Genomic DNA, 57002 nt, shown 5'->3' with positions numbered 1-57002 from the left:
GCGCTCGGCACCGCCAAGCTCGCGCGCAACTCCGAGTTCCAGGCCCTGCTGCCCATCCGGGGCAAGATCCTCAACGTGCAGCGCTCGTCCGTGACCGACATGCTCAAGAACGTCGAGTGCGGCGCGATCATCCAGGTCATAGGGGCGGGCTCGGGCCGGACCTTCGACATCGACGCGGCCCGCTACGGCAAGATCATCATGATGACCGACGCCGATGTGGACGGCTCCCACATCCGCTGTCTGCTGCTGACGCTGTTCCAGCGCTACATGCGGCCGATGGTGGAGGCGGGACGGGTCTTCGCCGCCGTGCCCCCGCTGCACCGCATCGAGCTGATCCAGCCGAAGAAGGGGCAGGACAAGTACGTCTACACGTACTCGGACCGTGAGCTGCGCGACAAGCTCATGGAGTTCCAGCGCAAGGGCATCCGGTACAAGGACTCCATCCAGCGCTACAAGGGCCTGGGCGAGATGGACGCCGACCAGCTCGCCGAGACCACGATGGACCCGCGTCACCGCACCCTGCGCCGCATCAACCTCGCCGACCTCGAAGCCGCCGAGGAGGTCTTCGACCTGCTGATGGGCAACGACGTGGCCCCGCGCAAGGAGTTCATCTCCAGCTCGGCGGCGACGCTGGACCGGTCGCGTATCGACGCGTAGACGCTGCGCTCGGCTTCGGCCGGGGTCCAGGCCGGGACGGGATCGGGTCGGCCCGGACGAAGGCGCCGGCCGGACTGCGGTGCCGGGCGGCTCTGAGGTGCCGGGCGGCTCTGAGGTGCCGGGCAGTCGCGGCAGAGCTTGGAAGGGGGCGGGGAGGGCCGGGACGGGCCCTCCCCGCCCCCTTCGTGTGCGACCGTATGACTTCCAGGGGTCTCCCCGGCGTTTCCCCAGGGTTTCCCTCAGGGACTCTCCACCCGTGGGTGGAGAACAGGGCCGCCCGGTTTTCCACCCATGATCCACCCCCGCTCCGATCTCCCGGCCTGCGGATTTCCGTACCTTCGAAGGCATCGGCAGCACTCGCCGCCGAATCCCCTTCTCGCTCACGGAGGCAGCCATGTCCGGGCTGGTCAACGCGCTGGTGATCGTGGTCATCGCCGCCATGGTGATCGCACGGCAGTTCCGCGCCCGCGCGATCGACACCGATCGGCGCTGGTGGCTGCTGCCCGCGATCCTCGCCTTCATGGCACTGCGCGGCCCGGGGATACTCGACGACCACCACCGCATCGGCTCGGCCGTCCTGCTCGCCGCCGAGGTCCTCGTCGGCCTCGCCATCGGGGCCGGCTGGGCGTGGACCTCCCGGCTGTGGACGGCGGAGGACGGCGTCGTCTGGACCAAGAGCACCAAGGCGAGCGGGCTGGTGTGGGTCGTGGGCATAGCCCTCCGGGTCGGCCTCTTCGGGCTCGGCCGCGGCTTCGGGATCCACCAGGACAGTTCCGCCCTGATGCTGGGTCTCGCCGCGACCCTGCTGGTTCGCACCGGAGTCCTGACCTGGCGGGCCCAGTCGCTGGGTACCGCGACCGTCCCCGCGGGCGCCACGCCCGGCTCGGCGGGCTCCGCGAGCGGCGGCACGGGCGCCGCCGAGGGCTCCTTCCCGGCGTACGGTGACGGAACGCCGCCGGCCTGGAAGGAGCGCGTGTGAAAGAGAACATGTGGACCCGCTGGCCGTCCCGCGAGGCGCTGGGTCGCAGCGGCACGTCGCAGGCCAAACGGCTCTACTCCCGGGCGGTCAGGGGACTGTTGCTCGTCGTGCTCCTGTGGGGAGCCTTCAGCCGGAGACACCTCGGCATCGAGGGGGCGGCCCTCGCCGTCGCCGTCGTCCTGGTCACGGCCGTTGCCGCGTGGGGCTTCTTCCGGGCCACCTACGCACACCGGCTTCTGCCCTCGCTGGCGCTCATGTCCGCGCTGCTGGGCATCGCGGTGTTCGCGGAGGCCACCGGATTCCGCGGGCCCGCCCTCGTCATCTGGTGCGTCTGCGGGATCACGGCACTCCAGCGACTGCCGCTCGGAGCCGGCGTGCCGGTGGCGGCGGTGGCCCTCGCCTCGTACTCCGCGTTCAACGACGACGTGTGGCTGACCACCGCCGCCACCGTGACGGGGATGGTCCTCGCCGGATACGTCCTGCGGCTGGACGCGGAGTCGCGGGCCAACGCGCAGCGGCTGCTCGCCCAGGAGCGGGCCGCGCGGGAGGCCGAGGCGGAGTCGGCGGCGCTGGGGGAGCGGGCGAGGATCGCCCGGGAGATCCACGACGTGCTGGCCCACAGCCTCTCCGCGCAACTGGTCCACCTGGAGGCGGCCCGGCTGCTCATCGAACGCGGCGCCGACCGGGAGCAGATCCTGGAGCGGGTGGTGGCCGCACGCGGTATGGCCCGCGACGGGCTCGACGAGACCCGGCAGGCGCTGTCCGCGCTGCGCGGCGAGCTGAGCCCGCTGGAGGAGTTCCTGACCCGGCTCGTCAGTGCGACCGACGGCGCCGAGGTCACCGTCACGGGTGAGCGCAGACCGCTGCCGGCCGAGTGCTCCCAGGCCGTGCGCCGGGTGGCGCAGGAGGCGATGACGAACGTCCGCAAGCACGCCCGGGGCGCCACCGTGCGGGTCCGGCTGGACTACGGCGAGCGCGAGGTGACGCTGGACGTCCGCGACGCGGGAGGCCGTCCGGGAGAACTCGCCGGGTCCGGCGGCGGATACGGTCTGCTCGGTATGCGGGAGCGCGCCGAACTGCTGGGCGGCTCGCTGGACGCGGGGCCGGACGAGAAGGGGTTCGCGGTGACACTGAAGGTGCCCGTATGACAGGGGCCGACGGAGGGAGGAAGGCCGCGCGCGTGGTGGTCGCCGACGACCAGACCGTCGTGCGGGAGGGCATCGTGATGCTGCTCGGTCTGCTGCCCGGTCTCGAGGTCGTCGGCTCGGCGCGGGACGGCGAGGACGCGGTGCGGCTCGTCGGTGAACTCGACCCGGACGTGGTGCTGATGGATCTCCGGATGCCCCGTTGCGACGGGGTGGAGGCCACCCGGCTCATCCGTGGCCGCTATCCGAGGACGCAGGTCGTGGTGCTGACCACCTTCGCCGACGACGACTCGCTGTTCGCGGCGCTGCGGGCCGGAGCGCGGGGCTATCTCACCAAGGACGCGGGCGGGGACGAGATCGTGCGGGCGGTGGAGAGCGTGTTGTCGGGGGACGCGGGGCTCGCACCCAGTGTTCAACGGCGCTTGCTGGAGCGTCTGTCGGAGACCGAGGCCGCCGCGCCCCAGCCTCCGGAGGCGCCCGACGGGCTCACCGCGCGGGAGATCGAGGTGCTCGTGCTGATCGCGGAGGGGCTCACCAACCAGGAGATCGCGCACACGTTGCACGTCTCCACGGCGACGGTGAAGACGCACATCAACAACATGTTCGCGAAGACGGGGCTCAAGGACCGTGCGCAGGCGGTGCGTTACGCGTACGCGAAGCGGCTGGTGCGACCGAGATCGGAGTGACTTGCCTCACCTGATGGGGTGAAGTGATACGGCAGGAGCTGTTGGGGATCTTCCCGATCTGTCCATCCTTGGGTATGCAGTCGAGCAACGGCCGGACCCACGGGGCCGAGGACAGCCCCCGCGGTGCGGCCGACAACCAGGAAGAGCAGGGCGTGACTTCCCCCGATGTCCGGCACGAGGACCCTTGGCACGACACGCAGACCACCGGCCGCGCCGACCTGGACGGAGTGGGCCGGCCCGCACCGACCGTGCCGGCCGCGCGTGGTGAGGCCGAGGCGGTGACCGTCCGGGCCCGGGATGTGTATCTCGAGGTGCAGCGCAGCGAGGCGTTCCAGGAAGTCCGCAGCCGGTACCGGCGGTTCGTGGTCCCGGCGGTCGTGGCCTTCTTCCTCTGGTACGTGGGCTACGTGGTCACCGCGACGGCCGCGCCGGGGCTCATGGCCCGGCCCGTGGCGGGTGCGGTGAACGTGGGAATGCTCGCGGGGCTCGGCCAGTTCGTCAGCACCTTCCTGCTCACCTGGGCCTACGCCCGGCACGCGCGGCTGCACCGGGACCGGGCCGCGCTGGAACTGCGCTGGGACACCCAGGAACTGACCCGAGGCGTCCGGGGAGGTCTGCTGTGACGAGTCATCACCAGACGCTGACACTTGTTCTGTTCAGCGTCTTCGTCACCGTGACGCTGGGCATCACGACCTGGGTGAGCCGTCGGCGACACGGTTCGGCGGAGGAGTTCTACGCGGGCGGACGGCTCTTCACCCCGCTGGAGAACGGGTTCGCGATCTCCGGGGACTATCTCTCGGCCGCCTCCTTCCTGGGCGTTGCGGGTCTCATCGCGCTGTACGGATACGACGGCCTGCTGTACGCCGTGGGGTTCCTCGTGGCGTGGCTGCTCGTGCTGTTCCTCGCGGCGGAACTGGTGCGCAACTGCGGGCGGTTCACCCTGGCCGACGTGGTGGCCGCGCGGATGAGCGAGCGGCCGGTGCGGATCGCGACCGGGACGTCCTCGGTCACCGTCTCGGTGCTCTACCTGGTGGCGCAGATGGTCGGCGCGGGCAGCCTGGTGGCGCTGCTGCTCGGGCGCACCAGCGCGGCCGCACAGGCGTGGACGGTCATCGGCGTCGGCGCGCTGATGGTGGTCTATGTGTCCCTGGGCGGGATGCGGGCGACCACCTGGATCCAGATCGTCAAGGCGGTCCTGATGCTCGTCGGGACGATCGCGCTGACCGTGATGGTGCTGGTGCGCTTCCACGGCGACCTCAACCAGTTGCTGGTGACGGCGGCGGAGCGCAGCGGGAACGGACTGCGCTACCTGGCGCCGGGGCTGAAGTACGGCGGCGGCTGGACGGCGCGGCTGGACTTCATCAGCCTGGGTCTCGCGCTGGTCTTCGGCACGGCGGGGCTGCCGCACATCCTGTCGCGGTTCTACACGGTGCCGACCGCGCGGGCCGCCCGGCGGTCCACGGTGTGGTCCATCGGGCTGATCGGCGGCTTCTACCTGATGGCGATCATCCTCGGGTTCGCGGCGACCGCGGTCGTCGGCGCGGACGCCCTGCGCGCCTCCAACGCGGCCGGGAACACGGCGATTCCGCTGCTCGCGCTCGACCTGGGCGGCGGTGCCGAGTCGACCGGCGGCACCGTTCTGTTCGCGGTGGTGGCGGCCGTGGCCATCGCGACGATCCTCGCGGTGGTCGCCGGGATCACCCTGTCCTCGTCGGCGTCGGTGGCGCACGATCTGTACGCGTCGCTGCGCCGGCCGACGGCCAAGGTACGCAGTGAGGTGACCGTGGCGCGGGTCGCGGCGGCCTTCATCGGGGTCGTGGCCATCGCCCTGGGGCTGCTGGCCCGCAACCTGAACGTCGCGTTCCTGGTCGGTCTCGCCTTCGCGGTGGCGGCGTCGGCGAACCTCCCGGCGCTGCTGTACTCGCTGTTCTGGCGCGGGTTCACCACGCGGGGCGCGGTGTGGTCCGTGTACGGCGGGCTGATCCCGGCGCTGGTCCTGGTGGTGCTGTCGCCGGTGGTTTCGGGCAGCCCCGGGTCGCTGTTCCCGGGCGTGGACTTCCAGTACTTCCCGCTGCAGAACCCGGGGATCGTCTCGATCCCGCTCGGCTTCCTGGCGGGATGGCTGGGGACGGTCACCTCGGAGGAGGTGCCGGACGAGGCCAAGTTCGCGGAGACCGAGGTGCGTTCGCTGACCGGCGCGGGAGCGGTCTGAGCGAGGGCGACGAAGGGCCCCGGCGGCCGGTCGCGTTCAGGGTGTCACCCAGGCGTACCGGTGCTCGGGGCGGCCGGTGTCGCCGTACTTGAGGGAGAGGCGCAGGCGGCCCGACTGTTCCAGGCGGCGGAGGTAGCGCTGGGCGGTGGACCGGCTCAGGCCGGTCCGGGCCGCGACCTCGTGGGCGGACAGCGGGTGGTCGGCGTGGTGCAGGACCTCGCAGATGAGTTCGTTGGTGGGTTCCGAGTGGCCGCTGGGCAGGCCCGGCACGGACGGGGCCGGGGCGGTGCGCAGGGCGCCGAAGATGCGGTCGACCTGCTCCTGTCCGGTCACCTGACGGCCGCCGACGCGTTCCATGGTGCGGCGTAGCGCGGCGTAGGAGTCCAGCCGTCCGCGCAGAGCGGCGAAGGTGAAGGGCTTGACCAGATAGTGCAGGGCACCGAGGCGCATCGCCTGCTGGACGGTCGCCACGTCGCCCGCCGCCGTGATCATGATGACGTCTGCGCCGTGGCCGTGCTGCCGCATCCGGTGCACGAGTTCGAGGCCGGTGCCGTCCGGCAGATAGTGGTCGAGCAGCACCAGGTCGATGCTGCCGCGCTCGACGGCGGCCAGGGCCTGGGCGGCGCTGTGCGCGCGGGCGGTGACCCGGAAGCCGGGAACCTTTCCCACGTACTTGGCGTTGATCTCGGCAACGCGGTAGTCGTCGTCCACCACCAGGACGTCAATCATGAGGCCCACCCTTCCCAGGCCGGCGTGCAAGGGGCCCGCGCGTTAAGCCCGTGTTTCGGCTCCGCAGTTCTAGCGTGAGCAAAACGAGCACAACAGCCTCTTGCGAGCAAAAGAACGGGTTGCGCTCACAAGACTGCTGCCGTGGCAGGGGCCACACCTACCGTCCCCCGGTATGAGCGCAGACACCAGCCCCGCCATCGAGCTGAGGGGCGCGACCAAGAACTTCAGGACGCCGTCCGGCGAACTGCACACGGCTGTCCGGGAGTTGGACCTGACCGTGGGGCGCGGCGAGTTCGTCGCCGTCGTGGGCCCCACCGGCTGCGGCAAGTCCACCACGCTCACCCTCGTCAGCGGGCTGGAAGAGCCCAGCGACGGCGAGGTGCTGGTGGCCGGGGAGCCGGTCGACGGGGTCGGCGGCAAGGTCGGCTTCGTCTTCCAGCAGGACGCCACCTTCCCCTGGCGGACCGTGCTGGCCAATGTGATGGCGGGCCCGCGCTTCCGGGGCGTGCCCAAGGCGGAGGCCAAGGAGAAGGCCCGCGCGTGGCTGGCCCGGGTCGGGCTCGCCGCGTTCGAGGACCGCTACCCGCACCAGCTCTCCGGCGGCCAGCGCAAGCGCGTCGCCCTCGCCGCCACCTTCGTCAACGACCCCGAGATCCTGCTCATGGACGAGCCGTTCTCCGCGCTCGACGTGCAGACCCGGGCGCTGATGTCCGACGAGCTGCTGGAGCTGTGGGAGGGCACCGGCGCCTCCGTCGTGTTCGTCACCCACGACCTGGAGGAGTCCATCGCCCTGGCCGACAAGGTCGTGGTGATGACCGCCGGACCCGCGACCGTGAAGCAGGTCTTCGACATCGACCTGCCCCGCCCCCGCAAGGTCGAGTCGGTGCGCCTGGAGCCGCGGTTCATCGAGATCTACCGCGAGATCTGGGCCTCCCTCGGCGAAGAGGTCCGCATCACCCGTGAGCGAGGTGCCGCGCATGTCGCCTGAGACCCTGGCCACGCCCCTGGTCACCACCGCCAAGGCCCCCGACCGCGCGCAGTCGCGGGCGCGCGCCGCCCGCAGGCGCAAGGCGGTCGTCGTGGCCGCCCGGGTACTGCTCCTCGTGGCCGTGCTGGGCCTGTGGGAGGGGCTGTCCCGCGCGAAGGTCATCGACCCGTTCAACTTCTCGATGCCGTCGGCCATCTGGGACCAGATCCAGTCCTGGACGCTGCACGGGACGGCGCTCGGTTCGCTGGGCGAGCAGATCTGGTACACGCTGTACGAGGCGCTGCTCGGCTGGTTCATCGGCGTCGCGGCCGGTGTCGTCCTCGGTATCGCGCTCGGCCGGGTCGCCTTCCTCGCCGACCTGCTCGGTCCGTACATCAAGGTGCTCAACTCGATTCCCCGGATCGTCCTGGCGCCGGTCTTCCTGATCTGGTTCGGGCTCGGCCCTGCCTCCAAGGTCGCCTCCGCCGTGGTGCTGGTCTTCTTCCCGGTGTTCTTCAACGCCTTCCAGGGCGCCCGCGAGGTGGACCGCAACCTCGTCTCCAACGCACGGATGCTCGGCGCGAGCGACCGTCAGATCACCCTCCAGGTGGTCATCCCCTCGGCCACCTCGTGGATCTTCACCAGCCTCCACGTCAGCTTCGGCTTCGCGCTGATCGGCGCCATCGTGGGCGAGTACATCGGCGCCACCCGGGGCATCGGCCTGCTCGTCGCCCAGTCGCAGGGCACCCTCAACTCCGCCGGTGTGTACGCCGCGATGGTCATCCTCGCGGTCGTGGCCCTGCTCGCGGAGGGACTGCTGACCTTCGCGGAGCGCCGCATCTTCCGCTGGAAGCCGACGAACTCCGAGCAGTGACCGCTCTGTTGCCCCACCCGCCCGCATCCCGTGCCCCCGCTCACAAGGACGTGACACCCATGCGCACCCGCGCCCGCTACGCCTCCCTCGCCACCGCCTGTCTCCTCGCAGTCTCCTCCCTCACCGCCTGCGCCAACGACGTGGCCGGCACGACCTCGTCGGGCAGCGGCGGCAAGGGCGAGAAGGTCAAGATCATGGTCGGCGGCCTGGACAAGGTCATCTACCTGCCCGCGATGCTCACCCAGCGCCTCGGCTACTTCCGCGACGCCGGGCTCGACGTGGAACTGCTGACCGAGCCCGCCGGGGTCCAGGCCGAGACCGCGCTCGTCTCCGGCCAGGTCCAGGGTTGCGTCGGCTTCTACGACCACACCCTCGACCTCCAGGTGAAGGGCAAGTCGGTCGAGTCCGTCGTACAGTTCTCGCAGGCACCCGGCGAGGTGGAGGTCGTCTCGGCCAAGCGCGAGGGCGAGATCACCTCGCCCGGCGACTTCAAGGGCCGCAAGCTCGGGGTCACCGGGCTCGGGTCGTCCACCGACTTCCTCACCAAGTACCTCGCGGTCAAGCACGGGGTGAAGGTCAACGAGTTCAGCCCGGTCGCGGTCGGCGCGGGGCCGACATTCATCGCCGCGCTCCAGAAGGGCTCCATCGACGCGGGCATGACGACCGACCCGACCGTCGCCACGATCCTGGAGAAGAAGGCCGGCAGCGTCCTGGTCGACATGCGCACGCCCGAAGGCTCGCGGAAGGCGCTCGGCGGGCCCTACCCGTCCTCCAGCCTCTACATGCGCAGCGACTGGGTGAACAGCCACAAGGCGACCGTGCAGAAGCTGGCCGACGCTTTCGTCCGCACGCTGAAGTGGATGTCCTCGCACAGCGCCGACGAGATCGCCGCGAAGATGCCCGCCGACTACTCCCAGGGCGACAAGAAGCTCTACGCCGAGGCGATCAAGAGCACGCTGCCGATGTTCACCAAGGACGGCGTGATGCCCGAGAACGGGCCCGAGACCGTCGAGAAGGTCCTCAAGTCCTTCAACCCGAACATCAAGAACGCCGACGTGGACCTGAAGAAGACCTACACCACCGAGTTCGCCGAGAAGGCGGCCAAGTGACGGCCCGCCGGCACCCGGCCCGCTGACACCCCCTCAGCGCGCCTCGGCGGCCGCGCCCCACGCGCCGGACCCGGACCCGCCCCCGGACCCGGTGGCCGGGGGCGCGGCCGCCGCCCTGTCGCCGACCTCGCTCAGCGCCTCCGGCAGCACGACCGTGAACTCCGCGCCCCCGCCCTCCGCCGCCCCCACCGTCGCGCTGCCGCCCTGCCGCTGCGCGAGCCGTCGTACCAGCGCCAGCCCGATGCCCCGCTTGCCGTGCGCGGGCGGCTCCTTCGTGGACCAGCCCTCGGTGAACACCGACTCGCGCCGACCCTCGGGCACCCCGGGCCCGGTGTCGCGGACGCGGAGGACGACCGTACGGTCCTCGGCGTACAGCTCGGCCTCCACGCGCGCGTGCGGGGTGCCCGCGACCGCGTCCAGGGCGTTGTCCACGAGGTTGCCGACCACCGTGACCAGCGCGCGGGGATCGACCAACCGGTCCGGTATCCAGGTGCGCCCGGACAGCCGCAGGGCGACCCCGCGTTCGGCGGCGACGGTCGCCTTGCCCACCAGCAGGGCGGCCAGCAACGGGTCCCGGATCTTCTCGGTGACCTGTTCGGCGGTGGCCCGGTGGTCTCCGACCACCTCGCCGATGAACTCCACCGCGTCGTCGTACATCTCCAGTTCCAGCAGACCCAGCAGGGTGTGCAGCCGGTTGGCGTGTTCGTGGTCCTGGGCGCGCAGGGCGTCGATCAGGCCCCGGGTGGAGTCGAGTTCACGGCCGAGGCGCTCCAGTTCGGTGCGGTCGCGCAGGGTGGCCACGGCGCCGCCGTCGCCGGTGGGCATCCGGTTGGCGACCAGGACACGCGGTCCGCGCACGGCGAGCAGGTCGGTGCCGGTGACCCGGCCCGCCAGCACGTCCGTCACCCGGCCCTCGCCCAGCGTCTCGTCGGGAGAGCGCCCCACCGCCTCGTCGCCGAGGTCGAGCAGCCGGGCCGCCTCGTCGTTGAGCAGCCGTATCCGGCCCGCGCGGTCGAGCGCGACCACCCCCTCCCGGATGCCGTGCAGCATCGCCTCGCGCTCCGCGAGCAGCGCCGAGATGTCGGAGAAGGCCAGGTCACGGGTCTGCCGCTGGACCCGGCGGGAGATCAGCCACCCGGCGAGCGCGCCCACCGCGAGCGCGCCCCCGGCGTACGCCAGGAGTCCCGGCACCGCGCTCACCAGCCGGGCGCGCACGCTGTCGTAGGCGATGCCGACGGAGACCGCGCCGACGATGCGGTGACCGGCGTCGTACAGCGGCACCTTGCCGCGCGCCGAGCGGCCGAGCGTGCCCCGGTCGATCTCCATCACCTGGGTGCCGGCCAGGGCGCGGCGCGGGCTGGTGGAGACATGGCGGCCGATTTCGCCGGGCGTGGGGTGGGACCAGCGCACGCCCCGGGTGTCCATGACGACGATGTACTCGGCGCGGGTCGCCAGCCTGATCCGCTCCGCCTCGCGCTGCACGGGGCCGGTGCGGGTGGGCCGGGTCGTCAGGACGCCCTCGGCGATGGCCGGGTCCTGCGCCGTGGTCTGCGCGATGACCAGTGCCCGGCGCATCGCCTCCTGGTCGAGCTGCCTGCTCAGCGGGGCGAGGAACAGCCCGGTCGCCAGGATCGCGACGCCCGCGGCGGTGGTCACCTGCATCAGCAGGACCTGCGAGAACATCCGCCGGGGGAGTCCGAGGCGGACACGGCGGGCGGGGGAAGCGGCACTCATGGCCTGGACCGTACGCTCCGGACGGGCCCGGGGCCCAGGGGTGGCGCGAGAGACGTCTTGGCCGGCCGGCCCGTCGGCGCGGTCAGCCGACCGGCGTCGCCGTCCGCAGTTCGTGAACCGCCACGGCGTCCAGTCGGCCCGGTGACCCGAGCACCGTCGCGCCGCAGCTCTCCGGACGGGGTGGCAGGGACGCCGTCTGCTCGATGACGACCCGCCAGGCACGGCCATCCGTGTGGGTGACGGTGACCTCCCAGCGCGGGGCAGCGCCCTCGGTGCGTACGACGCTCAGCACGCCCGCCTCGTACACGCCCGCGGCCGACCGCACGGCCAGTTCGGCGGCCTGGCCCGGGCGTTCCCAGGCGGAGCAGCCCCGGTTGTCCTCGACCATGACGCGCCCTTCCTCGGCGCTGTGCAGGGCCTGCTTGACGGTGTGGGCCTCCGCGCGGGCGTACGCGTAGCCGTACGGCAGGACGAGCACCGTCGGGGCGAAGCGGTGTCCACCCAGATGAGTGACCTCCCAGACGCCCGGCACGCCGGAGGCGACGAGTTCGGCGGCCAGCGGACGGCCGAGCAGGGCGCAGCAGCGGTCGCGCTTGCCGTTGGTGCACACGAGCGCGAGCGGGTCGCCGGTGTGCGGGCGGGCGCCGAGCACCGAGGCGAGGGAACGCGGATCGCCCGCGCCGAGCGCGGCGAAGTCCAGGCCGAGCAGCCGGTGCGGATCACGGGTGGTGGCCTCGTACAGCCACACGTCGCCGGGGACGGTGTGGGCGACGTACACCCGGCGCTCCAAGGGCGCTCCGGGGTCCGCGTGGCGCCCCGGGCGCCGGATCAGCACGATGCGCACCCCCGTGCCCTGGGCGGCGGCCTCCAGGGCGCGGCCGAGCGCGGGGTCGAGGTGGCTCGACGTGAGCGCTTTGACGCCCCACGGCCCGGGCTGTTCCAGCAGCAGCCACGTCGTCGCCGTGGCCGCCGTACCGGAAACGGGCTCGTCGAGGCTCCGGGAGACGGTCGCACACCTACTCACACAGGTGAGCCTAACCTGACTTGACCTCCGTCTGCTCCCCGGTGGGGGTATGTCCGGGTGCCGATGCGGGGACGACCCCCGGCCCCCGGCGGTGCCGTCCGGCGCGGGACGGCACCGGTCCCGCCCCACAGCCGGATTCCGCGTCCGCACCCCTCGTATCCTGGCCGGACAGTCCGTCCGCCGGGCGCCGCGTGGGTACGCGGTCGCCGGGGAGAACCGAAGGAAGGGTGCCGCGAGGTGGGGAGCAGCAGGAGTCCGCAGCAGATCCCGGTCGTCGTCCTCGCCGGGTTCCTCGGGTCCGGCAAGACCACGCTCCTCAACCACCTGCTGCACCGCAGCGGGGGCAGCAGGATCGGCGCGATCGTCAACGACTTCGGGGACATCGAGATCGACGCCATGGCGGTCGCGGGCGCGCTCGGCGACTCCACCGTGTCGCTCGGCAACGGCTGTCTGTGCTGCGCGGTCGACGCGAGCGAACTCGACTCCTACCTGGAGCGGCTCGCCGCGCCCGCCGTCGGCATCGACGTGATCGTCATCGAGGCCAGCGGGCTCGCGGAGCCGCAGGAGCTGGTGCGGATGGTGCTGGCCAGCGAGTTGCCCGGAATCGTGTACGGCGGGCTCGTCGAGGTCGTGGACGCGGCCGAGTTCGACGCGACCCGGACCCGGCACCCCGAGATCGACCGGCATCTCGCGCTCGCGGACCTCGTCGTGGTCAACAAGCTCGACCGGGCCGAGGACGCCGATCGGGTCCTCGCGCAGGTGCGCGCACTCACCGACGGCGCCCCGGTCGTCGCGGCCACCTACGGCCGCATCGACCCGGAGTTCCTCTTCGATTGCAGGCCCGGCGAGGAGCGCATCGGCCAGCTCTCCTTCGACGACCTGCACCAGGAAGGGGACCGGCAGCAGGAAGGGGAGGACGGGCACGGCAGCCACTTCCACACCGGCTACGACAGCCTGTCCTTCACCTCCGCCGTGCCCATGGACCCCCGCGCGCTGATGCGGTTCCTGGACAGCAGGCCGGACGGGCTGTACCGGATCAAGGGGTACGTGGACTTCGGGCCGCACGACACCGGCAACCGGTACGCCGTGCACGCCGTCGGCCGCTTCCTGCGCTTCCACCCCGAGCCCTGGCCGCCGCGGGACGGGGACCGTCTCACCCAGCTCGTCCTCATCGGCTCCGGCATCGACACCGGCGCCCTGGGCAAGGAACTCGACGCCTGCCGCACCGAGGACGCCGACGGCGTCGCCGAGCCCGACGAGCACGCCATGTGGGGTGTCCTGCGCTATGTGCCGGGCTCCGAGGACGAGCCCGGCACATAGGGGGAGTTCCGCCGGCGACCGGCTGGAACCGCCGCTACAGCACCGGTCCGGCCACCACGGCCACCGGCTTCGCCAGCGACGTACCGGAGCCGTCCCGGCGCGGGTCGAGCTCCGGCAGCTCCGCCGGGAGACCGTTCTTCTGTGCCGCCCGTGCCGGTACCGGTCCCGCCCAGGCCAGGGACAGACAGTCCTCGCCCTTCAGGAACCGCTGGCAGCGGACGCCGCCCGTGGCCCGTCCCTTGCGCGGGAACTGGTCGAACGGGGTCAGCTTGGCCGTCGTGTGGACCGAGTCGTCGAGCGTGCCGCGGGAGCCCGCGACCGTGAACACCACCGCGTCGGCGGCCGGATCGACCGCCGTGAACGAGATCACCTTCGCGCCGTCGGCGAGCTTGATGCCCGCCACACCGCCCGCCGGACGGCCCTGCGGACGCACCTGGTTCGCCTGGTAGCGCAGGAGCTGGGCGTCGTCGGTGATGAACACCAGGTCCTCCTCGCCGGTGCGCAGCTCCACCGCGCCGACGATCCGGTCGCCCTCCTTGAGGGTGATGACCTCCAACTCGTCCTTGTTGGACGGGTAGTCGGGCACCACGCGCTTGACCACGCCCTGCTCGGTGCCGAGCGCGAGTCCTGGTGACGACTCGTCGAGGGTGGTCAGACAGACCACCGTCTCGTCGTCCTCCAGGGACACGAACTCCGCGAGGGGCGCGCCGCCGGAGAGGTTCGGCGCGGTCGCGGTGTCGGGCAGTTGCGGCAGGTCGACCACGTTGATCCGCAGCAGCCGGCCGGCCGAGGTGACCGCGCCGATCTCACCGCGCGCGGTCGCGTGGACGGCCGAGACGATCACGTCGTGCTTGGTGCGCCCGCCGTCCTGCGGAACGGGTTCGGCGTTCGACGTGCGGGCCAGCAGGCCGGTCGAGGAGAGCAGCACCCGGCACGGGTCGTCGGCCACCTGGAGCGGCACCGTGGCGACCTGCGAGGCGGTGGACTCCAGCAGGACCGTGCGCCGGTCGGTGCCGAACTTCTTGGAGACGGCGGCCAGTTCGTTGGAGACCATCTTGCGCAGCTCGGCGTCCGACTCCAGGACGCGGGTCAGCTCCTCGATCTCCTGGCTGAGCCGGTCCTTCTCGGCCTCCAGCTCGATCCGGTCGTACTTGGTCAGGCGGCGCAGCGGGGTGTCCAGGATGTACTGCGTCTGGATGTCGCTCAGCCCGAAGCGCTCGACCAGGCGCTCCTTGGCCTGCGCGGAGTTCTCGCTGGAGCGGATCAGCCGGATGACCTCGTCGATGTCGGCCAGCGCGGTGAGCAGGCCCTCGACCAGGTGGAGCCGGTCCCGGCGCTTGCCGCGGCGGAACTCGCTGCGGCGGCGCACGACCTCGAAGCGGTGGTCGAGGTAGACCTCCAGCAGTTCCTTGAGACCCAGGGTGAGCGGCTGGCCGTCGACCAGGGCGACGTTGTTGATGCCGAAGGACTCCTCCATGGGCGTCAGCTTGTAGAGCTGCTCCAGGATGGCCTCCGGCACGAAGCCGTTCTTGATCTCGATGACCAGACGCAGCCCGTGCTCGCGGTCGGTGAGGTCCTTGACGTCCGCGATGCCCTGGATCTTCTTCGCGTTGACCAGGTCCTTGATCTTCGCGATGACCTTCTCGGGGCCGACCGTGAAGGGCAGTTCGGTGACGACCAGGCCCTTGCGGCGGGCGGTGACCGTCTCGACGGCGACCGTGGCGCGGATCTTGAAGGTGCCGCGGCCCGTCGCGTACGCGTCGCGGATGCCGTCCAGGCCGACGATCCGGCCGCCGGTGGGCAGGTCGGGGCCGGGGACGTGCCGCATCAGGGCGTCCAGGTCCGCGCCCGGGTGCCGGATGAGGTGGCGGGCGGCCGCGACGACCTCGCGCAGGTTGTGCGGGGGCATGTTGGTCGCCATGCCGACCGCGATGCCGGAGGCGCCGTTGACCAGCAGGTTCGGGAAGGCGGCCGGGAGGGCCACCGGCTCCTGCTCCTGGCCGTCGTAGTTCGGCGCGAAGTCGACCGTGTCCTCGTCGATGGACTCGGTCATCAGGCTCGTCGCCTCGGCCATCCGGCACTCGGTGTACCGCATGGCGGCCGGCGGGTCGTCGTTGCCCAGCGAGCCGAAGTTGCCGTGGCCGTCGACCAGGGGGACGCGCATCGAGAAGGGCTGGGCCATGCGCACGAGGGCGTCGTAGATCGACGTGTCGCCGTGCGGGTGCAGCTTGCCCATGACCTCGCCGACCACGCGGGCGCACTTGACGTACGCGCGCTCGGGGCGCAGACCCATCTCGTTCATCTGATAGACGATGCGCCGGTGCACCGGCTTCAGGCCGTCGCGGGCGTCCGGCAGGGCTCGGGAGTAGATGACCGAGTACGCGTATTCCAGATAGGAGCCACGCATCTCGTCCACGACGTCGATGTCGAGGATCTTCTCCTCGTACGCGTCGTCGGGCGGCGGGGTCTTCGTACTGCGGCGGGCCATCGCTGCCGGCTCCTTGCTGAGGCGGTTGACGGATCTGACGCGGACCATTGTGGACCGAGGCACTGACACGGCGGGCCGCGCCCCGGTCCGAGAGGGGGGCACCCCGGCGTCCGGCGGTCCGCCCGGTCCGGCCACCGCGCAATCCGGCGCCGTCCGGTACCGCGCCCGCCATGAGCACGCCTGACGCAGGCTACGCGATCCGCTCAGGGCGTACGTCCGGCGGGAACTCCGCCGGGCCCTCGCACGCTTTGCATACAGTGGCAGGAACGGCAGGAAAACAGCGGTTTCTTTCGACCGCCTCCGCTTGCGAAGGGACGTACATGCCCATGGGTCACACGACCACCGCCCAGGCAGGCTCCGGGGGCCTGACAGCGACCGAGCACCGCCTGGCCAACGGTCTGCGCGTGGTGCTCTCCGAGGACCACCTGACCCCGGTGGCGGCGGTCTGCCTCTGGTACGACGTCGGCTCCCGGCACGAGGTCGAGGGCCGCACCGGTCTTGCCCACCTCTTCGAGCACCTGATGTTCCAGGGCTCGGGCCAGGTCAAGGGCAACGGCCACTTCGAGCTGGTCCAGGGCGCGGGCGGCTCGCTCAACGGCACGACGAGCTTCGAGCGCACCAACTACTTCGAGACCATGCCCGCCCACCAGCTCGAGCTCGCCCTCTGGCTGGAGGCCGACCGCATGGGCTCCCTGCTGGCCGCCCTGGACGACGAGTCCATGGAGAACCAGCGCGACGTCGTCAAGAACGAGCGCCGCCAGCGCTACGACAACGTCCCCTACGGCACCGCCTTCGAGAAGCTGACCTCCATGGTCTATCCCGAGGGCCACCCCTACCACCACACGCCGATCGGCTCCATGGCCGACCTGGACGCGGCCACTCTCGAGGACGCGCGCGCGTTCTTCCGTACGTACTACGCGCCGAACAACGCGGTGCTGTCCGTGGTCGGCGACATCGACCCCGAGCAGACGCTCGCCTGGATCGAGAAGTACTTCGGTTCCATCGCCGGCCACGACGGCAAGCCCGCCCCGCGCGACGGAGCGCTGCCCGAGGTGATCGGCGAGGAGCTGCGCGAGGTCGTCGTCGAGGAGGTCCCGGCGCGCGCCCTGATGGCCGCCTACCGCCTCCCGGAGGACGGCACGCGCGCGAGCGACGCGGCCGACCTCGCGCTGACCATCCTCGGCGGCGGCGAGTCCTCTCGCCTCTACAATCGCCTGGTGCGCCGCGACCGTACGGCCGTCGCGGCCGGGTTCGGGCTGCTGCGCCTGTCCGGTGCCCCCTCGCTGGGCTGGCTGGACGTGAAGACCTCCGGCGACGTCGAGGTGCCGGTCATCGAGGCCGCCATCGACGAGGAGCTGGCCCGCTTCGCCGAGGAGGGCCCGACTCCCGAGGAAATGGAGCGCGCCCAGGCCCAGTTGGAGCGCGAGTGGCTGGACCGGCTCGGCACGGTCGCGGGCCGCGCCGACGAACTGTGCCGGTTCGCCGTCCTGTTCGGCGACCCGCAGCTCGCCCTGACCGCGGTCCAGCGGGTCCTCGAGGTGACCCCGGAGGAGGTCCGCGAGGTCGCCAAGGCCCGGCTGCGCCCGGACAACCGCGCGGTCCTCGTCTACGAGCCCAAGTCCCCGGAGGCGGTCGAGGACGCCGACCTGCCCGACGACCCGGAGCACGAAGCCACCGTAGAGGCCGGCAACGACAACGAGGAGACGGCCAAGTGACCGAGCTCGCCACCATGGAGTTCCACCCCCAGCCGCAGCCGGGCGAGGCGAAGCCGTGGGCGTTCCCGGCCCCCGAGCGCTCCACGCTGGACAATGGTCTCACCGTGCTGCGCTGCCACCGCCCCGGCCAGCAGGTCGTCGCCGTCGAGGTGCTGCTCGACGCGCCGCTGGACGCCGAACCGGCGGGTCTCGACGGTGTCGCCACGATCATGGCGCGCGCCTTCTCCGAGGGCACCGGCGAGCTGAGCGCCGAGGAGTTCGCCGCCGAGCTGGAGCGCGCGGGCGCCACGCTCGACGCGCACGCCGACCACCCCGGCGTCCGGCTCAGCCTGGAGGTCCCGGCCTCCCGGCTGCCCAAGGGGCTCGGCCTGCTCGCGGACGCCCTGCGCGACCCGGCCTTCGCCGAGAGCGAGGTGGAGCGCCTGGTCCGCAACCGCCTGGACGAGATCCCGCACGAGCTGGCCAACCCGGCCCGCCGCGCCGCCAAGGAGCTGTCCAAGGAGCTGTTCCCGGCCTCCGCGCGCATGTCCCGTCCGCGCCAGGGCACCGAGGACACCGTCGAGAAGATCGACGCGCCCGCCGTGCGCGCCTTCTACGACCGCCATGTGCGCCCGGCCACGGCCACCGTGGTCGTCGTGGGCGACCTGACCGACACCGACCTGGACGGGCTGCTCACCGAGACCCTCGGTGCCTGGACGGGCACGCCGGGCACCCCCCGCCCGGTGCCGGCGGTCACGGCCGACGACACCGGCCGTGTGGTCATCGTGGACCGGCCCGGCGCCGTCCAGACCCAGTTGCTCATCGGCCGCACCGGCGCCGACCGGCACGACCGGGTGTGGCCCGCGCAGGTGCTCGGCACCTACTGCCTCGGCGGCACCCTCACCTCCCGCCTGGACCGCGTCCTGCGCGAGGAGAAGGGCTACACCTACGGCGTGCGCGCCTTCGGCCAGGTGCTGCGCTCCTCCGCCGACGGCACGGGCGCCTCGATGCTCGCCATCAGCGGCTCGGTGGACACGCCGAACACCGGTCCCGCGCTCGCGGACCTGTGGACCGTGCTGAACACCCTCGCGGCGGAGGGCCTGACCGACGCCGAGCGGGACGTGGCCGTGCAGAACCTGGTGGGGGTCGCCCCGCTGAAGTACGAGACGGCCGCCGCCGTCGCCGGGACGCTGGCCGACCAGGTCGAGCAGCACCTGCCCGACGACTACCAGGCCGAGCTGTACCGCCGCCTGGCCGCGACCGGCACCGTGGAGGCCACCGCGGCCGTCGTGAACGCGTTCCCTGCGGACCGGCTGGTGACCGTCCTCGTCGGTGACGCCGCTCAGATCAAGGAGCCGGTGGAGGCCCTCGGGATCGGTCCGGTCACCGTGGTGTCGGCGGAGTAGCGGGACGAGCGTCCACACCCGCGCGCAGGGGCCCTGACGGCCGACGATCCGTCAGGGCCCTTTCGTGCGAGAGCGGGTCGGCAAATGTCCGGATTGATGCGGAGGTTGCCCGTCTGCCCTGTGTCGTGCGCTACAAACACCCTGAGTGGTTTGAGAATCGGCCGCCGTCCCCATTAGCTTCTTCCGGGCTGTCCGTCAGGCAGTGCGCCGCGCCCGCGGCACCGGACAGCCGACGCCGAGTCCCCGCATGGCGCGAGCCAGGGGAGCCGGGGAACCATGTTCCCGAGGTGAATCGGACGCCCACGCGCGAGCGGGGGAGTTCCGTAGGAGACCTTCCTCTCCGAACCTGTCAGCTAACCCGGTAGGCGTGAGGGAAGGAAAGGACCAGCCACCACATGGCGTTCATGTGCGCCACCGGGAAGCACCGCAGGCCCGGACGTGTCACGCGTACCACCGCTCGGGCAGCCGGAGTCGCGGCCCTCACCACCACCGGTGTCGTCGGCACCCTCACGGCCTCCCCGGCCCTCGCCGCCGATCACGTGGCCGAGCAGACCGGTCTCACCCCGGTCATCAGCGTCAACGACGACCTCGCCGCCGAGATCGACGCCCAGGCGACCGCGCAGCGGGCCGCCGCCGAGCGCACGGCAGCCCAGCAGGCCGCCGCCGCGCGTCTGAGGGAGGCACGCCAGGCCGAGATCCGCGCGGCCCGTGCCGCCGAGCGGGAGCGGCTCAACGCCTTCGTCCTGCCGATCGCCCACTCCTACGTCTCCACCGGCTACAAGACCGGCGGCTCCCTGTGGTCCTCCGGCAGCCACACCGGCATCGACTTCCACGCCGCGAGCGGGACGCCGGTCCACGCGGTCGGCGCGGGCACCGTCGTCTCCGCGGGGTGGGGCGGGGCGTACGGCAACGAGGTCGTGATCCGCATGGCCGACGGGATGTACACCCAGTACGGTCATCTGTCGTCCCTCGGTGTCACGGTGGGCCAGAAGGTCACCCCGGGGCAGCAGATCGGCCTGTCCGGCGCGACCGGCAACGCGACCGGACCGCACCTGCACTTCGAAGCCCGTACGAGCCCCGAGTACGGCTCGGACGTCGACCCGGTCGGCTACCTCCGCAAGCACGGCCTGGACGTCTGAGGCCGAGCCGCGTCCGAAGCCGACGTGACGCCCGGCGCCGTACACGCGCCGCACCCCAGGGAGCCCCGGTCCGCACCGCCGCCGGGGCTCCCGCCCTTTCCACGCCGTTTCCCGCCGCGTCGTTCGTTCGTCGCCCGGCTCCGCTGTCCAAAAAAGAGCCATGAATTCCGGCCCGCCGTCGGAAATTCCCGCGCATTGCAATAGAGTCACGGAACAGACGTCCATCGTCGGCGTTTCACGGGGATTAAGGCGGAGGTGGCTCATGCGTATTCCGGCGCATTCGGTGTGCACGGCGATCCGGGACGACATCGTCGCCGGGGTCCACGAGCGCGGCAGCCGCCTGACCGAGGAGGTCCTCGCCCGCCGCTACGGCGTCTCGCGCGTCCCCGTCCGCGAGGCGCTGCGCACGCTGGAGGCGGAGGGCTTCGTGGTGACCCGGCGGCACGCCGGCGCGTGCGTGGCCGAGCCGACCGAGCGGGAGGCCGCCGATCTGCTGGAGATGCGCCGCCTCCTCGAACCGCTGGGTGCCGCCCGGGCCGCGCAACGGCGCACCGAGGCCCACCTCAAGGTGCTGCGGGGCCTGGTCAGGCTCGGGCAGGAGCGGGCCAGGCGCGGGAACAGCGAGGACCTGCGGGCGCTGGGCGGCTGGTTCCACGAGACGCTCGGGCAGGCCGCGGGCAGTCAGTCGCTGACCGCGATGCTCACCCAGGTGCGGCACAAGATCGCCTGGATGTACACGGTGGAGGTCCCCGCGAACCCGGTCGAGTCCTGGGCCGAGCACGGCGCGATCGTGGACGCGGTGGCGCGCGGGGACGGCGACCGCGCGCGGTCGCTCACGGCGCTGCACGCCGAGCGCGCGGCGTTCGCGCACCGGCTGCGGCAGCCGCAACATGTTGTAAACACAGCGGGTCAGCGGAATTAACACGGCCGCTGTATACAAAGAACAGCTATTTCGGTGGCGGCGTTTCCTGCTGCCCTTTTTCTCTGTGTTCCATGAATTCGAGCGCGCTCTCGCATCCGTGTGTGAAAACGCGGAAACCGCGCCACCCGGAACAGGTGACGCGGTTTCCGTGATTGACGGGACGAGACCTTCGCCGTGCGATTCAGACGGTCTCGGGCAGCTCGTCCAGACCCTCGGCGACCAGCTTGGCCAGCCGCTCCAGCGCGGCCTCCGCGCCCTCGGCGTCGGAGGCGAGGACGATCTCCTCGCCACCCTGGGCGCCCAGGCCGAGGACGGCGAGCATCGAGCCCGCGTTGACCGGCGTGCCGCCGGCCTTGGCGATGGTGACCGGGACGCCTGTGGCCGTGGCGGCTCGGACGAAGATGGAAGCGGGGCGGGCGTGGAGGCCCTCGGCCCAGCCGACGTTGACGCGGCGCTCAGCCATGTGATGCTGCCCTTCAGTCTCTCAGGTTGTCTAGACCAGTTTCCCACACTGGGAAACGTGCCCGGAGCGGCACTTCACCCCTCCGGACCGGTCGTCGGACCGCGGCCTCGGCCCGACTTCCGTTTCCCCACAGGTTGCCTCGCGCCGTTGTCGTACGCGAGCCGTACTCTGGGGCCCATGCAGACCCCGGCGGACCGGCAGGACCGGCACGAGTACCCCGCCCACTGGGAGGCGGACGTGGTGCTGCGCGACGGCGGCACCGCGCGCATCCGGCCCATCACGGCCGACGACGCCGAGCGTCTCGTCAGCTTCTACGAGCAGGTCTCCGACGAGTCGAAGTACTACCGCTTCTTCGCGCCGTACCCCCGGCTCTCCGCCAAGGACGTCCACCGCTTCACGCACCACGACTTCGTGGACCGTGTGGGGCTCGCCGCCACGGTCGGCGGCGAGTTCATCGCCACCGTACGCTACGACCGCATCGGCACCGACGGCATGGCCGCCTCGGCGCCGGCCGACGAGGCGGAGGTCGCCTTCCTGGTGCAGGACGCGCACCAGGGCAGGGGCGTGGCCTCCGCGCTCCTGGAGCACATCGCGGCCGTCGCGCGCGAGCGCGGCATCCGCCGGTTCGCCGCCGAGGTGCTGCCCGCCAACACCAAGATGATCAAGGTGTTCACGGACGCCGGGTACACCCAGAAGCGGAGCTTCGAGGACGGCGTCGTCCGGCTGGAGTTCGACCTCGAACCCACGGACCGCTCCCTCGCGGTGCAGCGGGCGCGGGAACAGCGGGCGGAGGCGCGGTCGGTACGACGGCTGCTCGCGCCCGGCTCCGTCGCCGTCATCGGCGTCGGCCGCGCGCCGGGCGGGGTCGGGCGCAGCGTGCTCGGCAATATCCGCGACGCCGGGTACCGGGGGCCGCTGCACGCCGTCAACTCCGCCTTCCCCGAGGACGTCAAGGAGATCGACGGGGTCCGGGCGTACCGCTCGGTGCGGGACATCGAGGGCCCGGTGGACCTCGCGGTCGTGGCCGTCCCCGCGGACCGGGTGCCCGCCGTCGTCGCCGAGTGCGGGGCGCACGGGGTGCAGGGTCTCGTCGTGCTCTCCGCCGGGTACGCCGAGATCGGGCCCGAGGGACGGGAGCGGCAGCGGGCACTGGTGCGGCAGGCGCGGGCGTACGGCATGAGGATCATCGGCCCGAACGCCTTCGGCGTCATCAACACGGCGTCCGACGTCCGCCTCAACGCCTCCCTCGCCCCGCAGATGCCCCGGCCGGGCCGGATCGGGATGTTCGCGCAGTCCGGCGCCATCGGCATAGCCCTTCTCTCCCGGCTGCACCGGCGCGGGGGCGGCATCACCGGGGTCACCGGCGTCTCCACCTTCGTCTCCTCCGGCAACCGCGCCGACGTCTCCGGCAACGACGTCCTCCAGTACTGGTTCGACGACCCCGACACCGATGTCGTCCTCATGTACCTGGAGTCCATCGGCAACCCCCGCAAGTTCACCCGCCTCGCCCGTCGTACGGCCGCCGCCAAGCCGCTGGTGGTGGTCCAGAGCGCCGGCTCGGCTCCGCAGGGCCACGCGGTGCGCGCCACCCGCCTCCCGCACGACACGGTGTCCGCCCTGCTCCGCCAGGCGGGCGTCATCCGCGTCGACACGATCACGGAACTGGTCGACGCGGGGCTCCTGCTGGCCCGCCAGCCGCTCCCCGCGGGCCCCCGCGTGACGATCCTCGGCAACTCCGAGTCCCTCGGAATGCTCACCTACGACCGATGCCTGGCCGAGGGTCTCCAGCCCACCACCCCGATCGACCTCACCACCTCGGCGACGGCCGCCGACTTCCACCGCGCCCTGTCCCACGCCCTGGCGGACGACACCTCCGACGCGGTGGTCGTCACGGCGATCCCGGCGATCGGCGAGGCGTCTCCCGACGACGCGGAGCTGGCGGAGGCGCTGCGTACGGCTGCCGCCGCGGCTCCGGACAAGCCGGTGCTGGTGGTTCACGTGGAGCTGGGCGGCCTGGCGGAGGCGTTGTCGCTGGCCACGAGCACGGCGCCGGCGCCACTGCCTCCGGCGGACGGAGCGGACGGGACGGGGTCCGCCGGGGTGGGCTCCGCCCGGGAGGCGGAGGGGAGTGCGGCCGGTGCGGGGAGTACAGCCGAGACCGAAGAGGCCGCGTCCGCCCCTGCGGGCGACCGGGCAGCCGAGCAGCACTCCGCCGCCACCCCCACGCCCCCCGTCCGGCCACCCGCCGTACGCGGCACGCCGTTGGCGCCCGGCGCCTCCGGCCCCCCGGCGCGGAGCGGGTCCGCCTCCGCGCCCCCGGCCCCCCGCCCCCGTCTCATCCCCGCCTATCCCGCCGCCGAGCGAGCCGTTCGCGCCCTCGCCGAAGCCGTGAAGTACGCGCAGTGGCGGCGGGAGGCGACCGAGCCCGGGAAGGTGCCGGAGTACGAGGACATCGACGAGCGGGGCGCGGCCAAGCTGATCGCCGGTCTGCTGGAGCGCGGGGAGGGGCTGGCGGTCGGACCCGAGGAGACGCGGGAGCTGCTGGCCGCGTACGGGATTCGGGTGCGTCCCGCGCTGCCCGCACCCACTCCCGACGCCGCCGCCGAGGCGGCACACGCGCTCGGATACCCCGTCGCGCTCAAGGCGACCGCCCCCCATCTACGGCACCGCGCCGACCTCGGCGGAGTGCGGCTCGACCTCGCCGACGAGGAGCAACTGCGGCGGGCGTACGCGGAGTTGACCGAGCTGTTCGGGCCGGCGGAGCAATTGCGGCCGGTGGTGCAGGCGATGGCGGCGCGCGGCGTGGACACCGTCGTACGGGCGGTCATCGACCCGGCGGCGGGCGCCGTGCTGTCCTTCGGGCTGGCCGGAGCCGCGTCCCAGTTGCTCGGGGACACCGCGCACCGCCTGGTCCCGGTCACCGACCGCGAGGCGGCCTCACTGGTCCGCTCCATCCGCACGGCCCCCCTCCTCTTCGGCTGGCGCGGCTCCACCCCCGTGGACACGCCCGCGCTGGAGGAGCTGCTGCTCAGGGTCTCGCGTCTCGTGGACGACCACCCGGAGGTGGTCGCGGTCACGCTGGAGCCGGTGGTCGTGGCCCAGCACGGCCTCACCGTCCTGGACGCCACGATCCGCCTGGCCCCGCCCCCGGCCCGCGACGACCTCGGCCCGCGCACGCTGCCGCTCTACTAGAGGTTGCCGTGGACCATCTCCTGCACCTCGACCGCACCCTCGACGACCTGGACCCACCACGCTGGGCGCCTCCCGCCCCCGACGCGACGCGTCTGGTCCGCAAGGTGCACGAGCTGCGCCACGTCCCGCTGCGCGACCTCGGCCCGGCGGACCTGCGCACCCTCGTCTCCCAGCGGGTGGCCCTGCCGTTCGTCCTCCCCCTCGCGGTGCGCCTGCTCCTCGAAGATCCGCTCCTCGACGCCCACTTCCACGAGGGCGACCTCCTCCTCGCCACCACGCGAGTCCCCGCCCCCGCCTGGACCCTCTTCCCCGACCTCGCCGCCCGGCTGCGCACCGCGATCACGACACTGCCCCAGGCGGCGACCGCCGACCTGCCCGGCGGCGCCGCCGGGGAACTCGCCCGCTTCGTCGCCCGGCCGGCATCACCGCGCTGACGTTCCGCCCGACGGAGCCGGGAGACCGGCAAGCAGCTCCCGTACGAGTCCGGCGACGAGATCGGGGCGCCCTACAAAGGGAGAGCGCCCGGTCCGCCACTCGCTCAGGCCAGTGACCCTGGCCCGGGACGGCGGTCGCCCGCCGTCTTCTGTCGTGATCCACTTCTGAAACCACCCCCGACGGTGATCCAGAGCCACGAGGTGACCCCCCGCACACGCCCCCGTGAACACCCCTTTCCAGACCCCGCCCCCTCCCGCGACTGGCCCGGAGCGCCCCCCTCCACGGATTAGGATGGACGCCATGGCCAAGACCAGTACGACGACCCAGGGGCTCCGCGCGGCGATCGAGCGCAGCGGCTATTACCCGGCCCTCGTGGCCGAGGCGGTGGAGGCCGCCGTGGGCGGCGAGCCCGTGCGGTCGTACCTGGTGCATCAGGAGACGACGTTCGACCAGAACGAGGTCCGCCGTCATGTCACCGTCCTGGTCCTCACCGACACCCGTTTCCTCGTCAGCCACACCGACGAGCAGGCCGCCGACAGCACTTCCCCGACGCCGTACGCCACCACCTCCACGGAGTCGGTGAAGATCGGCCGGATCTCGTCCGTGGTGGTCAGCCGGGTCGTGGCCAACCCGGAGAAGTACACCCCCGGCACCCTGCCCCGCGAGGTCGTCCTGACCGTCGGCTGGGGCGCGGTCAGCCGTCTGGACCTGGAGCCCGCCGCCTGCGGCGACCCCAACTGCGACGCCGACCACGGCTACACCGGCAGCTCCACCGCCGACGACCTCAGCCTGCGCGTCAGCGAGGCCGGCGACGGCCCGGAGACCGTGCGCGAGGCGCTCGCCTTCGCCCAGGCCGTCTCCGAGGCGACGGCGACCGCGGGCTCCGCGCGCTGATGTCCCAGCCCGCCGCCTGGGACGCCTACGAACCCCTCGCCCTGGAGACCGCGCCGCTGCCGGAGTACGGCAGCGGTTCGCTCGCCGACCTCCTGCCCACCCTCGCGGCGGGCCTCGGCGTACCGGGCGCCACCGCCGCCATCACCGAACTGACCCCCGCCGACCGCGTCTGCGTCTTCCTGGTCGACGGCCTCGGCTGGGAGCAACTGCGGGCCCACCCCGACGAGGCGCCGTTCCTCAACTCCCTGCTCGGCACCTCGCGCGGCGGCACCGGGCGCCCGCTCACCGCCGGTTACCCGGCGACCACCGCGACCTCGCTCGGCTCCGTCGGCACCGGCCTGCCCCCCGGCGCCCACGGGCTGCCCGGCTACACGGTCCGCAACCCCGAGACCGGCGAGCTGATGAACCAGCTCCGCTGGCGCCCCTGGACGCCGCCGCACGTCTGGCAGCCGTACCCGACCGTCTTCGAGCTGGCCGAGCGCGCGGGCGTGCACGCCGCGCAGGTCTCCTCGCCCACCTTCCGCGACACCCCGCTCACCCAAGTCGCGCTGAGCGGCGGCACCTTCGTCGGCCGGCTGACCGGCGAGGAGCGCATGGACGTCGCCGCCGAGCAGCTCGCCGCCGGCGACCGCTCGCTGGTCTACACGTACTACGCCGAGCTGGACGGCGCGGGCCACCGCTACGGCGTCGGCTCCGACACCTGGCGCGGCCAGCTCATGACGGTCGACCGCCTCGCCCAGCGCCTGGCCGAGCAGTTGCCCCCGCGCAGCGCGCTCTACGTCACCGCCGACCACGGCATGGTCGACATCCCCTTCGGCGACGAGCACCGCATCGACTTCGACGAGGACTGGGAGCTGCGCGCGGGCGTCTCCCTGCTCGGCGGCGAGGGCCGTGCCCGCCATGTGTACGCCGTCCCCGGCGCCGAGTCCGACGTGCTCACCTGCTGGCGCGAGGTGCTCGGCGACCGCTTCTGGATCGCCTCGCGCGACGAGGCCATCGCGGCGGGCTGGTTCGGCCCCCACGTGGACGACCGTGTGTACCTCCGCATCGGGGACGTGGTCGCGGCCGCGTACGACGACGTACTGATCACCGCGTCCGAGCGGGAGCCGAAGGAGTCGCTCATGGTGGGCAACCACGGCTCCATGACCCCCGCCGAGCAGCTCGTCCCGCTGCTCGAAGTACGCTCCTGACCCTCCCTCCCCCCACTGCCTGAAAGGTGCTCAACTCCTCATGCCCGAGCTGGTGTTCTTCTCCGGAACGATGGACTGCGGGAAGTCGACGCTGGCTCTGCAGATCGAGCACAACCGCTCCGCGCGCGGCCTCGTCGGCCTGATCTTCACCCGCGACGACCGTGCGGGCGAGGGCAAGCTGTCCTCCCGCCTCGGCCTGGTCACCGACGCGGTCGAGGCGGCCGACGGCATGGACCTCTACGGCTACCTCGTCCACCGGTTGTCCAAGGGCGGCAAGGTCGACTACGTGATCGCCGACGAGGCGCAGTTCCTCACCTCCGAGCAGATCGACCAGCTCGCCCGCATCGTCGACGACCTCGGCCTCGACGTCTTCGCCTTCGGCATCACCACCGACTTCCGCACCCGCCTCTTCCCCGGCTCCCAGCGCCTGATCGAACTCGCCGACCGCATAGAGGCCCTCCAGGTCGAGGCCCTGTGCTGGTGCGGCGCCCGCGCCACCCACAACGCCCGCACCGTCGGCGGCGACATGGTCGTCGAGGGTGCCCAGGTCGTCATCGGCGACGTCAACCGCCCCGAACAGGAAATCGGCTACGAGGTCCTCTGCCGCCGCCACCACCTGCGCCGCATGACGGCGGCCTCGGCCCAGGCGGCGACGCTGTCCCCGGACGTCCTGCCGGTCACGTCGGGCTGAACGGACGCTTGACGATCAGCCGGGCCCAGCACGGCATCATCGAGGATTCTCAGTCGCCGAGTGTGAAGGCGAGGTCGCCCTCGCGTAGTTGATTCTCGGTCTGGGTGAGGCCCCCGCGGTGGGAGATCTCCACCGTGTAGAACTTCGAGCCCGGCGTGATGTCGTCGACCGTGAAAGGGAACTCGCATCCGTCGTCCGTCTTCTGCCCGAACTCCAGACTCCCCATGGCGACAACGGTGCCGGCGGCGTCCTTGACGGTGACCTGGGTGCCGAAGTCGATGTCGGAGTAACCACCCGTCCCGGAGCACAGGTCCCCGGTGTCGAGGTCCTCGCCGATGCCGTCGACGGTCAGTGTGCCGTCGGTACCGAATGGTGCCTTCGTCTTCTCCTTCGGCGCCTTGCCGCGCTCGCCGCCCCGCACGGACACAGCGCCGCGCGTGTCGGCACCGCCGCCGTCCCCCCACGAAACGCCGGCCCAGCACACTCCCACCACGGTGGCTCCGAGTAGACCGCCGATCGTGAGGACCACACCACGCGGAAGCCGTGACCAGCGGGAGGCGGGCCCGGACAGCGCAGGGCCGGGTACGGCGGTAACCGGCCTGTCGGCCGCGTCTTCGGCACCAACCCGGACCGGCTCTGGGGTCGCGGCCGGGGCCGGGATGTCCGGGTGATCTGCTGAGGGCATCGTGGATCTTCCTCTCGGGACGGGTGACAAATGCGGGGGTATGCGGCGATCACTTCTGGCTACGCAGGTACTCGGTCAGCGCCCCGCTCGCCCAGAGCGGGACCAGCCGCAGGATCTCCGACGCAGGTACCGCGCCGCGCAGCGAGCGCAGGCCCAGCTTGGCCAGGGAATCGGCGCCCTCATTGAGTGGGTGGCCCACGTGGGCCTTCTCGTGGGCGAAAGTGAGCTCGGGGGTGTACTCCGCGTACATCTGCAACTTGGCGAGGCTGGGGCTGCGCCCTTGGGAGCGCAGTCGGGTCTCGTAGCCGTCCGGCATCCGGTTGCCGCCGCGTCGCCATTCGCGCAGCAGTTCCAGAGAGCATCCAGGTTGTCGACGCGCACCTCGACGGCCCACCCGGGATGAGTGGCGAGAATCCGACGCAAACCCCAGTACACGGCGCGGAGTTCGGTGACGACCACGCGGACGCGGGGCTTGACGAGGTAGCGCGGATAGACGTGGGCGCGTAGCCCGGCCTCGCCCGTGGTGGCCACGTAGGCGGTGCCGACGTCGTCACCGCTGACTGACGCGTCCGTCGCCAGAATGATCGGCGCCTTGTCGATGGCCTTGACGACGCAGTCGAACTGCACGGCGCGTCGCTTCGCGGGGGTTGCGCGGGGTGCGTGGGCGAGCGGTGAGCGACGTCCCATCGGCGGGTTCTCCTGTTCACGGCAAGTAGGGGCGAGAGTGGACCGAGGGGACACGGGCCCACTGTGCCCCCTCCTGCGTGCGCCGGTCGGTCAGCCGACCTTGGTCCACTTCTGGCAGCCCTTGGTCTCGAAGTACTCGCCCTTGTTGACCGTCACACGGCCCTGCCCCTGGAGGTTCTCGTTCGCGATGATCGCGTCGAACTCTCCGGAGGCGTTCTTGTTGCGGGACCAGTAGCAGTTGTCGACGAAGCCGCCCGTCTCCGGACCCGCGGTCTTGTAGGTGCCGGCCTGCATGTCCTCACCGACCAGGTACTGCCCCTCGCCGTCCACCGTCGTGGCCGGTCCGGGCTTCTTGGCCGGCTTCGGCTTGACCGTGACCTTCTCGGTGACGGTGGCGGCGGGCTGCGGCTTGCCCTTCGAGGGGGCCGCCGTCTTCGTGACGGTCACGGCCGGGGCGGGGGCGGCCGAGCTCTTCGTCCCGCCGGAGTTTCCGTTGCCGCCGATGGCGGTGCCGATCAGCAGCGCGACGAATGCGGTCGCCCCGTGCGTGAGCCAGGCCTTGCGGCGCGACGGCTTCGTCGGCGCCGGCTGCCCGAGAGGCGGGAGTCCGGCCCCGGCCGGCATCCCGTTCGCGGGCGGCGGTACGGCCGGCCCGGCGGCCCAGCCGGGGGTGCCGCCCGACTGCGGCGTGTTGGACGGCATCGAGGGCGTGTGACTCATCGGTGATCCTCCGGTCGGCATCGTGTGATGTGGCGGTCACAAGGTGCCTGCCGCGTCGGATCTGAACCCATGAACGGCTTGATAACCCATATTATCAAGTGGATTGAGTTGGATTTCCTTGATCGACTGTAGATTGCGGACACCGGCCCGGCCGGACCGGAACAAGAGAGAGGAGGAGCGCGTCCCCATGACGAGCCAGGCAGTGACGTCCGCGCCCTCCCCGGAGCCCCCCGCCATCCTCCCCGAATCGCCGGCCTGGCGGATCACATACTCCGAGATCGCCGCTCTCGCCCAGGTCAAGCGCCCGGTCCCCACCACATGGGCCCGTCGCCACCCGGACTTCCCCGCCCCCCTCGCCCACGAGGACGGACGCCCGCTGTTCGACGCCCGGGCCGTCGTCGGCTGGCTCGCCTCGACCGGCCGTGGCAACACCGACCCCCGCCGCCTGCGTGGCGAGCTCGCCCTGTACACCCTGGCGGCCTGGCGCACCCCGTCTCTTCCGGCGCCCGTGCTGATGGGCGCGCTGACCTCCCTGATCTGCCTGCACCAGCAGCTGGACGCCCCTGTCGCCGACGGCCCCTGGGAAGCCGTACTGGAGCGGGCCGCAGAGCTGGACCCGGAAGACCTCTTCCTTCTTGCCGAGCTGAAGGCCCTGCCCGACCCGAACCACACCGGACCCGCCCTGGCCGAACTCGCCGACGAACTGATCGATGCCGCCTACAACCCCGCCGAGGCCTTCGACTGGATCCTCCAGTCCCGCCACCGCCTCGGCTCCCGCGACATGGCCGCCGACGAGCTCACCCCGGCTGTGGTCCGCGCCCTGGCCACCCTCTCCGGCGTCGACTCGCTCGACGAGGGCTCCGTGATCGCCGTCCCGCACGCACGCGCCGGTGACCTCCTGGCCGCTCTCCATGACCGGGCCCCCGAGCAATCCGGCCACATCTACCTCGCCGCCGACCCCGACGAGGCCCACGCCCGCCTCGTGCGCCGACGAATGCTGGTGCGCGGGGTGTACGAGTTCCGGCTGGACGTCGTCCAGGGCGGCGACCTGTCCGCCGACGACTGGGGCTACCCCGACCTCCTCGTCTGCGCCCTGCCGTACGAGGCGGCCGAGGCCCGCGACCCCAAGGCCATCCTGGACCAGGTCGCCGCCCTCACCGACTACCTCGACACCGGCTCCACCGCCGTCGTCCTCGGCCCCGCCGACGTCCTCACCGGCCCGCTCGCTCCGCACAGCGACGCCGACCGTTTGCGCCGCTCCTTCCTCGAACCCGGTCTGCTCAAGGCCGCGATCAGCCTCCCGGACGGCGCCTGCACCTTCCGCCCCGGCTACCGCACGGCCGTCTGGGTCCTCGCCCGTGTTCCCGAGGACGAGCGCACCGGCCTCGTCCTCCTCGCCGACTACTCCGGCCGGCCCCTGACCGAACACGCCCTCGAACCTCTCGCCGAAGACATCGCCATCTGGCGCTCGGCCGGCTGGGTCCCGGACCCGCGCCACGAGCCCCGCCACGCCGCCATCGTCCGTGGCACGGCCCTGGACGAGCGCCCCGGTGCCCCCTTCACCCCACAACACCGCACGCGCGCCTCCCGCTACACCCGGGCGGTCGTCGAACGCCCTTCCGCCATCGCCGACTTGGTACGCCGTCTCGATGAACTCCGCAGCAGCTCCAGCCCACTCAGGCTGGACGCGCAAGCCGTCCTGCGCCCGGAGACCGAGCCGGTACGCCGCACCACGGTCGGTCGCCTCCTCCGCGCCCGTCGCCTGCGCCGCCGCCCCGGCCACCGCTTCGCGCCCGAACACCTCACCGCCGAGGGCCACTACGTGGTCATCACCCCGGAGGAGATTCTGGGCACCGCGCGCATCGGGGAGCGCCGTATCGACCGCGGCATCCTGCTGACGGCTTACGAACACGCCCAGTTCACCGAACCCGGAGACCTGGTCGTCACCGCCACCCCGCACTTCGGCGTCCACGTCGACACGGCAGGCCTCTCTCTGGTCGCCGCCCCGGCCCGCATCCTGCGCGTGCATCCGGACGCTGATCCGCCCGTACGGCCCCGGGTGCTGGCCGCGCTGCTGCGTGCGGCGGCCGCGGAGTACGCCCGCACCAGCGGGGCGGTGCGCGCCTCCCGCCGGATCGAGGACCTGCTCATCCCTGACCTGAGCCGTGCCGAGGCCGACCGGTACGAGGCCGTACTCGTCGAGATCGAGGGTCGGATGGCGTTGCTGCGCGAACAGAGCGCCGCACTCGACGACCTGACCCGGGTGATGTCCGCAGGCATGGCCGACGGCACGCTCACCATCCAGCCTTTCCCGCACCCGGACACCGGCCCCGGTGCCGACACCCACTGAAGGAGACCGTCCACCCCATGCCTCCCAGCAACAAGAAGGCGGCCGATCAGGAGGAGCTGTTCAGCGCCTCCACCGCCAAGGAGATCCAGGACATCCTCTGGAAGGCGGCCGACAAGCTGCGTGGCTCCATCGACGCCGCCCAGTACAAGGAGTTCGTCCTCGGCCTGATCTTCCTGAAGTACGTCTCGGACGCCTTCGACGAGCGCCGCCGCGAACTGGCGGCGGAACTCGCCGACGACGGCATCACCGAGGACCGCATGGAGGACTTCCTCGAGGACCGCGACGAGTACACCCGTGCCAACGTCTTCTGGGTCCCCGAGACCGCCCGCTGGTCCTGGATCGCCACGCAGGCCAAGGCGCAGGGCGTCGGCAAGCTCCTCGACGAGGCGATGGACGCCATCATGCGGGAGAACGCCGCCCTCACCGGCGTCCTCCCCAAGATCTTCAACCAGGACCGCGTCGACCAGAAGCGCCTCGGCGAACTCGTCGACCTCATCAGTGACGCCCGCTTCGGCGGCAGCGAAGAGCGGCCGGCGCAGGATCTGCTCGGCGAGGTGTACGAGTACTTCCTCGGCAACTTCGCGCGGGCCGAGGGCAAGCGGGGCGGCGAGTTCTACACGCCGCAGTCCGTGGTCCGGCTGATCGTGGAGATCCTGGAGCCGTACGAGGGGCGGGTGTACGACCCGGCGTGTGGCTCGGGCGGCATGTTCGTCCAGGCGGCGAAGTTCATCGAGGCGCACCAGGGGCGCGGCCACAAGGACGACATCGCGGTCTACGGCCAGGAGCTGAATGAGCGCACCTGGCGCCTGGCCAAGATGAACCTCGCCATCCACGGCATCGACGGCAACCTCGCCGCCCGCTGGGGCGACACCTTCGCCGACGACAAACACCCGGACCTCAAGGCCGACTTCGTCATGGCCAACCCGCCGTTCAACATCAAGGACTGGGCGCGGGACGAGTCGGACGCGCGCTGGAAGTACGGGGTTCCGCCGAAGAACAACGCGAACTATGCGTGGCTCCAGCACATGATCTCGAAGCTGGGGGAGAGGGGGACGGCGGGCATCGTTCTGGCGAACGGGTCGATGAGCTCGCAGTCCAGCGGCGAGGGGGAGATTCGGCAGACGCTGGTGGAGGGGGACCTGGTTGCGTGCATGGTTGCGCTGCCCTCGCAGCTCTTCCGTACGACGCAGATCCCGGCATGCCTGTGGTTCCTGTCCAAGGACAAGTCTCCGCAGGGGGCCCGGCGGTTGGACGACCGGCGGGGCGAGATCCTGTTCATCGACGCCCGGGGTATGGGTGAGATGGCCGACCGCACGGAGCGCATCCTGCCGGAGGCCGACCTTAAGAAGATCGCCGACACCTACCACGCGTGGCGCGGCACGGCGTCGGCACGGCAGGCGGGGCTGGCGTACGAAGATGTGCCGGGCTTCTGCTTCTCGGCGAACGTGGAGAAGGTGCGGGAGCACGGGTACAGCCTGACGCCTGGAAGGTACGTAGGGGCTGTCAAGGCGGAAGAAGAAGACACGGAGGTGGTCGCAGAGCGCATCAGCAAGTTGGCGGAGAAGCTCTACGGACTGTTCAACGAGTCGGCTGAGCTGGAGAAGACGGTCCGCGAGCAGTTGGGGAGGGTCGATGTCTGAGTGGGTCAGCACAACCCTGGGTGAATTCGTGCATCTGCAGCGAGGACATGACCTTCCCTCTGGGCAACGGGTCCCTGGGCCGATTCCTGTTGTTGGCAGTGGTGGTGTCACCGGATGGCACAGCGAGCCCAAAGCGTCAGGGCCTGGCATTACGATCGGTCGAGCTGCCAACCTTGGCGTACCCACCCTTGTCGAGCAGGATTTTTGGCCGCTCAACACAACGCTATATGTCACGGATTTCCGCGGCAATAACGTAAGATTCACCTACCACCTCTTTCAGGTCCTCGATCTGGCTGGATTTAATTCCGGCAGTGTTCAACCGATGTTGAACAGGAACTACATTAGTTCCTTTCCGATCGAAGTTCCTGAACGGGCTGAGCAAGATGCCATCGCTGCGGTGCTTGGAGCTCTGGAGGCCAAGATCGCCGTCAACGAGCGCATCGCGACCACCTACGAGCAGCTGCTTCAGTATCGTTACGCGGAGCTGGGCCTGGCTGAGGATCCGAATCCTGAAACGGCTGTGCCGATCACGGACCTAGTGACCTTCAACCCGAAGATGGGGAAGCCACCTGCGGAAGAGCCCATCTATGTGGATATGGCGGCATTGCAGACGCATCTTGCTTCCATTCCCTCGTGGACTCGAAGGGTGCCGAAGTCTGGCCCAAGGTTCAAGAACGGCGACACCCTGCTTGCCCGTATCACCCCGTGTCTGGAGAACGGCAAGACTGGCTATGTCGATTTCATGGAAGACGGGGAGATCGGCCTGGGCTCCACCGAGTTCATCGTGATGCGCTCGCTCCCTGGAGTACCCAGCGAACTCAGCTATTTCCTGGCGCGAGATGGCAGGTTCCGTGCTCACGCCATCCGCAACATGGTTGGCACCTCCGGGCGGCAGCGAGTCAGTGCGACGGACGCTGCCAACTATCAAGTGAACCGTCCCGATGCGGATGCGCTGACCGCCTTCGGTAAGGATGCCTCGGCTTCCTTCGCACACATGAAGTCGTTGCAAGCAGAAAGTCGCACTCTCGCCACCCTACGCGACACCCTCCTCCCCCAACTCATGTCCGGCCGCCTCCGCGTCAAGGACGCCGAGAAGATTGTCGAGGACGCCACGTGACCGCATCCCGCGACGGGAACACGCACGACGACGACAGATCTCGCCGCCGCCCCACCGAGGCCGACTGGGAGGTGCTCGCGCTGGACGAGCTTGTGGAGCTGGACTGGCAGGCGGGCCCCGGTAACGAGTTCGCGCCCGGGTCCGGGCACCGGAAGTCCTGGGAGGACCTGATCCTCTACCCGGACCTTCAGGAGGCGATCGAGCGGCTGAACCCCGAGCTGCCCTCGAACGCCGTACAGGACGCCGTGGCGGCTGCCGTCACCCCCGGCTCCCAGGACACGTACGAGGAGAACCGGACGGCCCACCGCCACCTCACCGCCGGCATTCGCTCGGTCACCTACACCGACAACTTCGGCGCGGAGCACAACCCCACCATCCGCCTCGTCGACCTGACCGACCCGGACGCGAACACCTACCGCGCCCTGAACCAGGTCACGGTCATCGACGGTGAGAAGAACCGCCGTTTCGATGTCGTCCTGTACGTCAACGGCCTGCCCCTTGCCGTCATCGAGCTGAAGCGTGCCGGCGACGAGGACGCGACCCTTCAGACGGCGCACGCCCAAGTGGCACGGTACGTGCAGGAGTTGCCGACCGCGTTCCGTTACAACGCCGTCGTCCTGCTCTCCGACGGCATCACAGCGAAGTACGGCACCCCCTTCACCCCGTACGAGCACTTCGCGCCGTGGAACACGGACGAGTTCGGCGCCCGGGTCGACCCGCTGACCGCCGACGGGTTCGCGGAGTCGGGGCAGAACCTGGCGATCCACGGCCTGTTCACGCAGCCGCGGTTCCTCGAACTGGTCGGCTCGTTCATCAACTTCGTGCCGTCGAAGCAGATGAAGCGGATCGCGAAGCCGCACCAGTACCACGCGGTGACCCGCGCCGCCGAGGCCGTACGCAAGGCCGCCGCCACCGACGGGAAGGCGGGTGTCGTCTGGCACACGCAGGGGTCGGGCAAGTCGGAGGAGATGGTCTTCACCGCCACCATGGTGATGAAGGACCCCGCACTGCTGAACCCCACCGTCGTGGTCGTCACGGACCGCACGGACCTGGACGACCAGCTGTACTCGACGTTCCAGGAGAGCGAGATCCTCCCGGAGACGCCCAAGCAGGTCGTCACCCGCGCCGAACTCCGCGAGGAGCTCGCGGCGAAGAGGGTGGGCGGGATCCTCTTCACCACGCTCCAGAAGTTCGGCAAGACCAAGGAGGAGCGGGAGTCGGGCACCGACCACCCGATGCTCTCGGACCGGCGGAACATCGTCGTGATCGTCGACGAGGCCCACCGCAGCCACTACGACGACCTCAACGGCCTGGCCCGCCACCTGCGCGACGCGCTCCCGCACGCCACGCTGCTCGCCTTCACCGGTACGCCGATCTCGGAGGCCGACCGCAACACCCGCGAGGTGTTCGGCGACTACATCGACGTCTACGACCTCAAGCGGGCGGCTGACGACGGCGCGACCGTGAAGGTCTACCACGAAGGCCGGGTCATCCAGCTCGTCCTGGACCGTGACGTCGATCCGACCACTATCGACGAAGAGGCCGACCGCATCACCGACGGCCTCGACGACACCGAGCGCCGCCGCATCGAGCAGGCCGTGGCCACCATGAACGCCATGTACGGCGCGCCGGCCCGGATAAGGGACCTCGCGACCGACCTGGTGGAGCACTGGGAGGCCCGCCGGGAGCGGATGCGACCGTTCGTCGGTGTCTCCGAGTCGGGTGGCGCGCCCGGCAAGGCGATGGTGGTCTGCGCGACCCGTGAGATCTGCGTGAGCGTGTACGACGCGCTGCGCGATCTGCGGAACGAGTGGCACAGCGACGAATTCGACAAGGGCGTCATGAAGATTGTCTTCTCTTCGAACTCCCGCAAGGACAAAAAGAAACTACTAGCCCACGCCCTCACCGACAGCCGTCGCAAGGCCGTCATCAACCGGGCCAAGGACCCCGACGACGAGCTCGAACTGCTCATCGTCAACAACATGCTGCTGACCGGCTTCGACGCCCCGCCGATTCACACCATGTACCTGGACCGGCCGCTCAAGGGCGCCAATCTGATGCAGGCTCTGGCCCGCGTCAACCGCCGCTTCCGGGGCAAGGAGGACGGTCTCCTCGTCGGCTACGCGCCGCTCACCGAGAACCTCCAGAAGGCCATCGCCGAGTACACCGAGGCCGACCAGCGCGACCGCACCCTCGGCCAGGATGTCGAGCGGGCACTGGACGAGCTGCGCAACGAGTACGACGTGCTCACCGGCATCCTGCGCGGCTTCGCGTGGGAACCGCTGCTCGACAAGCCCGGTCCCAAGGCGTTCGTCGACGCGGCCCTGCGTACCGCCAACTACCTGCTCGATCCCCTCTCGCCCGGCAACAACCCCGACCAGCTCGACGATCCGCGCCAGACCCTGGGCCGCCGCTTCCGCGACCACGCCTACCGCCTGGAGCGCTTCTGGGCCCTGGCCGGCAGCTCCAAGGAGCTCGGGGACCGGTTCGCCGACCGGCCCGCCTGGAAGCGGCACATCCAGTTCTTCGTCGAAGTCCGCGCCTACATGGCCAAGCTGGACGCGATGAACCGCGAGGCGCGCGGCCTCCCCGTGGCCCGTGATGTCGAGCTGTACCTCTCGCAGTTGACGTCGTCGGTCGTGGAGACCGGCGGGGTGACGGACCTGTTCGCCGAGGCCGGTCTGGAGACAGCCGACCTGACCCACCTGGGTGACGCCCTCGTCACCCAGCTCCAGCAGAGCCAGACCCCGCACCTCGCGGCCGAGGCACTGCGGCGGCTGGTCGAGCGGAAGATGCGCGAGGTCACCCGGCACAACATCGTCCGGCAGACCACGTTCTCCGAGCGCCTCCAGGACCTGATGGTGCGTTACATGCGCCAGCAGCTCACGAGCGCCGAACTCATCGCGAAACTCGTCGAGATGGCCAAGGAGGTCGCCGCCGACGCCCGTCGCGGCGAGAAGTTCGACCCGCCGCTGAACTGGAGCGAGCTGGCCTTCTACGACGCGGTCGCCGACCACGGCACCGCCCGCTCGCTCATGGGCGACGAGGTGCTGGCGGGCATCGCCCGCGAACTCGTCACCGAGGTCCGCCGTCAGCTCAAGCCCGACTGGCTCTCCCGCCCGAACGTCCAGGCCCGCCTGCGCAGCACCATCAAGCGCCTCCTGGCCCGCAACAACTACCCGCCGGACCAGCAGAAGGAGGCCATCGACCTGGTCCTCCGCCAGATGGAACACTTCGCCAACGAGTGGTCCGTCAACGGCGAGGCAGCCGACTGAGCTGTCCGCGGTTTCCGCCCGCGGTCAGGGGCTGCTCACCGAGGCGTCAGGTCTTGGCGTGAGCGGCCCCGCCCGCAGCCCAAAAGACTGATACAGGGAGGTAGTTCCTCCCGGACAGGTAGGTTCTCGCCATGGCCACAGGCAAAGACATAGAGGATCCGGAGTCGCGCTTCACAACCCTGCTGCTGGCAGCGGCGAGGCTGCCGGGCGTACGTATCAGCAGGGAGGCGTACCTTCGGAAGGCCCTGTCTCGCTACTGCTCCGAGGACGACATCCGCAGAGCGATCGAGGAGACACCCGCGGCGGCGGGTATCCCCCTCGATGTTCTGGAGAAAGCCGCCAACGACTCCATCAACTACGAAACCGCGAAGGTCAGCGCTCTGTCTGCGGCTGCCGGACTACCTGGGGTGTTCTTCCTTCCCGCCACCGTGCCGACCGACATGGCGCAGTACTTCGGTCACATGCTGCGGATCTCGCAGAAGCTCGCCTACCTCTACAGCTGGCCCGACCTGCTGTCCGGTGACAGCGATGAGCTCGACGACGCGACCAAGGGTGTGCTCACGCTCTTCCTGGGCGTGATGTTCGGCACCCAGTCGGCGAACTCGGCTGTGGGCAAGGTCGCGGGGATGATGTCGAAGGAGGTCGCCAAGAAGCTGCCCAAGCAGGCACTCACCAAGGGCGTCATCTACCCGATCGTGAAAAAGGTAGCGAGTTACCTCGGTGTTGAGATGACCAAGCAAACCTTCGCGAAGAGTGTCTCGAAGGCAATCCCTGTCGTCGGCGCCGTCGTCTCCGGCGGGCTCACTTTCGCGACCTACCGTCCCATGGCCAAGAAACTGAAGAAGCACCTGGCCGGCTTGGAGTTGACGAAGCCGGCGCCCCGAGTGGTGACCGTGGAAGTCGTCGAAGATCGCACGCCGTTCGTCACGGACTACGTTGAGCGGCCTGACGCGGGTGACACCACTTCGCAGTAGAGGGTGCCGGGGCCGGAGTCCTGCCGTCCGACGGGTCGGCTGGGCTTCGGCCCCCTGTCCGTACACCTGTCAGGCGCGCGCCTGCCGCGCGGCCGCTCCGACGAACCCCGCCCACGCCGCGTGGGACACCGTGAGGACGGGTCCGGCGGCGGCCTTGGAGTCCCGGACGTGCACAACTGCGTTGCTGGGTGCGACCTCTACACACTGACCGCCCTCGGTCCCGCTGTAGCTGCTCTTGAACCAGGCGAGGCCGGAAGCGGCGGTCGAGGACTCGGCGTTGTTCATAGCGATCCAAGCAACCCTTCGATGAACTTCAGCGACTCTCTCGGGCTGAGAGCCTGTGATCGGATGATCCCATAGCGGGCGGCGGCGAGAGCTGTGTGTTCCGGGTCGGTTTCCAGCGTGCTGGTCGAGTGCGTCTCGGCGTACGCGAACTTCTTGCCGTCCTTGCGGGTGACGACCGTGAACGGCCCGTTCACGCCCGCGTTGTCCTCGCATTCCGTCGGCATGACCTGGATCTCGACGTTCTGCTTCTGCCCGACAGACAAGAGGAGCTCCAGCTGCCCCCGTGTCACGGCTTTGCCGCCATACCGATGCCGCAGCACCGCCTCGTCGATCACGAAGCCCAGCAGGGGGCTGGGGCGCCTGTCGAAGATGTCCTGCCGAGCCAGCCGCGCGGCCACTCGCAGTTCCACCGTTTCCGGGTCCAGCGGCGGTCGGCGCATGGCCAGCAGCGCCCTCATGTACTCCTCTGTCTGGAGCAGGCCGTTGATCATGTGGGTGTCGTACACGAGGAGTTCAAGGCACTCCTTCTCCAGCGCCGCCATCCCTTGGAAGAACACCGGATACTGCGCCCGCTCCACCTGCTCCTTCCACAGGCACAACAATCCACCCGCATCAAGCACTTCATCCGCGAGATCGATGGTCCGCGGTGACGGAATCCGCCGCCCCTGCTCGAACGACGCGATCGTGGACACCGAGTAGCCCAGCCGCTTGGCGAGTTCCTCGCGCTCCATGCCCGTCCGGAGCCGCAGGGTCTTGAGGGTCTGGCCGAAGGCGATCACCACGTTCCGCCCGGCCCCGTCCTCCGGACGCCTTCCGCCCTCGCTGTCGGAACGCCGCGACTCCGCCACTTGCTCCGTCATCGGATTACCGCCTCCCCGGCCTTCAACGTTTCGCGTGAAGCCCCCGTCACGCCGCGCGCCTCGTACCCGTATCGACACCGCGCGTACAGTCAGGCCGCGTCGGTGCGTCACCACTGGTCACGCTACGCCACCGGCGAGATCGTCGTCGGTATGACGACCAACCCCGCCCATCTCGGGGACCCCGCCCAGTACTTGGCTCTCGCGCCGCGCGTGTTCGAGATGCGTTTCACCTTCACGCCCCGGGGCGCCCGTCTCGCGCGCCATCTCGTCGCCGTCCGACTGCACGCCTGGGACATCCCGTACGGGACCGACCCGCATGACGCGCTCGTGGCGATCGTCGCCGAACTCGCCGCCAATGCGGTCCGGCACGGCCATGTTCCCGGCCGGGACTTCCACGTCCGTCTGCACACCGTGCCCGGCACCCGTACCGTCCGTGTGGAGGTGAGTGACACCCGGGGCGAGCGCGTACCGCGGCGGCTCGATCCGGGGACGGAGGAGACGGGCCGCGGGCTGCTGCTCGTATCGCGGCTGGCCACCCGCTGGGACTGGCACCCCCGCGCCGGTGCCCCCGGCAAGACCGTCTGGGCCGAGTACCTGCTTCCGTACTCGCCGTCGCCACCGCGGCCCCTGACCTGCGGAAAGGGCAACCGGTTCGCGTCATCGACCTCGGCAGCCCCTGAGCTGTTCCCCGGGGTGGGGAGAGTTGCCGCTCACCCCGGACGCAGCTGTCCCGCACGCGGTCGACTCCAATTGCTGGCGGCCCAAGGCAACTTGGTAACCAGGGTTATCAACTCTTCGCGTCAGAACCAATGTCGCTTCCTCCTACGGTTCCGTCCTGCCCTTCCACATCAGCGCGGTAACCGCAGGAGGCGCCCACATGAACGCGATGGACCACAGCAGCGCGCTGCCGCTGCACGAGCTCGTAGAGACGCGTCTGGCCGACGACGTGAAGCTCGGTCAGGCGGCCAAGGACCTCGTCCGCGAGGCCCTCGGCGAGCAGGAGACCGGTGCCGAGGCTGCTGCCGCGGGGCCCGTCTATCTGGGCAACATCACCGTCACCGGCTTCCGTGGGGTCGGTTCGAAGGCCCTGCTGAAGCTGCGGCCGAAGCCGGGAGTCACCCTCGTCGTGGGGCGCAACGGCTCCGGCAAGTCCAGTTTCGCCGAGGGCATCGAGACCCTGTTCACCGGGAGCAACGCCCACTGCTCCGGGCAGAACGCGAGTCGCGCCGTTCGCTGGCGCAACCTGCACCATGGCGAACAGACCGTCATCGAAGCCAAGTTGAGCATCGACGGCGACCCGTCCCCGAGCACCCTCACCCGGATCTGGGCCGGTGACACCTTCACCGACTCCAAGGCGTCGTTGAAGCGGCCGGGACACGGCACCGCCCCCCTGGAAGAGACGGGATGGAACGGCGCGACCCGCGACTACCGCCCGTTCCTGTCGTACGTCGACCTGGGCAACCTGATCAACGGCAAGCCGGCGGAGATGTACGACAACGTCGCCGCGATCCTCGGACTCGACCCCCTCAACGCCGCCGCGCGGCACCTGGCGGAGGCGAAGAAGGAACTGGACGCCGTGCAGAAGGCGGAGAAGGAGAAGAAGCCGCTTCTGCACGCGGCGCTGGAGGCGGTCGGGCACGACGACCGGGCGGTCAAGGCCATCCTGGCGATGGATGCGCGGCCCGGTCCCGACTACGCCACGCTCGACGACCTGATCGCCGGAGTGCCCACGGCCGACGAGGGCCGGCTGCGTGAAGCGCGTCTGGAGGCCGCCGCTCAGGGGCCCGACCTCGACCTGGTGGGCGATGCCGTCGACGCTTTGCAGCGGGCCGCGGCCGACCTCGGGGACCTGAAGGGGTCCGCCGCGGCGGACGCCCACAGCAGGGCCGAGCTGCTCCAGGCGGCCCTCCGGCACAGCGACATGCACGCCGACGACACGGCCTGCCCGGTCTGCGGCATGGAACAGGCGCTGGACCGCGCGTGGGCCGCACGTGCCGAGGTGGAGATCGCCGCGCTCCGGCAGGAGGCCGAGGAGGTGCGCCAGGCCGAGGCGCGGCTGCGGTCGGCGATGCGTGCCCTGCACGATCTGATCCATGTGCCGCAACAGTTCCCGGCGGTGCTCGCCGAGCCGTGGCAGGCCTGGGGTGACTGCCGCCGGATCACCGAGCCCGCCGAGCTCGCCGACCGCGCGTTCAAGGCGGCGGTGACGCTGACGGACGCCTGCGGGGTCGTGGCCAGGGTGGCACGCGAGGAGCTGGCCGCCATGGACGAGCGCTGGCGCGAGGTGGTCGACCTGCTCGCCGAGTGGACGAAGCTCTCCCGGGAGGCCGAGGCCGCCAAGCCGCGCAAGAAGGAGATCACCAGCGCCCACAACTGGATCAAGAACCTGACGACCGAGGTCCGTAATCTGCGCGTCGACGCCTTCGCCGATCACACGCAGCGCATCTGGGAGAGGCTCCGCCAGCAGAGCAGCGTTGACCTGAAGAAGGTCAGCCTGCACGGCACCGAGAGGGCCACCGTGCGCAAGCTGATGATGGACGTCACCGTCGATGATGCCGAGGCTTCGGCGCTCGGCGTCATGAGTCAGGGCGAACTGCACTCGCTCGCCCTGTCCCTGTTCCTGCCCCGCGCCGCCACGGCCGACAGCCCGTTCGGCTTCGTCGTCATCGACGACCCGGTGCAGTCCATGGACCCCGCGAAGGTCGACGGCCTCGCGCAGGTGCTGGACGAACTCGGCCGTGACCGGCAGGTCGTCGTCTTCACCCACGACACCCGGCTCCCGCACGCCTTCCGCAGCCAGGGGCTGGACGTGACCGTCCTGAAGGTGGAGCGGGGTGGCAGGTCCCAGGTGCGGGTCGACTCCGACACCGATCCGGTCCAGGAGGCCATCGACGACGCGATGGCGCTCGCGAAGACCCGCGACTGCCCCGAGGCGGCCCTGAGCAACGTCCTGCCGTCGCTGTGCCGCGAGGCCCTGGCGAAGGCCATCGTCGAAGCGGCGTGGCTCCGCCGTAATCGCACCGGGCAGTCCGCCGACAGCCTCCAGGCCGCCATCGACGCGACCGACCGGCTGATCCCGCTCGCGTCCTTCGCCCTCTTCGACGACAGCGTCGTCCATCCCGACGAGGAGGTCAAGGTCCGTCTCCGTCACCACTACGGCAACGAGAGCGTGACCCTGGTCCAGCAGTGCCAGCGGGGCGCCCATCCCGGCGGATTCCTGCCGTACGACGCGGTCGCCTTCGTCCGGAAGGTCGAGACCCTCGCCCGCATGCTCCGCAAGCCGGAGGTGAACGTCTGATGACCGCCACCCACTCCCACAGCGACACGATCGCCGGCCTCCTCGCGATCGCGGACGACCTCCTCGCCGAGCGGCTGGGCGGCCCGCTGACCCCGGCGGGCCGCGCCCGCGGCGCCGCGTACGCGCTGCGCATCGCGCTCGAGGCCACCGTGAACGCCGTCCTCACGGTTGAGGAAACCGCTCTGGGCGACCTGCGCAGCATGCGGGCGAAGCGGCTCTGCCTGCGCCACTTCGCGGGACCGGAGCTCGCCCGGAGCGTCGACGCCCTGTGGAACCGGCTCAGCACGGGGTGCAAGTACCACCACGACGAACTCGGACCGAGCATCGCCCAGGTACGTGCCTGGCAGACGGCGACCGAGGCGATCGTTGCCCAGCTCCACGCGGTGTGAGCTGCACCGGATCGGTTCCGTCCGTAACAGGGCGGGTGTCGTTGGCAAGTGACAACACGTGATAATTCTGTGAAGGGGATCGGGCGTTGTGCGTCCGATGTGGCTCGTCGTCAGGGCCGCTAGGGAGGAAGACATATGGGCGGGTCCGTGCGCCGCGAAGTCGTCGTCTTCGAGCAGAAGAAGGTGGATTTCGCCTACGACTGCTATGAAACGCGTCTGGAGCGGATGAGCGGCGATGCTGTCGCCAGGGCGTCGGCCAGCGGGAAGGACAGCGTCACCAACCGGCTCAAGGCCGAGGAGCAGGCTGCCGCCTATGGGGGCCTGAACGGCGAGAACCTCGTCGTCGGCCGTGTCGACGCCAGCGATCCCGAGGAAGGCGTCGAGACTTGGTACATCGGGCGGCGCCCGGTCTGGGACGACGATCACAACCAGGTGGTCGTGGAGTGGACGAACCGGCTCGCCAAGAAGTGGTTCGACGCGTCCGCGGAGTCGCCGGGCGAGGTGGTGTTGCGGCGGCGCCTGATCTGTTCACAGCGCCTCGTGCAGGACTACGTCGACGAGATCGCGGCGGCTCCGGCCCCCGCCGTACCAGGGGCAGAGCCTGCGACGGGTACGGCGGGGGCCGAAGGAGATACGGTTCCTCCCCGGCCGGACGAGGGTGAGGAGGAGGGCGTCAGCGCCCCCGGCCCCACCGTTCCCACGCCTGGTGACATCGTCCGCATCCAGCGCCGTAAGCCTCAGCAGCCCGACGACTTCCTGCTGCGTGATCTTCAGCGCGCACGAGGCGGCCGTATGCGGGACATCGTCGAGACGATCCGCCGTGACCAGATGGCGCTCGTCACCGGGGCGCCCTCGGAAATCCTCGTCATCCAGGGCGGCCCGGGAACCGGCAAGTCCGCGGTCGGTCTGCACCGTGTGACGTGGCTGGTCAACAACGAACACTTCAGGGCACGGGACATCCTGGTCATCGGCCCCCACCAGAGGTTCCTCGAATACGTCGGCCAGGTGCTGCCGACCCTCGGTGTCCGGGACGTCAACGCCGTGCAGCTGTCCCGACTGTGGGACGGTGACGTGCGAGGCGTCGACAGCACCAGGACACGGCTGGTGAAGTCCGACGAACGCATGGCCGCCGTACTGCGCCGACGCGTCGAAAGCGAGTACCGTCCGACGGCCCTCGACGACCTCACCACGGCGCCCTCCTACGAGGGTGACGAGCCCGCGTTCGTCGTCACCGCGGCCGGTACGACGCTGCGGGTGGCCCGCTCGGAGATCCTCGCCACTCTGGAGGAGGTGGGGCAGGGCGCCGGCTCCTACCGTGAGCGCCGCGACCGGTTCCGTGGGCTGGTTGTCGACCTGCTGCTCCGTGAACTCGTCACCGTCGCTCCGCGCCGCAGTCGTGATGCGACCATCCGCCGCGAACTGGAGCGGAACCGGCGCGTGGAACGGCTGGTCGAACGGATCTGGCCCTCACCGAGCCCGGCTGAGGCTCTCCGTACCCTCTACGACTCGCCCCAGCTGATGCGCGCCTGCGCCGACGGCATCCTCGACGATGCCGAGCGGGACGCACTGCACCGCCCTCGCGCGGCTAAGGCAGGCGACGAACCCTGGACCCTTGACGACAGGGTCTGCCTCGAGGAACTCCGGTACCTCGTCACCGGTGAGACCCCCCGTCACTACGGGCACATCATCATGGACGAGGCCCAGGACCTGACGCCCATGCAGGCCCGCGCACTGCGGCGCCGCCTCGCGGCCGGCGGTTCCATGACGGTGCTCGGCGACCTCGCCCAGGCAACCGGCCCGCACACCTACACCGACTGGGACCGCCTCGGCACCCTGCTCTCCGACCACGGCGACTGCCGGCTCGCCGAACTGAACACGAGCTATCGCGTTCCCGCCGAGATCATGGCGTTCGCCGCACCGCTGGCACAGGCGATCGCAACCACGTTGCCCTACCCACGGGCGGTGCGCAGTGCGGGGAACGACGCGGTTCGTGTCATCGCCACCGAACCGGACGCGCTGTGGGACGAGACCACCGCCCAGATTGGCCGCCTGGCCGGCACCACCGACGGTACGACCCTGCGGTCGGTTGCCGTCATCGTTGCCGACAGCAGCGCCTCGGCGGCGCAGGAGATCGAGCGCCGACTGGCCGAAGCCACCGGGATCACCGCCGAGGAGAGACAGGCCGTCACGGTGCTCCCGGCCTCGCAGGCCAAGGGCATGGAGTTCGACCACGTCCTCGTCGTCGAACCGTCCGCCATCGCCGAGCCGGAACCCACGGGCCCCCGCCTGCTCTACATATCCCTGACCCGCAGTACCCAGAGCCTGACGGTCATGCACTCCACTCCGCTGCCTGCCGTTCTGACCGGGTCCGACGCCGGCCTTCCGGCGACAGGCACCGAGCAGCGACATGCTGCCGAGTGGGACGAGGTCCCGCAGATCGGTGCCGAGCTGCGGGTTCGGGTCGTCTCTGTCAGCGGTGGGATGTACCGGGCCGAGCCGGTATCGGCCACCGTCGAGCGCCCGCTGTATGTGGCAGTGCGCAGTGGTGCCGTGCCTCCCGCCGTAGGTACCGAACTGGACACCTGGGTTCTGCGCCAATCCTCGAACGCGACGTTCGTCACGGCGGACGACTTCGGCCGCCTGCCCATTTCCTCCAGCATGCTCAAGCGGTATGTGGGCGCTCTCGGCGTCGTCGAGGAACTCGCCGGCGGAAGCGTCCCGACCGACGCCCGCAGCCGGATTTCCGAACTCAAGGGCATGGCCACCCGCTGCCTCAAGCTCGACCAGCACGACTGGCTGGACGTCTGGCGTGTCCTCGGGTGTCCGGACAAGCCGGCCCTGACCAGGCTGCAGAACCTCGCCGTGAGCACGGGCCATGCCCTGAAAGGCGGCACCTTCGACCCGGACCTGTTCCGCGTGGAGCTCGCGCGCAGCGGCTGGTCCGACGCGCTGGCCAGTGGGCGAAGGACGCTGCTGGCACGCCAGGCAGGCCCGGCGCACGGCGCGGCGGACGCCGGCCCGCAGCCCGTCATCGGCGGGACTCACACATCGCAAGGAAACGAGGTCGACTCCGTGACCACCGCCCCTCAGACCACCGAGCAGGACGACGACGGCCTGCTCCGTCACCTGGAAGAAGCCGCCGCCGCTGACCGCACGTGCAAGACTCACGAGGCTGTTCGTTTCGAACTGATGGCAGCTCTCCTGAGGGCCGACCGGCAGCCCGAGAGCTCGGCGCTGGTGGACGTCACCTGTCGCACCGGTGACGAGCTCTGGATCTACGAGGTGCTCGGCGCCGAACAGTCCTCCCACGCCGACCTCCGTGCCGGAGCGGCCCGGCTGCTGGAAATCGCGCACGTTCTGTCTGAAAAGGCCGACCGCCACTGCCTCGTGCTGTCCGGACCGCCGGCGGAGGCGTGGTCCGCGCAGTCCCTCCGCGACGTCTTCGCGGTGGAACTCGTCTGGCGGACCCCCGCGGGCTGGGGCGGCGCTGAAGAAGCGAGGGCTGTCCTGCGCGGGGTGTGACTGGCTCCCCTGGGGCGGTCAGCGGGTCCTTGTCACGAGATTGACCTGAAATTGAGCCGGAACTTACGCTAATGACTTGTAGTTGCAAGCAATGTGCAGAAATCTGGAGGCTGAAGACACCCACGCGTCCGAAAGCCGGACGCTTCGAAAGCGAGGCCCGCCTCCTCATGACCGTCCCGCATGATCCCGTGCTCACCCGCCCCGACACCGGACGCGCCATATCGTGGCACCGGGTCCGCGCCTCGATGAGCCGGAAGGAGTGGGCACGGCTCGGGGGGATGGCGGCGTTCATCGTGGCGTTGCACGTGATCGGGTGGTTCACGCTCGTGGCGATCGTGGCGCCGGAGCACTACAGCCTCGGCACGAAGACCTTCGGTGTCGGCATCGGCATCACCGCGTACACCCTCGGGATGCGGCACGCCTTCGACGCCGACCACATCGCGGCCATCGACAACACCACCCGCAAGCTCATGAACGAGGGGCGCCGGCCCCTGTCGGTCGGGTTCTGGTTCTCGCTCGGCCACTCCAGCATCGTCTTCGCGCTGTCCTTCCTGCTCTCGCTCGGCGTGAAGGCGCTGGCCGGGCCGGTCGAGAACGACGACTCCACGCTGCACAGCGTCACGGGGTGGATCGGCACCACCGTCTCCGGTGTCTTCCTGTACGTCATCGCGATCATCAACCTGCTGATCCTCGCCGGGATCTGGAAGGTCTTCCGGCAGATGCGCGGCGGCCACTTCGACGAGGCCGCGCTCGAGGAGCAGCTCAACAACCGCGGCCTGATGAACCGCCTCCTCGGCCGCCTCATGAAGTCGATCACCAAGCCCTGGCAGATGTACCCGCTGGGTCTGCTCTTCGGCCTCGGCTTCGACACCGCCACCGAGATCGCCCTGCTCGTCCTCGCCGGTTCGGGCGCGGCCTCGGGGCTGCCCTGGTACGCGATCCTGTGCCTGCCGGTGCTGTTCGCGGCGGGCATGTGCCTGCTCGACACCATCGACGGCTCGTTCATGAACTTCGCCTACGGCTGGGCCTTCTCCAAGCCGGTCCGCAAGGTCTACTACAACCTCACGATCACCGGCCTGTCCGTCGCCGTCGCCCTCATCATCGGCACCGTCGAACTCCTCGGCCTGATCGCCGACAAGGCCCACCTCCACGGCGTCTTCTGGGACTGGGTCTCCGGCCTGGACCTCAACGTCATCGGCTACGTCATCGTCGGCCTGTTCTTCCTCACCTGGATTCTCGCCCTGGTGATCTGGAAGGTCGCCCGCATCGAGGAGAAGTGGACGGCGGGCCTGGCTCAGCCGGCCGCGGCGGACTCCGAGTAGCCCGGCCGCAGGGCCGTACCGCCCGTGCGCCACGCGCTCAGCAGCACCCTTGCCAGCCGGTCCTCCAGGTACGTCGTCGCGCGGACGCCGAACACCACGTCGCCGGCGAGCTGCGGCTCGTGCTCCAGCAGACCCGCGACCACGTCGTGCCGCACGACCTGTTCGTGGACGGCGTCCGCCTCGACGTGCTCGGTGTAGAACCGCACGGCCGCCGGGCCCGCGCCGATCCGCTCCAGCGCCCGGGCCAGGCGGCGCGAGGCGGGGGAGGAGGTCACCTCCACCGTGGCGAAGTGGCCGACGAGCGCCCCGCGCAGCGCGCGGTGCAGCCCGAACAGCGACATCAGGTTCACCGTGGCGAGAGCCTCGGCGGGCGCCGCGTCGAGGTACGTGCCGTACGCGGTGTCCAGGCCGAGGTCCGCCATCAGGTCGGCGAAGAGCTGCGCGTGGATCTCGTCCGCGCGGCCCGCGCCGAACTCGTCGTACTCCACCGCGACCATGGCCGCCTTCGCCCGCCCGCGCAGCCGGGGGATGACCCAGGCGTGCGGGTCTGCCTCCTTGAGGTGGTAGAGCGAGCGCAGCGCCGCGTACTCGCGGGCGTGCCCGAGCGTGCCGTGGTCGCGCAGGAAGTGCGAGACACCGCCCTCGTCGGCCGGCTCCACCAGGAGTTCGTCCAGCGCGGACTCGGGGGTGTCGTCGGCGTCCACGGGCACGTCCGCGCGCAGCGCGCCGAGGAAACGGTCCTCCAGGCGGGCGCGCAGGGCCAGCAGCCCCGCGTCCCACTCCAGTCGCTCGGGCACGTCGGCGAAGCCCTGGTAATGGAGTTCGTACAGCGTGTAGAGGGCGAGCTGGAGGTCGTCGCCGTAGGCGTCGTCGGCAAGCGCGGTGACGTCGGGTTCCGCGCCCTCGCGCAGGGCTGTCAGCACGGCGGCCGAGAGCGGGCCGCGTGCCGTGGGGAGCGGGGGCGGGCGCAGGCGGGTGGTGGTCATGCGGTGCCCTCGTGGCCTTCCTGGTCCTCTCGGCGGCGTTTGTCATGGCGGCGGTGGCTGGTGTCGCACCACGGGTACACGCGGCTGCGGCGGCAGGTGCACACCGCCACCAGGAAGCGGTCGGACAGCGACACCCGGCCGCTCTCGTCCACCACCTCGACCGGCCCCTCGATCAGCAGCGGACCGTCGCGCTGGACGCGGACCCGGACGCGACGCGGGCTCTCAGGCGTTTTCGGCACGGATCACCACCAGCTCCTCGGTCGTCCCCTCCGCCGTCAGACCGCGCTCGCGCAGCCAGCCGAGCCGGGAGCGCAGGACCCGGCCGTAGGGCAGCCGGGCGCGGTCCACCACCTCGCCGTACAGCCCCGCCGCCGCGAGGCGGGTCAGGGTGTCGTCCACGCCGCACAGGTGCGAGTGCACGAGCAGCAGCGTGCCCGTGGGGCGCAGGACCGCCGGTGCGGCGTCGCAGATGCGGTCGATCACCATACGGCCGTCCGTCCCGGCGTCCCAGGCGCGGGCGGGACCGCGCGGGGGAGCGACGGCGGGGGCGGGGACGTACGGCGGGTTCGTCACCACCAGGTCGAACCGTCGGCCCGGGACCGCCGAGGCCAGGTCGCCGTGGCGGACCCGGACCGTCTGGCCGTTCAGCCGCGCGTTGCACCAGGTGGTCAGCACCGCCCGCCAGGAGATGTCCACCGCGGTCACCCGGCCGCCCAGCCGGGCCGCCTCCACGGCGAGGAGCCCGCTGCCCGTGCCGAGGTCCAGGATCTCCGTGCGGCCGGGGGCGATGTCCTCGCGGCGCATGGCCCGGCGCAGGAGACCGGTGTCGAACTGGGGGGAGTAGACGCCCCGGGGAACCCAGCAGCGAAGCCGCGCGGGGGCGGTCAGGGTCTGGGCGGTGGTCATGGGGTCACCTCGCGCACAGGGTCCTCCGGGGGCTGCGGCCACAGGGGCCGGGTGCACCGGTCCAGGGCCGGCCGGCCGGGCAAGTCCGGCAATTCACTTCCTGCGGGTACCCCTGACCTCGGACATCACTCCGGTGGTCACTTCGCGCCCGCCCGCAGCGAGTCCAGCAGCGCGGCCGGATCGGTGTACACGGCGTCCGCGCCCGCCCCCTCCAGGTCCTCGCGCGGGATGCCGCCGCAGAGCACGGCCAGGCACCGCACCCCCGCCTGGGCGCCCGCCCGCATGTCCCACACGGTGTCCCCGACGAACACGGCGTTCTCCGCGGTGACCCCGGCCAGCTCCAGTGCCTGCTCGACCGGTTCGGGGGACGGCTTGCCCTCGGACACGTCGTCGGCGCTCGCGGTCGCCGTGATCGACTCGTCGGTGTCGAGCGCGCGGCGCAGCGCGGACAGCTCCTGGCCGCCCGCCGAGGTGGCGAGGACCACCCGCCAGCCGTTCCCGGCCAGGTGCCGCAGCAGGTCGCCCGCTCCCGGCAGGGGCACGAGCCGCCCGAAGTACTGGCCGTAGAGCGCCTTGTGGGCCGCGCTGAGCGCCTCCGCCTCCTCGCGGGCCCGCTCCTCGCCGAGCAGCCGGGCGACGAGGTCGGCGGACCGCAGCCCCACCGAGCGGTGGATCTCGTGCGTCGGCACCTCGTGCCCGGCCTGGCGGAACGCCTCCCACCAGGTCACCACGTGCAGGGCGTTGGTGTCGACAAGGGTTCCGTCCACGTCGAACACGGCGGCGCGGGGCTCGCCGTCGTCCGGCCGGTCGTCGGGGGTGAGCATGGGCGGCACCTCGCGGGATTCGTAGGGAGAACGCGTGGACGGGGTGCCGAGTACCCCGGGCGCGCCGGATCGTGCGTCGCCCCGCCGCATCCGCGCGGTGTCACCCGACCGCCCCACCCCGTCGTGTCACGCCCGACGAACGGGGGTACTGGGGCCGGGTCGAAGGCCCGGTCCGGCCGCCCGGCCGGTGACGACAACGGAGGATGCCATGGCCCTGCGTCTGCTGCCGCGTACGACGCGCCTCGCGTTCCGCGTGGCCCGGCACGTGCCCCGCTCCGCCTGGCCACCTCCGGCACGGTTCGCGTACCGGGCGGCCCGGATCGCACCCCACGTGATCCCGCATGTGCCCGGGGTGGCCCCGCACCTGCCGGGCGCGGCCCGACGGCACGCCGACGACCTCCGCCTCGCCGGGCCGTACCCCACCGACGCCACCGGCCCCACCCCCGAGCCCGAGGATGCCGACCGCCGCTCCCCGCTGCTCGGCATCCTGCCGCTGTGGGCGGTGCCCGCCGTGGCGGACTGGTGGCTGCGCCGCCGTGCCCGCGTCGAGCGCATCACCGGCACCCGGGAGTCCGCGGCGCACGCGCTGATGGTGGCCGAGGCCGGGGTGCCGCTGGTCCTCGGACTGGTCGCGCGGATCAACCCCCTGGTCCTCACGGTGATGGGCGGAGCGGCCGTCGCTCAAGGTGCCACGGCCGTCTACGACGCCTCCCTGGCCACCGGCGTCCGCGAGACCCGCCCGGTCGAGCGGTGCCTCCACAACGTCCTGAACGTGCTGCCCCTCACCACTCTCGCCCTCACCGCGGCCCTCCACCCCGACCAGGTCCGCGCCACCCTCCACGGCTGTGCGGGCCCGCACGACTGGCGCCTCCTGTCCAAGGAACCCCCGCTACCGGCCCCCTGCCTGGTGGCCGTCGGCCTGGTCGTCACTGCGGGCGTCGTCCTGCCGTACGCCGAGGAACTGCGGCGCTGCAGGCGGGCGGCGCGTACCCGGGAGGAGCGAACCGCCGAGGGGTAGTCGGGCATCAGCCGAGCGTCTGGAGCACCGCGAAGACCGCCCCCTCCGGGTCCGCCACCGTCGCCGCCCGGCCCCGCGTGCCCGGGCGGGACGGTTCCAGTACGCGGCCGCCGAGGGCCGTCACCCGGGCGAGTGCCGCTTCCGCGTCCGTGACGCGGAAGTGGGTGAGCCAGTGGGCGCCCCGGTCCCGGGGGACCGCGCGGCCCGCGCCGCGCAGGCCGGCGACCGGCCGGCCGTGGGTGCGCAGGGTCACGTGGTCGGGGGCGGGCGGGGCGGGGTCCTGGTCGTAGCCGCAGACCATCTCGTAGAACTTGACGACGCGTACGATCTCATAGGTGATCAACTCGGTCCACACCGGCAGACCGTGGCGGTCGTCGCCCGGTGCCGTGGAGGGGCCCTTGTCCTCGCGGAGGCCGAAGACCGCGCCCGCCGGGTCCGCCGCCACCGCCGTGCGGCCCTCTCCGGCGCTGTCGAGGGGGCCGACGGCCACCGTGCCGCCGCACAGCCGGACCTGACCGGCCGCCACGTCCACGTCGGTCGAAGTGAAGAACGGCGTCCAGGTAGCCGGAAGCTGACGGTCCGGCGGTGATTGGCCGATACCCGCCACCTCCTGCCCGTCCAGCAGCGCCCGTGTCCGGCGCCCGGGGCCGGGCCCGAACTCCCAGCCGAACAACGCCCCGTAGAACTCCTCGGCGGCCGCCGGCCGGTGTGTCAGCAGGCTCACCCGCCAGGGCGCGCCGGTCGCGCGCGACGCCCGGGGAACCGCCGCCTGCCGTGCCTGGGTCATCCGCCACTCTCCCTCCGGCCCCGCACGGGGGCCGTGTCGCGTTCGCTCACCCGGAAGGGGCGCGCGTCACCCGAAGGGGGCGCACGCCAGGGCGGAACCGGTGCCGGGTCTCGCGTACGCGCGCGGTGTCCCGTACGGAGGCAATGCCGTCCTCCCGCGCACGCGCCCGGCGCACGATGCGTGCCCGGTCGCGTACGCCCCGTGATCGTGTCCGTCCGGCCGAGCAGAGTAGCCGTACCTGGACGCCGGGGCTACCCCTGGCGTATGCATGGACACCATGACAGTCATCATTTCCCCGTCCGAGCTGGCCCGGGAGCTGTCCGGGCAGGCGCCTCCCGTGCTGCTGGACATCCGCTGGCAGCTCTCCGCGGCCAAGGCGGCGGGGGCGCCCGCCTTCGACGGGCGGGCCGAGTACGCGGCCGGGCACCTCCCCGGCGCGGTCTTCGTCGACCTGGACCGCGAACTGGCCTCCACGCCCGGCGAGAACGGCCGCCATCCGCTTCCCGACCTGGAGGTGTTCGGCGCGGCCATGCGCCGTGCGGGCGTGTCCGCCGACCGGCCCGTCGTGGTCTACGACGGCGGCCAGGGGTGGGCGGCCGCGCGCGCCTGGTGGCTGCTGCGCTGGACGGGTCACCCGGACGTGAGGGTCCTCGACGGCGGGCTGACGGCCTGGGACGGTCCGCTGTCCACCGACCAACCCGCCCCCGCCGAGGGTGACTTCGAGCCGTATCCCGCCGCGACCGGCGTCCTGGACGCGGACGGCGCCGCCGAACTCGCGGGCGCCGGCGTCCTGCTGGACGCGCGGGCGGGGGAGCGGTACCGCGGCGAGGTCGAGCCCATCGACCGGGTCGGCGGCCACATCCCGGGTGCGCTGTCGGCGCCGACGACGGAGAACGTGGGCCCCGACGGCCGCTTCCTGCCCGCCGCCGACCTGCGGGACCGCTTCAAGGCGCTGGGCGTCTCGGACGAGGCCGGCGTGGGCGTCTACTGCGGCTCGGGCGTCTCGGGCGCGCACGAGGTGCTGGCCCTCGCGGTCGCGGGCATCCCGGCGGAGCTGTACGTCGGTTCGTGGTCGGAGTGGTCCGCCGATCCGACCCGCCCGGTCGCGGTGGGGCCCGACCCCCGGTAGCGCAGAACGAACATGCCAAGGCGGGGGCGCCGAACACGCCCCCGCCTCACGGCAATTCGCACAAACGGTCGTACGACCTGTTTGCTCTCGCCGCTACTCCTGCTTCTTGCGCCGCGTACCGAAGACGATCTCGTCCCAGCTCGGCACGGCGGCCCGGCGTCCGGGGCGTACCCCGTCGGCCTCGGCCTGGCGGTCGGTGGCGCCCACGAGCCGGTCGCGGTGGCTGCCGACCGAGCGGGGCATGAGCACGTCCGCGTAGGCGGAACCGGCCGACGCGGCGGGCGCCGGGGGCTCCTCCGCCTCGGGCTCCTCGGGAGGTTCCTCGTCGGTCTCGGACGGCCGCTCCGGCACCACCAGGTCGCCCCGGAAACTCGGCACGGCCTCCAACAGGCTGGTCAGCGAGTCCCGTTCACCGGCCGTGGACTCCTCGTCGGGCTCCGACGCCTGCGCGGGCAGGCTCGGCCGGTCACGGTCGCTCCGCTCCAGGGCGCGGTCCATCGTGCGGTCGCGCGGCAGCCGGGCGATGCGCGGCACGAACGGGAAGCTCGGCTCCGCCGAGGCGAGGTCGTCGGACTCCCCGATCAGCGAGCGCGCCTCGTCGTCCACGGCCTGGACCAGGCGGCGCGGCGGGTCGTAGGTCCAGCTCGCGGAGTGCGTCTCACCGGCGACCCGGTAGACGAGCAGCACCTCCCAGGTGCCGTCGTCGCGGCGCCAGGAGTCCCACTGCACGGTGTCCTTCTCGGCACCGCGCAGCAACAGCCGTTCCTGCACGGCCTCGCCGAGCGGCGGGCCGGAGTTCTCGCCGGGGCGGCGCACGGAGGTCTTGCGGGCGCGCTCGGCCATGAAGGCGCGCTCGGCGAGGACGGGACCCTCGAAGCGCCGGACCCGGTCGACGGGGATGCCGGCGAGCTGGGCGACCTCTTCCGCGGTGGCCCCTGCTCGTATCCGCGCCTGGATGTCTCGCGGGCGGAGGTGGCTCTCCACCTCGATCTCGATCTGGCCGAGGCGGGGGCGGTCGCCGCGCACGGCGGCGCGCAGCCGCTCGTCGATCGGAAGGGTGTACTCCGTCGCGTCGGCAGCCTTGAGCACCAGCCGTGTGCCGTCATTCGAGACGGCCACGACACGCAGTTCGGGCATGGGGACCTCCCGGGTGGTGCCTGCCGACGTCACGTGCGTCGCTGCTTCCGCTAGTCGAGTGTGGCCTGCCCGGGTGCAGCCTGCCACAACCTTGCCGAGTTGCCCGGCGTGTCGGGCTCGGGCCCGAGTTCGCCGTTATGGCACGGTTACCTGTTCGCAACGCTAAGTGACGAACTCCATCACCCTGTGCAACTAGCCCCCTCCCGGCGGTCCTGCGAGGCCCCGGACACCCTGGTGGGAGACCGGACCCAGGGCTCGCAACAGTACTCCATTCGGACCACGCGCGTGGATTGGCGCGCCGCCGGAATTCCGGCGAGGGGCGCGTCTCGGCCGTGCGCGAGTCGGTTCGATCGGTCACCAACGTGGCGAACTTCACGCAATCGACAGAAACGGAACTAAAGGTTTCGCTCACACGTCCCTTTCTCGTGCACAGAGCCGGTCAAGGCCGGTCAGGGATGGAAAGGCAGGCAGGTTCCGGGTATGGGTGAGACGCCCGAGACGGGTCGCAAGCGGTTCGACCTGAGCGTGCCCCAGGTGGCGGGCAGCGCGCTGGCCGCCGTCGTGGCGGCCAAACTGGCCTCCTACTTCGGGGTGTACGGGACGATCCTCGGTGCCGGGGTCGTCAGTGTCGTGGCCACCTGCGGCGGTTCCCTCTTCCAGCAGGTCTTCCGGCGCACCGGCGAGCAGTTGCGCGAGGCCAAGGCGACCGGGCGCCCCAGGCTCCAGGCGGCGGGTCAACCGGTGGCTGTGCCCGGGGAGTTCGGCGCGGGCACCGTCTACCGCGCGCGGGTGAGGAGCTGGAAGCGACCGCTCGTCGCGGCCGCTCTCGTCTTCGGCGTGACCATGGCCGGTATCACCGTCTACGAACTGGTCTCCGGCAACAGCTTCAGCGGCGGCAGGGGCACCACGGTCAGCGACGCGGTCGGCGGCCGGAACTCCTCTCACCACCGGTCCCCGGCTCCCACGCCCTCCTGGACCCCGTCCACCGGGACGGAGACGACCTCCCCCGACGGGACCACCCCCTCGGGTGACGGCGCCACGAAGGGTTCGGCCACCCCCGAACCGAGCGGGAGCCCGGACCGGGAGGGGAAGCAGGACGGCGGTCCCAGCCCCGAGGCGACGACCCCGGCCCCCACGAGCG

The 57002-nt window shown here is 71.1% G+C and carries 47 protein-coding genes, 1 pseudogene and 1 riboswitch (2 of these 49 only partly in view); of the genes and pseudogenes, 32 read left to right on the top strand and 16 right to left on the bottom strand.

The genetic code is table 11. The annotated features are described in order from the left end of the window. The 6 genes from ACWEEU_RS19310 to ACWEEU_RS19285 form a co-directional block, all read left to right on the top strand. Nucleotides 1-657, top strand: partial view of a DNA gyrase/topoisomerase IV subunit B gene (locus ACWEEU_RS19310; protein WP_385742802.1) — the final stretch only. 1467 nt of this gene lie to the left of the window's left edge; the window shows 657 of its 2124 coding nt (coding positions 1468-2124); its start codon lies beyond the left edge, outside the window; its stop codon occupies nucleotides 655-657. A gap of 394 nt (nucleotides 658-1051) precedes the next feature. Beyond that, nucleotides 1052-1636: a DUF1453 domain-containing protein gene (locus ACWEEU_RS19305; RefSeq protein ID WP_451733801.1), complete on the top strand. Its 585-nt coding sequence runs from the start codon at nucleotides 1052-1054 to the stop codon at nucleotides 1634-1636. After that, nucleotides 1633-2784 (top strand): sensor histidine kinase, encoded by a 1152-nt coding sequence (locus ACWEEU_RS19300; RefSeq protein ID WP_451733799.1) that lies wholly within the window; start codon nucleotides 1633-1635, stop codon nucleotides 2782-2784. Before ACWEEU_RS19305 ends, ACWEEU_RS19300 begins: the two co-directional genes overlap by 4 nt. Next, a complete protein-coding gene (locus ACWEEU_RS19295; RefSeq protein ID WP_385742808.1) occupies nucleotides 2781-3467 on the top strand; it encodes a response regulator transcription factor in 687 nt (228 codons plus the stop codon). Before ACWEEU_RS19300 ends, ACWEEU_RS19295 begins: the two co-directional genes overlap by 4 nt. Before the next feature lie 74 nt (nucleotides 3468-3541). Beyond that, nucleotides 3542-4090, top strand: coding sequence for a DUF485 domain-containing protein (locus ACWEEU_RS19290; RefSeq protein WP_385742810.1), 549 nt, complete (start codon nucleotides 3542-3544; stop codon nucleotides 4088-4090). Beyond that, complete coding sequence (locus ACWEEU_RS19285; protein ID WP_451733797.1) at nucleotides 4087-5679, top strand: solute symporter family protein; 1593 nt, start codon at nucleotides 4087-4089, stop codon at nucleotides 5677-5679. The genes ACWEEU_RS19290 and ACWEEU_RS19285 overlap by 4 nt, the downstream gene beginning before the upstream one ends. A gap of 36 nt (nucleotides 5680-5715) precedes the next feature. On the opposite strand, the gene ACWEEU_RS19280 is transcribed toward ACWEEU_RS19285, so the two are convergent. Further along, nucleotides 5716-6408, bottom strand: coding sequence for a response regulator (locus ACWEEU_RS19280; protein WP_451733795.1), 693 nt, complete (start codon nucleotides 6406-6408; stop codon nucleotides 5716-5718). 172 nt (nucleotides 6409-6580) lie between these two features. On the opposite strand from ACWEEU_RS19280, the gene ACWEEU_RS19275 reads away from it, so the two are divergent. From ACWEEU_RS19275 to ACWEEU_RS19265, 3 genes are read left to right on the top strand one after another with little or no spacing between them, the layout of a single operon-like run. Further along, nucleotides 6581-7396, top strand: a complete 816-nt coding sequence (locus ACWEEU_RS19275) for an ABC transporter ATP-binding protein (protein ID WP_385742816.1) — start codon at nucleotides 6581-6583, stop codon at nucleotides 7394-7396. Further along, on the top strand, nucleotides 7386-8249 hold the full coding sequence (locus ACWEEU_RS19270) for an ABC transporter permease (protein ID WP_385742818.1): 864 nt from the start codon (nucleotides 7386-7388) through the stop codon (nucleotides 8247-8249). Before ACWEEU_RS19275 ends, ACWEEU_RS19270 begins: the two co-directional genes overlap by 11 nt. A 59-nt stretch (nucleotides 8250-8308) precedes the next feature. Beyond that, nucleotides 8309-9358: an ABC transporter substrate-binding protein gene (locus ACWEEU_RS19265; RefSeq protein WP_451733792.1), complete on the top strand. Its 1050-nt coding sequence runs from the start codon at nucleotides 8309-8311 to the stop codon at nucleotides 9356-9358. Between the two features lie 33 nt (nucleotides 9359-9391). Here ACWEEU_RS19265 and ACWEEU_RS19260 read toward each other — a convergent pair whose 3' ends face one another. Both ACWEEU_RS19260 and ACWEEU_RS19255 read right to left on the bottom strand, forming a co-directional pair. Next, nucleotides 9392-11092 carry an ATP-binding protein gene (locus ACWEEU_RS19260; RefSeq protein ID WP_385742822.1) on the bottom strand — a complete coding sequence of 567 codons (1701 nt, stop codon included), beginning with the start codon at nucleotides 11090-11092 and terminating at the stop codon, nucleotides 9392-9394. A gap of 82 nt (nucleotides 11093-11174) precedes the next feature. Further along, nucleotides 11175-12116, bottom strand: a complete 942-nt coding sequence (locus ACWEEU_RS19255; protein ID WP_451733790.1) for a sucrase ferredoxin — start codon at nucleotides 12114-12116, stop codon at nucleotides 11175-11177. Nucleotides 12117-12353: 237 nt separating this feature from the next. Between ACWEEU_RS19255 and ACWEEU_RS19250 the strand changes: the two genes are divergently transcribed. Continuing rightward, entirely contained in the window at nucleotides 12354-13436 is a 1083-nt protein-coding gene (locus ACWEEU_RS19250) for a CobW family GTP-binding protein (RefSeq protein WP_451733788.1), read from the top strand. 34 nt (nucleotides 13437-13470) lie between these two features. Here the strand turns inward: ACWEEU_RS19250 and ACWEEU_RS19245 are convergent, their stop codons facing one another. Further along, nucleotides 13471-15924, bottom strand: a complete 2454-nt coding sequence (locus ACWEEU_RS19245) for a DNA gyrase/topoisomerase IV subunit A (protein WP_451733786.1) — start codon at nucleotides 15922-15924, stop codon at nucleotides 13471-13473. A gap of 320 nt (nucleotides 15925-16244) precedes the next feature. Here ACWEEU_RS19245 and ACWEEU_RS19240 point away from each other — a divergent pair, with 320 nt between their 5' ends. The 4 genes from ACWEEU_RS19240 to ACWEEU_RS19225 all read left to right on the top strand — a co-directional run bounded on the left by ACWEEU_RS19240 (nucleotide 16245) and on the right by ACWEEU_RS19225 (nucleotide 21085). Beyond that, nucleotides 16245-17639, top strand: coding sequence for a M16 family metallopeptidase (locus ACWEEU_RS19240; protein ID WP_451733784.1), 1395 nt, complete (start codon nucleotides 16245-16247; stop codon nucleotides 17637-17639). Beyond that, on the top strand, nucleotides 17636-19024 hold the full coding sequence (locus tag ACWEEU_RS19235; protein WP_385742830.1) for a M16 family metallopeptidase: 1389 nt from the start codon (nucleotides 17636-17638) through the stop codon (nucleotides 19022-19024). Before ACWEEU_RS19240 ends, ACWEEU_RS19235 begins: the two co-directional genes overlap by 4 nt. A 223-nt stretch (nucleotides 19025-19247) precedes the next feature. Then, nucleotides 19248-19407, top strand: a riboswitch (cyclic di-AMP (ydaO/yuaA leader). A 12-nt stretch (nucleotides 19408-19419) separates the two neighbouring features. After that, nucleotides 19420-20163, top strand: a complete 744-nt coding sequence (locus tag ACWEEU_RS19230; protein ID WP_451733782.1) for a M23 family metallopeptidase — start codon at nucleotides 19420-19422, stop codon at nucleotides 20161-20163. Between the two features lie 262 nt (nucleotides 20164-20425). Continuing rightward, nucleotides 20426-21085 (top strand): GntR family transcriptional regulator, encoded by a 660-nt coding sequence (locus tag ACWEEU_RS19225; RefSeq protein ID WP_385742834.1) that lies wholly within the window; start codon nucleotides 20426-20428, stop codon nucleotides 21083-21085. A gap of 181 nt (nucleotides 21086-21266) precedes the next feature. On the opposite strand, the gene ACWEEU_RS19220 is transcribed toward ACWEEU_RS19225, so the two are convergent. Beyond that, nucleotides 21267-21548, bottom strand: a complete 282-nt coding sequence (locus ACWEEU_RS19220) for an HPr family phosphocarrier protein (protein ID WP_385742836.1) — start codon at nucleotides 21546-21548, stop codon at nucleotides 21267-21269. 177 nt (nucleotides 21549-21725) lie between these two features. On the opposite strand from ACWEEU_RS19220, the gene ACWEEU_RS19215 reads away from it, so the two are divergent. The 5 genes from ACWEEU_RS19215 (at nucleotide 21726) to ACWEEU_RS19195 (ending at nucleotide 27950) form a co-directional block, all read left to right on the top strand. Beyond that, nucleotides 21726-24740 carry a GNAT family N-acetyltransferase gene (locus ACWEEU_RS19215; protein WP_451733779.1) on the top strand — a complete coding sequence of 1005 codons (3015 nt, stop codon included), beginning with the start codon at nucleotides 21726-21728 and terminating at the stop codon, nucleotides 24738-24740. 8 nt (nucleotides 24741-24748) lie between these two features. Further along, entirely contained in the window at nucleotides 24749-25174 is a 426-nt protein-coding gene (locus ACWEEU_RS19210; protein ID WP_451733777.1) for a contact-dependent growth inhibition system immunity protein, read from the top strand. A gap of 292 nt (nucleotides 25175-25466) precedes the next feature. After that, nucleotides 25467-26069, top strand: coding sequence for a DUF5998 family protein (locus ACWEEU_RS19205; protein ID WP_199583892.1), 603 nt, complete (start codon nucleotides 25467-25469; stop codon nucleotides 26067-26069). After that, complete coding sequence (locus ACWEEU_RS19200) at nucleotides 26069-27259, top strand: alkaline phosphatase family protein (protein WP_385742845.1); 1191 nt, start codon at nucleotides 26069-26071, stop codon at nucleotides 27257-27259. Before ACWEEU_RS19205 ends, ACWEEU_RS19200 begins: the two co-directional genes overlap by 1 nt. A 40-nt stretch (nucleotides 27260-27299) precedes the next feature. Then, nucleotides 27300-27950, top strand: a complete 651-nt coding sequence (locus ACWEEU_RS19195; RefSeq protein ID WP_385742847.1) for a thymidine kinase — start codon at nucleotides 27300-27302, stop codon at nucleotides 27948-27950. A 49-nt stretch (nucleotides 27951-27999) separates the two neighbouring features. Here ACWEEU_RS19195 and ACWEEU_RS19190 read toward each other — a convergent pair whose 3' ends face one another. From ACWEEU_RS19190 to ACWEEU_RS19180, 3 genes are all read right to left on the bottom strand, one after another. After that, on the bottom strand, nucleotides 28000-28377 hold the full coding sequence (locus ACWEEU_RS19190) for a hypothetical protein (protein ID WP_451733774.1): 378 nt from the start codon (nucleotides 28375-28377) through the stop codon (nucleotides 28000-28002). 307 nt (nucleotides 28378-28684) lie between these two features. Continuing rightward, nucleotides 28685-29029, bottom strand: a complete 345-nt coding sequence (locus ACWEEU_RS19185; RefSeq protein ID WP_451733772.1) for a hypothetical protein — start codon at nucleotides 29027-29029, stop codon at nucleotides 28685-28687. A 383-nt stretch (nucleotides 29030-29412) separates the two neighbouring features. Continuing rightward, on the bottom strand, nucleotides 29413-30042 hold the full coding sequence (locus ACWEEU_RS19180) for a hypothetical protein (protein ID WP_451733770.1): 630 nt from the start codon (nucleotides 30040-30042) through the stop codon (nucleotides 29413-29415). A 187-nt stretch (nucleotides 30043-30229) separates the two neighbouring features. Here ACWEEU_RS19180 and ACWEEU_RS19175 point away from each other — a divergent pair, with 187 nt between their 5' ends. The 5 genes from ACWEEU_RS19175 to ACWEEU_RS19155 all read left to right on the top strand — a co-directional run bounded on the left by ACWEEU_RS19175 (nucleotide 30230) and on the right by ACWEEU_RS19155 (nucleotide 39398). After that, entirely contained in the window at nucleotides 30230-32392 is a 2163-nt protein-coding gene (locus tag ACWEEU_RS19175) for a hypothetical protein (protein WP_451733768.1), read from the top strand. 17 nt (nucleotides 32393-32409) lie between these two features. Next, on the top strand, nucleotides 32410-34032 hold the full coding sequence (locus tag ACWEEU_RS19170) for a class I SAM-dependent DNA methyltransferase (protein ID WP_451733766.1): 1623 nt from the start codon (nucleotides 32410-32412) through the stop codon (nucleotides 34030-34032). After that, the gene (locus ACWEEU_RS19165) at nucleotides 34025-35149 is read left to right on the top strand and encodes a restriction endonuclease subunit S (RefSeq protein WP_451733764.1); all 1125 of its coding nucleotides are present in this window, start codon (nucleotides 34025-34027) and stop codon (nucleotides 35147-35149) included. Before ACWEEU_RS19170 ends, ACWEEU_RS19165 begins: the two co-directional genes overlap by 8 nt. Further along, nucleotides 35146-38424: a type I restriction endonuclease subunit R gene (locus ACWEEU_RS19160; protein WP_451733762.1), complete on the top strand. Its 3279-nt coding sequence runs from the start codon at nucleotides 35146-35148 to the stop codon at nucleotides 38422-38424. Before ACWEEU_RS19165 ends, ACWEEU_RS19160 begins: the two co-directional genes overlap by 4 nt. A gap of 131 nt (nucleotides 38425-38555) precedes the next feature. Next, nucleotides 38556-39398 carry a hypothetical protein gene (locus tag ACWEEU_RS19155; RefSeq protein ID WP_451733760.1) on the top strand — a complete coding sequence of 281 codons (843 nt, stop codon included), beginning with the start codon at nucleotides 38556-38558 and terminating at the stop codon, nucleotides 39396-39398. A gap of 69 nt (nucleotides 39399-39467) precedes the next feature. On the opposite strand, the gene ACWEEU_RS19150 is transcribed toward ACWEEU_RS19155, so the two are convergent. Both ACWEEU_RS19150 and ACWEEU_RS19145 read right to left on the bottom strand, forming a co-directional pair. Beyond that, nucleotides 39468-39683, bottom strand: a complete 216-nt coding sequence (locus tag ACWEEU_RS19150; RefSeq protein WP_451733758.1) for a DUF397 domain-containing protein — start codon at nucleotides 39681-39683, stop codon at nucleotides 39468-39470. Continuing rightward, nucleotides 39680-40543, bottom strand: a complete 864-nt coding sequence (locus ACWEEU_RS19145) for a helix-turn-helix domain-containing protein (protein ID WP_451733756.1) — start codon at nucleotides 40541-40543, stop codon at nucleotides 39680-39682. The genes ACWEEU_RS19150 and ACWEEU_RS19145 overlap by 4 nt, the downstream gene beginning before the upstream one ends. A 150-nt stretch (nucleotides 40544-40693) precedes the next feature. On the opposite strand from ACWEEU_RS19145, the pseudogene ACWEEU_RS19140 reads away from it, so the two are divergent. The 5 genes and pseudogenes from ACWEEU_RS19140 to ACWEEU_RS19120 form a co-directional block, all read left to right on the top strand. After that, nucleotides 40694-41143 (top strand): annotated as a pseudogene (locus tag ACWEEU_RS19140) (ATP-binding protein); the annotation flags it as partial. 277 nt (nucleotides 41144-41420) lie between these two features. Further along, a complete protein-coding gene (locus tag ACWEEU_RS19135; RefSeq protein ID WP_451733754.1) occupies nucleotides 41421-43841 on the top strand; it encodes an AAA family ATPase in 2421 nt (806 codons plus the stop codon). Continuing rightward, nucleotides 43841-44230, top strand: coding sequence for a hypothetical protein (locus ACWEEU_RS19130; RefSeq protein WP_451733753.1), 390 nt, complete (start codon nucleotides 43841-43843; stop codon nucleotides 44228-44230). Before ACWEEU_RS19135 ends, ACWEEU_RS19130 begins: the two co-directional genes overlap by 1 nt. 135 nt (nucleotides 44231-44365) lie before the next feature. Continuing rightward, entirely contained in the window at nucleotides 44366-47752 is a 3387-nt protein-coding gene (locus ACWEEU_RS19125) for an ATP-binding domain-containing protein (protein ID WP_451733751.1), read from the top strand. A gap of 245 nt (nucleotides 47753-47997) precedes the next feature. Then, nucleotides 47998-49074, top strand: coding sequence for a Nickel transporter NicT (locus tag ACWEEU_RS19120; protein WP_385742890.1), 1077 nt, complete (start codon nucleotides 47998-48000; stop codon nucleotides 49072-49074). Here the strand turns inward: ACWEEU_RS19120 and ACWEEU_RS19115 are convergent. From ACWEEU_RS19115 to ACWEEU_RS19100, 4 genes are all read right to left on the bottom strand, one after another. Beyond that, on the bottom strand, nucleotides 49047-50060 hold the full coding sequence (locus ACWEEU_RS19115) for an iron-containing redox enzyme family protein (RefSeq protein ID WP_385742849.1): 1014 nt from the start codon (nucleotides 50058-50060) through the stop codon (nucleotides 49047-49049). The genes ACWEEU_RS19120 and ACWEEU_RS19115 overlap by 28 nt on opposite strands. Beyond that, the gene (locus tag ACWEEU_RS19110; RefSeq protein WP_451733749.1) at nucleotides 50057-50299 is read right to left on the bottom strand and encodes a CDGSH iron-sulfur domain-containing protein; all 243 of its coding nucleotides are present in this window, start codon (nucleotides 50297-50299) and stop codon (nucleotides 50057-50059) included. Before ACWEEU_RS19110 ends, ACWEEU_RS19115 begins: the two co-directional genes overlap by 4 nt. Then, nucleotides 50283-50966 carry a HemK2/MTQ2 family protein methyltransferase gene (locus tag ACWEEU_RS19105; RefSeq protein WP_451733747.1) on the bottom strand — a complete coding sequence of 228 codons (684 nt, stop codon included), beginning with the start codon at nucleotides 50964-50966 and terminating at the stop codon, nucleotides 50283-50285. Before ACWEEU_RS19105 ends, ACWEEU_RS19110 begins: the two co-directional genes overlap by 17 nt. 137 nt (nucleotides 50967-51103) lie before the next feature. Continuing rightward, entirely contained in the window at nucleotides 51104-51790 is a 687-nt protein-coding gene (locus tag ACWEEU_RS19100) for an HAD family hydrolase (protein WP_451733745.1), read from the bottom strand. Nucleotides 51791-51998: 208 nt separating this feature from the next. Here ACWEEU_RS19100 and ACWEEU_RS19095 point away from each other — a divergent pair, with 208 nt between their 5' ends. Further along, the gene (locus ACWEEU_RS19095) at nucleotides 51999-52808 is read left to right on the top strand and encodes a diguanylate cyclase (RefSeq protein ID WP_451733743.1); all 810 of its coding nucleotides are present in this window, start codon (nucleotides 51999-52001) and stop codon (nucleotides 52806-52808) included. 7 nt (nucleotides 52809-52815) lie between these two features. On the opposite strand, the gene ACWEEU_RS19090 is transcribed toward ACWEEU_RS19095, so the two are convergent. Beyond that, nucleotides 52816-53595 carry a VOC family protein gene (locus ACWEEU_RS19090; RefSeq protein WP_451733741.1) on the bottom strand — a complete coding sequence of 260 codons (780 nt, stop codon included), beginning with the start codon at nucleotides 53593-53595 and terminating at the stop codon, nucleotides 52816-52818. A 277-nt stretch (nucleotides 53596-53872) separates the two neighbouring features. Here ACWEEU_RS19090 and ACWEEU_RS19085 point away from each other — a divergent pair, with 277 nt between their 5' ends. Beyond that, nucleotides 53873-54724, top strand: a complete 852-nt coding sequence (locus tag ACWEEU_RS19085) for a sulfurtransferase (RefSeq protein ID WP_451733739.1) — start codon at nucleotides 53873-53875, stop codon at nucleotides 54722-54724. 93 nt (nucleotides 54725-54817) lie between these two features. On the opposite strand, the gene sepH is transcribed toward ACWEEU_RS19085, so the two are convergent. Further along, nucleotides 54818-55861, bottom strand: a complete 1044-nt coding sequence (gene sepH / locus ACWEEU_RS19080; RefSeq protein WP_385742862.1) for a septation protein SepH — start codon at nucleotides 55859-55861, stop codon at nucleotides 54818-54820. A gap of 480 nt (nucleotides 55862-56341) precedes the next feature. On the opposite strand from sepH, the gene ACWEEU_RS19075 reads away from it, so the two are divergent. Beyond that, a protein-coding gene (locus ACWEEU_RS19075; protein WP_385742864.1) for a hypothetical protein crosses the window boundary here: on the top strand, nucleotides 56342-57002 show its 5' portion. It continues 95 nt past the right edge of the window; the window shows 661 of its 756 coding nt (coding positions 1-661); its start codon is at nucleotides 56342-56344; its stop codon lies beyond the right edge, outside the window.

It is taken from the genome of Streptomyces sp. NPDC005004, from assembly GCF_053600675.1.
The sequence above is the reverse complement of the archived record's forward strand: the minus strand, read 5'-3'. Positions and strand labels throughout refer to the sequence as shown.

Coding starts and splice junctions, on each gene's coding strand:
- ACWEEU_RS19305 (WP_451733801.1), top strand. CDS start 1,052: ATGTCCGGGCTGGTCAACGCGCTGGTGATCGTGGTCATCGCCGCCATG.
- ACWEEU_RS19295 (WP_385742808.1), top strand. CDS start 2,781: ATGACAGGGGCCGACGGAGGGAGGAAGGCCGCGCGCGTGGTGGTCGCC.
- ACWEEU_RS19290 (WP_385742810.1), top strand. CDS start 3,542: ATGCAGTCGAGCAACGGCCGGACCCACGGGGCCGAGGACAGCCCCCGC.
- ACWEEU_RS19280 (WP_451733795.1), bottom strand. CDS start 6,408: ATGATTGACGTCCTGGTGGTGGACGACGACTACCGCGTTGCCGAGATC.
- ACWEEU_RS19275 (WP_385742816.1), top strand. CDS start 6,581: ATGAGCGCAGACACCAGCCCCGCCATCGAGCTGAGGGGCGCGACCAAG.
- ACWEEU_RS19270 (WP_385742818.1), top strand. CDS start 7,386: ATGTCGCCTGAGACCCTGGCCACGCCCCTGGTCACCACCGCCAAGGCC.
- ACWEEU_RS19265 (WP_451733792.1), top strand. CDS start 8,309: ATGCGCACCCGCGCCCGCTACGCCTCCCTCGCCACCGCCTGTCTCCTC.
- ACWEEU_RS19260 (WP_385742822.1), bottom strand. CDS start 11,092: ATGAGTGCCGCTTCCCCCGCCCGCCGTGTCCGCCTCGGACTCCCCCGG.
- ACWEEU_RS19245 (WP_451733786.1), bottom strand. CDS start 15,924: ATGGCCCGCCGCAGTACGAAGACCCCGCCGCCCGACGACGCGTACGAG.
- ACWEEU_RS19240 (WP_451733784.1), top strand. CDS start 16,245: ATGCCCATGGGTCACACGACCACCGCCCAGGCAGGCTCCGGGGGCCTG.
- ACWEEU_RS19230 (WP_451733782.1), top strand. CDS start 19,420: ATGGCGTTCATGTGCGCCACCGGGAAGCACCGCAGGCCCGGACGTGTC.
- ACWEEU_RS19225 (WP_385742834.1), top strand. CDS start 20,426: ATGCGTATTCCGGCGCATTCGGTGTGCACGGCGATCCGGGACGACATC.
- ACWEEU_RS19220 (WP_385742836.1), bottom strand. CDS start 21,548: ATGGCTGAGCGCCGCGTCAACGTCGGCTGGGCCGAGGGCCTCCACGCC.
- ACWEEU_RS19215 (WP_451733779.1), top strand. CDS start 21,726: ATGCAGACCCCGGCGGACCGGCAGGACCGGCACGAGTACCCCGCCCAC.
- ACWEEU_RS19205 (WP_199583892.1), top strand. CDS start 25,467: ATGGACGCCATGGCCAAGACCAGTACGACGACCCAGGGGCTCCGCGCG.
- ACWEEU_RS19200 (WP_385742845.1), top strand. CDS start 26,069: ATGTCCCAGCCCGCCGCCTGGGACGCCTACGAACCCCTCGCCCTGGAG.
- ACWEEU_RS19195 (WP_385742847.1), top strand. CDS start 27,300: ATGCCCGAGCTGGTGTTCTTCTCCGGAACGATGGACTGCGGGAAGTCG.
- ACWEEU_RS19180 (WP_451733770.1), bottom strand. CDS start 30,042: ATGAGTCACACGCCCTCGATGCCGTCCAACACGCCGCAGTCGGGCGGC.
- ACWEEU_RS19175 (WP_451733768.1), top strand. CDS start 30,230: ATGACGAGCCAGGCAGTGACGTCCGCGCCCTCCCCGGAGCCCCCCGCC.
- ACWEEU_RS19170 (WP_451733766.1), top strand. CDS start 32,410: ATGCCTCCCAGCAACAAGAAGGCGGCCGATCAGGAGGAGCTGTTCAGC.
- ACWEEU_RS19165 (WP_451733764.1), top strand. CDS start 34,025: ATGTCTGAGTGGGTCAGCACAACCCTGGGTGAATTCGTGCATCTGCAG.
- ACWEEU_RS19155 (WP_451733760.1), top strand. CDS start 38,556: ATGGCCACAGGCAAAGACATAGAGGATCCGGAGTCGCGCTTCACAACC.
- ACWEEU_RS19150 (WP_451733758.1), bottom strand. CDS start 39,683: ATGAACAACGCCGAGTCCTCGACCGCCGCTTCCGGCCTCGCCTGGTTC.
- ACWEEU_RS19145 (WP_451733756.1), bottom strand. CDS start 40,543: ATGACGGAGCAAGTGGCGGAGTCGCGGCGTTCCGACAGCGAGGGCGGA.
- ACWEEU_RS19135 (WP_451733754.1), top strand. CDS start 41,421: ATGAACGCGATGGACCACAGCAGCGCGCTGCCGCTGCACGAGCTCGTA.
- ACWEEU_RS19130 (WP_451733753.1), top strand. CDS start 43,841: ATGACCGCCACCCACTCCCACAGCGACACGATCGCCGGCCTCCTCGCG.
- ACWEEU_RS19125 (WP_451733751.1), top strand. CDS start 44,366: ATGGGCGGGTCCGTGCGCCGCGAAGTCGTCGTCTTCGAGCAGAAGAAG.
- ACWEEU_RS19120 (WP_385742890.1), top strand. CDS start 47,998: ATGAGCCGGAAGGAGTGGGCACGGCTCGGGGGGATGGCGGCGTTCATC.
- ACWEEU_RS19115 (WP_385742849.1), bottom strand. CDS start 50,060: ATGACCACCACCCGCCTGCGCCCGCCCCCGCTCCCCACGGCACGCGGC.
- ACWEEU_RS19105 (WP_451733747.1), bottom strand. CDS start 50,966: ATGACCACCGCCCAGACCCTGACCGCCCCCGCGCGGCTTCGCTGCTGG.
- ACWEEU_RS19100 (WP_451733745.1), bottom strand. CDS start 51,790: ATGCTCACCCCCGACGACCGGCCGGACGACGGCGAGCCCCGCGCCGCC.
- ACWEEU_RS19095 (WP_451733743.1), top strand. CDS start 51,999: ATGGCCCTGCGTCTGCTGCCGCGTACGACGCGCCTCGCGTTCCGCGTG.
- ACWEEU_RS19090 (WP_451733741.1), bottom strand. CDS start 53,595: ATGACCCAGGCACGGCAGGCGGCGGTTCCCCGGGCGTCGCGCGCGACC.
- ACWEEU_RS19085 (WP_451733739.1), top strand. CDS start 53,873: ATGACAGTCATCATTTCCCCGTCCGAGCTGGCCCGGGAGCTGTCCGGG.
- sepH (WP_385742862.1), bottom strand. CDS start 55,861: ATGCCCGAACTGCGTGTCGTGGCCGTCTCGAATGACGGCACACGGCTG.